This is a genomic window from Hymenobacter lutimineralis (assembly GCF_008271285.1).
Taxonomy (GTDB): domain Bacteria; phylum Bacteroidota; class Bacteroidia; order Cytophagales; family Hymenobacteraceae; genus Hymenobacter; species Hymenobacter lutimineralis.
Genome location: NZ_VTHL01000001.1, coordinates 1 through 56,709 on the forward strand (window position 1 = coordinate 1; position 56,709 = coordinate 56,709).

Here is a 56,709-nt window from a genome sequence, read left to right on the forward strand (position 1 = left end):
GTGCCCCCACCCGTACCCGGACGACCCAAAGTGTGCGGTTCGACCAATTTCCATTCCCGTTCGCTTAATTCATGGCGGCGTAGCATGCCGCTAAGCTACGACCACTGTCCACACTCCCTAGTATTGTCATGCTGAGCGGAGCCGAAGCATCTGTACCGCTTCGTTGCAATGCTATTCAGACAACGCGGTAGAGATGCTTCGACTCCGCTCAGCATGACACTGTTCTTACAGCTTAGGAAAGCACTTCCTTGGGCTCGATTTCGGCAGGCTCGTCTTGCAGCAGGCCTTTGGCTTTGGCTACCACGTTCTCCACCGAAAAGCCAAACAGCTCCATCAGCACCTCGCCCGGCCCCGACTCGCCGAAGCGGTTGATACCAATGACGGTACCCTCGTCGGTGACGTACTTGTGCCAGCCCATAGGCGAGCCGGCTTCGATGGAAACCCGCTTGCGCACCGAGGGCGGCAGCACCTGGCGCTGGTAGGCTTTATCTTGTTGCTCAAACAGCTCCCAGCTGGGCATGCTCACCACGCGGGTGGCGTGGCCTTCCGCTTCCAAGGCTTTCTGCGCTTCCAGGGCCAAGGACACTTCCGAGCCGGTAGCCAGCAAAATCAGCTCGGGCTGACCCGATTCGGCTTCCTTCAGAATGTACGCACCCTTCGCTACGCCTTCGCGGGCCGAGCCATACTGACTCTGGTCGAGCACCGGCAGCTTCTGGCGCGACAAAATCAGCACCACCGGCGACTTGGGCTTGGTCATGGCCACGCGCCAAGCTTCCACGGTCTCGTTGGCGTCGCCGGGGCGCAGCACAATGATGTTGGGAATGGTGCGCAAAGCCGCCACGTGCTCTACCGGCTGGTGCGTGGGACCATCCTCGCCCAGCCCGATGCTGTCGTGAGTAAACACGAACGTCACGGCCGATTCGGCCAGGGCCGTGAGGCGAATGGCGCCGCGCATGTAGTCGGAGAAGGTGAGGAAGGTGCCGCCGTACACGCGCACCCCACCGTGGTGCGACATACCGTTCAGGGCCGCGCCCATGGCGTGTTCGCGCACCCCAAACCACACGTTGTTGTAGTGGTACTGCCCGGGCTGGAAGCTGATGTCGCTGCTGGTGGGCATTTCGTTGGAACTGGCCAAGTCAGCCGAGCCGCCAAACAGATAGGGAACCGTCTTTTTCAGCGCGTTCAGGGCTTTGCCCGATGCCTGGCGCGTAGCCAGGGCTCCATCGGCCGCCGTGAAAACCGGCAGCTCCGCATCCCAGCCCGCGGGCAACTCACCCGCAAAGGAGGTCTGGAACTGCGCCGCTTCAGCCGCAAACTCCTGCTGGTAGCGGGCAAACGACTCGTTCCAGGCTTGCTGCAGCTCAGCACCGCGCTGGCCGGGCTCCAGCATGTGCTGGCGCACGTCCTCGGGCACCACGAACGACTGCGCCGGGTCCCAGCCGAAAAACGCCTTGGCTTTGCGCAGATTGTCGGCGCCCAGCGGGCTGCCGTGTACTTTGCTGGTGCCCTCACCGGGGCTGCCGTAGCCGATGATGGTTTTAATGGAAATCAGCGAAGGCCGGTCGGTTTCCTGCTGGGCCGCCCGGATGGCGGCCTCAATGGCGTCGAGGTCGTTGCCGTCGGCCACGCGGGAGGTGTGCCAGCCGTAGGCCTCGAAGCGGGCCAGGGCATCCTCGGTGTAGGACAGGTTGGTGGGCCCGTCGAGGCAGATGTCGTTGTCGTCGTAGAGGTAGATGAGCTTGCCCAGCTTAAGGTGACCGGCCAGGGAAGCCGCTTCGGCCGCAATGCCCTCCATTAGGTCCCCGTCGCTGACAATAGCGTAGGTGTAGTGGTCCACGACTTCGTGCTCCGGCTTGTTGTAGGTAGCGCCCAGAAACGCCTCAGCCATGGCCATGCCCACGCCGTTGGCGAAACCCTGCCCCAGCGGCCCCGTGGTTACTTCCACGCCCGGCGTCATGTTCGACTCGGGGTGGCCGGGCGTGCGCGAGTGCAGCTGCCGGAAGGCCTTCACGTCGTCGAGGCTCAGATCGTAGCCATACAAGTGCAGCAGGCTGTAGAGCAAGGCTGAGCCATGCCCCGCAGATAGCACGAACCGGTCCCGGTTAGGCCACTTCGGGTCCTGCGGGTTGAAGCGCAGAAAGCGCGAAAACAGCACGTAGGCCATGGGCGCCGCGCCCAGCGGCAGGCCGGGGTGGCCGGAGTTGGCCTGCTGCACCGCATCCACGGACAGCAAACGGAGGGTAGTGACGCTAAGCTCGTCGAGCGAGAGAGTGGGAGCGGCCATAGGGCTAATCAAGAGTTGACGAATACAGGAGGAAGCCGAATGCCTGGGGAGCAACACACGGGTCAGCAAAGTAAGAACTTTACTCCTATACACAATCGATTGTGTATGAAAATCTACAAAAGCTACCTTTTACGGCTTCACCACGGGCCAGCCGGCGGTGTCCCAACCCAGCTTTTCCACGCGCAGCTTGGGGTGGCCCTGGTCGGCGGCATCGTAGGCGTGAAACACCAAGTAATCGGCCTTATCGAAGGTTACGACGGCGTTGTGGCCCAGGCCAAACCAGTTCTGGTCGCCGGCCAGCACCAGGGTGCCACCGCCCTGGGTGAGAGGCACGTTGGCGCGGTCGAGGTAAGGGCCGGTCAGGGTTTTGGAGCGGCCCACCATGATTTTGTAGGTACTCTCTACGCCGCGGCAGCAGTAGTCGAACGAGGTAAACAGGTAGTAAAAGCCGTTTTTCTGGAAGATGAACGGGGCTTCAATGGCACCGTCACCGGGCAGGGAGTCGGCGAGCTGGGCGGAACGGGGGCGGCTGGCCAGCGTCTGCCACTGCTCGGGCTGGGCGGGGGCCGTCAGATCGGGACGGAGCTTTACCAGCTTGATGCCGTTCCAGAAAGAGCCAAACGTGAGCCAGGGAGTACCGGCCGCGTCACGGATCAAGTTGGGGTCGATGGCGTTCCACATATCCCGCCCCGGCACCGACTGCAGCACGCGCCCGTGGTCTACCCACTTGTACTTCGGGTCCTTAGGGTTGAGGGTGGTATTCGTCGCCAGCCCGATGCAGGAGGTGTTCTTACCGAAGGCTGAAATCGAGTAAAACAGGCTGTACTGGCCGTTGTGGAAGGAAATATCAGGGGCCCAGATGTGGTTGCCGCGGAAGCCGGGCACGGCCGCTGTGGCCCAGGCCGGCGCCTCGGCAAACACGGCCGGCTCGGGCTGCCAGCTTTTCATATCACTGGACGACCACACCGCAATGCCCCGGCCGGTGCAGAACAGATAGTAGCGGTTGTCTTGCCGGATCATCACCGGGTCGTGGGCCGGAATGCGGGGCGGGGTTTGGGCCCACGCGGCGGCGCTACTCAGGAGCAGCAAGAAAGAAAGCAGGAGTTTTTGCATGAAAATGTGCGGGAATTACATAAACGATTGTGTAAGTCTTGCTAGTTACCTAAATTCACCACACCAAGCACGAGCAGCCCTCATTTTTTCTGACATGTCCTGGTTGGAGCCATCCGCACACACGTTGCCGGGAAATGTATCTTTGCCGGCTATCTTTCCGTGTCGGCATAACTTCTCTGCCTTTCCTACGGCCGGTTATCAGCCGCGCTAACATTCCCTCTCCGAGGACTCTTTTCACTTCTGCCTTACCGCACGCATCCTTTGTTTTATGGCCCCACGCGCTAAACAGGAGCAACTCCCGCCGCCTACCACCCCCGTTTCCATGGCCGACCTGGCCCGGGAGCTGGGCGTGTCCATGACCACCATTTCGCGCGCACTGTCCGACCACCACAGCATCGGGCCGGCCACCAAGCAAAAGGTGCAGAAGCTGGCCAAAAAGCTCAACTACCAGCCCAATCACCTGGCGGCTGCCCTGCGCAAAGGCAAAAGCAAGTTGCTGGGCGTGATAGTGCCTTATATAGAAGGACGGTTCTTCCCGTCGGTGGTGCACGGCATTGAAAGTGCGGCCAGCAAGGCCGGCTTCAGCGTCATCATCTGCCAATCGAACGAGGACGCGGCCCATGAGCGGAAGAACATCGAAACCCTGCTCAGCGCCCAGGTAGCTGGTATTCTGGTGTCGGTAGCCCGCACCACCAACGACTTCCGCCACTTCGAGAAAGTGCGCAAGCGCGGTATTCCGCTGGTGTTTTTCGACCGGACCATGGACAATGACGCCGTGAACTCCGTGGTGCTCAACGACTGGAAAGGCGGCTACCAATCTACCAAGCACCTGATTGACCAGGGCTGCCGACGCATTGCCCACTTCGCCGGCCTGCAGCACCTCAACATCTACCGCAATCGTCGGCAAGGCTACCTCGATGCCCTGCACGATGCCGGCCTGCCCCAGGACGAGGAGCTAATTGTGTACTCGGACATGACCATGGAGGAAGGCGCTGACGCCATGCGCCGCCTGCTGGCTTTGCCCAACCCGCCCGACGCCGTCTTCTCGGCTGGTGACTCCTCGGTGCTGGGGGCCTTGCAGGAAGTAAAGCGCCAGGGGCTGCGCGTGCCCCAGGATATTGCCCTGGCTGGCTTCAGCAACGAGGCCTTCACGTCCATCACCGAGCCCATGCTTACGTCCGTAGATCAGCGCTGCGAGGAAATGGGCCAGGCCACCGTGCGCTTGTTTCTGGAGCTGATAGACTCGGCGGGCGGGGCCTACACCCAGCGGCAGGTGGTGCTGCAGCCGGAACTGTTCGTGCGCGAATCGTCGTTGCACGGCGCTAATTCCAAGTAACCCCTGCCTCAGGCTTCTGCGCTGTGCGAGACTACCTCTTGTTTGTTGATACCGAAACCACGGGGCTGCCGCGTCGCTGGACGCGGCCCTACGCGGCAGCCGGCCGCAACTGGCCACACGTAGCGCAGGTAGCCTGGGCGGTATATACCAGGGGAGGGGAGTTAGTGAAATCGGCCAACTACTACCTGCAGATTCCGAGGGGCAGCATGCAGGCGTCGTCGGAGGCTATTCACGGGCTAAGTCCGGCGTTTCTGGCGGCTGAGGGACACGCGCCGCGCCCGGTGCTGGAGGAGCTGCTGCGCGACCTGCGCACCTACCAGCCCCTGGTGGTGGGTCACTACATCCGCCTCGACTTTCATATGCTGGGCGTTGAGTTTCACCGGGCGGGTTTGCCTAACCCCCTCCGCGAACTGCCCACGTTCTGCACCATGCAGCTAGCCGCCAACGACAGCCCGGAGGCTACCGCGCTGGCCAACCGCCGCCTCGGCGACCTGTACCAACGCCTGTTCGGGGAGCCCCTGGAAAGTGCCCACGATGCCTGGGCTGATGCCGATGCCACGGCCCGCTGCTTTTTCGCCCTGCGCCAGCGTGGCCTGCTCACCGACGATATGGTAGCGCGGGCCCCCCGCCTGGAAATCCCCGAAGAACCCACGCCCTGGCTGCGCCGCTTCCTGCAGCAGGCCGCGTTTTGGTTTGCGTAGGGTAGTGGCTGGTTTGTAGTGTTTTTGAGTATTGTCATGCTGAGCTTGTCGAAGCATCTCTCCCGCTCCGTTGTGCTGGCTTCAGTAGTTACCATTTCGGGAGAGATACTTCGACTTCGCTCAGCATGACGCCTATGTAGTAGCTGTCCAGATCCTCTGACAACCGACAACTATCAACTGACAATTGTCCCATGGAAAACCGCCTTGCCTTTCTGAAAACTGTGGCGCCGTTCAGCTTGCTGCCCGAAGATGTGCTGAGCGGGGTGGTGGGGCTGCTGCAGGAAGTGACGCACACCAAGGAAGCCCTGATTTATCAGCAGGATGTGTCGAAGCTGCGGGGGCTGGACATCATTGTGGAGGGTGCTTACGACACGTTTTTCTACGACAGTGAGCAAAACCACCGCCTGCCCGAAGAATACGGGCCGGGCACCTGCTACGGGGGCATGTCTATTCTGCTGAATAAAAAACGCTCCATCCGCACGGTGGTGGCGCGCAAAGGCACCCGCGTGTTGGCTTTGCCCCGCCGCGACTTCCGGGGGCTGTGCCTGGCCTACCAGGAGTTCTTTCACTTCTTCACGGCACGCTACGGGGAGCGGATGCTCAACGACGAGTACGCCCACTTCGTGAAGCCTGCGCCCGCACCCGAGGAAAACTTCATTGCCGCCGACCAGCTGTTTTCCCGCCGCATCGAAACGTTGGAAACCCGCGCCATTGTGGCCTGCCCCGCCAACACGCCCATCTTCGAGGCCGCCCAGCGCATGAAGGCCGGCCGCGTGAGCTGCCTGTTTGTGACCGATGAAGCCGACTCCGTGCAGGGCTACGTGACCGACATGACCCTGCGCGACCAGGTAGTAGCCCGTCAGCTGTCGGCTAGCCAGCCCGTAGCCGATATTATGGCCACGCCGCTGGTATCCATCCGCGCCGAGGCCTACGTGTATGAGGCCATCCTGCTGATGTTCCAGACCAAAACCCGCTACCTACTGGTGAAGCGGGGCGAGGAGGTGCTGGGCTTCCTGAGCCGCAACAAGCTCCTTTCGGATCTGGCCCAGTCGCCGTTTATGTTTATTCAGGCCGTGAAGCTGGCCGAAAGCAACCGGGAGCTGAAGCGCCGCTGGGAGATGGTGCCCGACATCGTGAACCAGCTGCTGAGCCGGGGCGTGAAGGCCGAAATTGTGAACCAGGTCATCACCACCGTGGCCGATACCATTGCCGTGAAGGTGATTGAGGGCGTGCTGGCCGAGCATGGTCCGGCCCCGGCCAAGTTCGTGTTTATGGTGCTGGGCAGCGAAGGGCGCAAGGAGCAAACCCTACTCACGGACCAAGACAACGCCATCATCTACGAAGACAAGGCCAACGAGCAGCGGGAACTGGTGCGCGCCTACTTTCTGCGTTTCGCCACCGCCGTTTCCGACCAGCTCAACCACATCGGGCTGCACTTCTGCACGGGCGGCTTCATGGCCAAAAACCCCAAGTGGACGCACTCCCTCTCGCACTGGAAGCGCAACTACCAGCAGTGGATGACCGAGTCGAACCCCGAGACGGTGATGCAGTTCTCCACTTTCTTCGACTGCCGCTACCTCTACGGCGAGGAGGCCATTATGCAGGAGCTGCAAGCGTTTCTGCACGCGGAGCTGCGCGGCCCTCAGGACCGGTTTTTCTACTTCATGGCCAAAAATGCCCTGCAGTACGAGCCCCCGCTTACCTTCTTTCGCAACTTCCGCACCTTCGCCCAGGGCACCCAGCAGGTATTCGACCTCAAGAAGACGATGACGCCCATCGTGGACCTGGTGCGGGTGTATGCCCTGCGTCACCAGGTGGCCGGCACCAACACCGGCGAGCGGCTTACGCTGCTGCGCCAGCAGGGCGTGTTCAGCGAGAAGGAATACCAGGAGCTGCTGCAGGCCTACTACTACCTGATGGCTATGCGCCTGAAAAAGCAGGCCAAGCAACTCATGGACGACCGCACCGCCCCCACCAATTACCTCGACCCCAGTGTGCTGACTCAGGTAGAGCAAGTCACGCTCAAGGAAATCTTCAAGGTCATTAGCGACTTCCAGCTCAAAATCAAAGTAGGCTTCACGAAGACGCTGTAGGGTGAGGATAGCATATACTTAAGGCAGTGTCATCCTGAGCGGAGCGAAGGACCTTATCCCGTGTGAACGACTTGTTCTAGCGGGATAAGGTCCTTCGCTCCGCTCAGGATGACAGAAGAGGACATAGAGCAGACAACGGCTCCCTTACTTCTTTGGCTTGCGACGGCGGCGGCTGGCTATTCGTTCCCGCTCGGCTTTGCGCTCGGCCCGCACGGCCAGCCGCTCGTCCATGCGGCCCATCAGCCGCTCGCGCACATGCTGGGCCAGGTCGGCGAGGGAAACGAGGCGGGTGGTGCGCAGGAAGCTAAGCACTTCGCGGCGGCGCAGGGTGCTCACGCCGGGTAGCCCCCGCGCCAGCAGGTACTGCTGCACCTCGCTGTGACGCAGCAGGGCCGCTACGGCCGGCCGCTCCACGGTGGCATTGTACAAGGCCGGGCGTTCCGTGCGCAAGCCCTCGGCCGTGGCAACCTGAATGCCCACCCACTCCGGCAGCAAGGGCCGCAGCTTGGGTACGTGCTTTTCGGTGACCACGAAGGTGACGAAATCGTAGGCCTTGGCGTAGCAGGGCAGCTGCTTGGCCACGCGTTGCAGGGTGTCGGCGTCGCCTTTTAGCTCGTAGCCGTGCATGAAATGCTCCGTGATGTGCACCACATCGGCGCGGGTGGTGCCGGTGGGCAGCTCATCTACGTACAGGCCGCCCTGCAGCAGCGGGTACAATAGCACACGGATTTCGGGGTCGTTCATGCAACGGAGAAGGCCGCGCAAGTTACGCAGGCCAAGGCAGCTTAGCAGGCAGAAAAGTGGGCCGGTTGCGTAGGCGAGTTGGAGCCGGCTTCTTGCTTTTGTTCAATCAACCCAGCAGCGGCCTGCTTGCCCGGCTATACGAAGCTACTACGAACCTACATCGAACAAACAACGAACCTACAGCGAAGAAATGGTGAGGCGACTTCCCGGAAAAGTAGTACTTGAGGAGAGGGAAGAAGCCAAGGGCGGGGGCGGGGCCACAGAGCAGCTGGCCGGGGAAAGGGCATAGTCAGCGGAAGGGCTGAGTGCATGAGGGAGGCTGCATGGCAACCAGCCAGACGCTACCTTCGTGGCCTGATTTTACACTTCTTTTTGCTTCTGCATTGCCGCTATGCCCTTGCCCATCACGTCGCGCACCTGGCTCTGGTTGTTTTTAGCTGCCCTGGGGCTGGCGTTCCTGCTGGGGCTGGGCGCCTGGGGGCCGCTGGAAAGCTCGGAGGCGCGCTACGCCGAAATCGGGCGGGAAATGCTGACAGGGCAGGACTGGCTGCACCCACGCCTGCTGGGCATTCAGCACTTTCATAAGCCCCCGCTCACGTACTGGCTCACTGCGGCCGGGCTGGGTTTGTTTGGCGAAACAGCTTTGGGCGTGCGGGTGCTGCCGGTGCTGGCCGTGCTGCTGCAGGTGCTGCTGGTGTACGGACTCGGCCTGCTCTTTTTTGCCCAGGACCGGGCCCGCGCCCTGGCCGCGGCCGTGGTATACGGCACCCTGCCCGTGGTGCTCATTTCGGCCCTCAACGTGACGACGGACGCTTACCTGGCCACGCTGGAGCTGGCGGCCGCCTACGGCATCCTGCGCTACTACCACGGGGGCGGGGCGCGGTGGCTGTATTTATTCTGGCTGGGGCTGGGGCTGGCTTTCCTGACGAAAGGTCCCGTGGGCTTCGTGCTGCCGCTGATGGCAGTCGTCGGGTTTTACTTCCGGCAGGGACAGGCGCGGCGGCCGTTTACCTGGCATCATGCCGTGGGCATCGGGCTGTTTTTGCTGGTGGGGCTGAGCTGGTATCTGTACCTGATGGCCGAAAACCCCGCTTTTCTGCGCTATTTCCTGTTTGAGCACACCGTGGAGCGGTTTGCCAACGCGGCTACGTTCAACCGGGCCAAGCCCTGGTGGTTTTACCTGGTACTGGCCCCGGCCACCAGTCTGCCGTGGTCGGTGGCCTTGATGACGCAGGCCGTGCGCACGCGCTGGGCCGAGGTGCCGCAGCCGTGGCGCAACGTGCTGCTGTTCTGGGTGGTGCTGCCGTTGGTGTTCTTCTCCATCTCCAAGTCCAAGCTGCTGCTGTACGTGCTGCCGGTGTTTCCGGGCGTGGCCCTGCTCACGGTCTACTACCTGGGCCGCCTGACGGATGGGGCGCTGCACCGCTGGTACGTGGGGTTTCTGGCGTTTTGGGGGCTGCTGCTGGCGGCGCTGTGCCTAGTGCCGGTGCTGAGCGCCGTGGGCTGGGTACCACTGGAAGCCGGGCCGCTTACGGCCGGGGCCGCCGCAGCGGGCATTGCCCTGCTGGTTTTGCTGCTGATGTTCTGGGACGAAATACGGGTGGCCCCGCGCCTGCTGGTAGGAGCGGGCCTGTTCACGGTGGCGCTGCTGGTTGCGGCCAAACCCCTATTGCACCAGAATGAATTGACCTTCAACGGCAGCCGACCCCTGGCGGAGTTCCTGCAGGAAAACCAACTCACCAACCGCCAGATTCTGGTGTACAACGAGCTGCTGCCATCCCTGGCCTTCGAGCTGGGCCACGTACCCGTGTCGCTCTACGACGGCAACCAGAGCCTAAGCCGGGAAACCCAGTTTGAGGCCAACGACACCTGGCAGCGTCAACTCATCAACCTGCAAAACCCCCAGCAGGAGCCCTACCTCGGCAGCCTGCTGGTGCAGCGCCCCGTGCTGCTGGTGAAAGGCGAGATGCGCCCGGAACGGCGCTGGATGCTGCGCTACTTCCGCCAGCAGCAGAAGCTGGGGAAGTGGACGGTGTGGTGGTGAGTGAGTAAAAAAACGCGTGTCATCCTGAGCAGAGCGAAGGACCTTATGAGGTCTGCACGAGTCGTTGTTACCGATTTCGTTCTAACCTCATAAGGTCCTTCGCTGCGCTCAGGATGACATGCGTTTCGGGTGTTCAAGCATTTACCGATACTCCGCCCCAGCCTTTTCCCGCAGGTTGTAGCCCGACGACATGACCTCCCCGTAGGCCCCGGCCGAGCGGATGGCGAGCAGGTCGCCGCGGCGGGTTTCGGGCAGCAGCACCTGGCGCCCAAAGGTGTCTGATGACTCGCAGATGGGGCCTACTACGTCGTAGTCCTGGGCCGGGAGCTGGCTGGTGAGGTTCTGGATGGCGTGGTAGGAGCCGTAGAGAGCCGGGCGAATCAGCTCCGTCATGCCCGCGTCGAGGATGGCGAAGCGGCGCTGCTGGCTGTGCTTCACGTACAGCACCCGGCTTACCAAGGAACCACATTGGGCCACGATGGAGCGGCCCAGCTCCACGTGTACCTGTTGGTTCGGGCGGCGCTGCAGGTGCTGCTCAAACGTGCGGAAGTACTGCTCGAAGTCTGGCACTGAGTGCTGGTCGGGCTGGTGGTAGTCGATGCCCAGGCCCCCGCCCAGGTTCAGGTGGGGCAGGTGGTGGCCCCGGTCTTCCAACCAGGTCTGCAGCTCGTTGAGCTTTTGGCTGAGCTTCTCAAACACCGTGAGGTTGGTAATCTGGGAGCCCACGTGCGTGTGCAGGCCCACCAGCTCCAGGTTCGGTAGGTTTTCCAGCTGCTCAATCACGCCACCCAGATCCGAGAGGCTGATGCCGAACTTGTTGGCGTCGAGGCCGGTGGTGATGTGGGGGTGCGTGTAGGCGTCCACGTTGGGGTTCACGCGCAACGCCACGCGGGTGCGGCGGTTCTGGGCCCCGGCCAGCTCGTTCAGCACCGTCAGCTCCTCCACCGACTCGGCGTTAAAGCACCAGATATCGGCCGCCAGCGCCAGGTTGATTTCCGCATCGCTCTTGCCTACACCGGCAAACACCACGTGGTCGGGGGCGAAGCCGGCGTCGAGGGCACGCTGCACTTCACCCCCGCTCACGCAGTCGGCGCCCAGGCCGTGCTGGCGAATAAGGTCCAGGATGGGGGCGTTGGCATTGGCTTTCAGGGCATAATGCACTTGGAAGCCGCGGGGCCGGGCTGCTTGCTGCAAAGCCGTGAGCGTGCGGTCCAGCAGCGCCAGATCGTAGAAGTAAAAGGGCGTAGGGCGGTCCAGCAGATCCGCCGGTAAACGAAACGACATGTAGCAGAGAGTGCGAAGCGAAGAAAAGAGAGAAGCCGCAGCAGCTAAGCGCTACACTGCTTCGGCTTTGCGGCGGAACAGGCCTTCGTTGAGGGAGCGGAGGGCCCGGGTTTTGTCGGCGGTGTTGATGAGCACGCTGATGTTGTTGGGTGAGCCGCCGTAGCTGATCATGCGCAGCGGAATGTTCTGCAGGGCGTTGAACACCTGCCGGGCCGAGCCGTGGTTTTCCTGAATCAGGTTGCCCACCAGACAAATAATGGTTTGCTGCTCGTCTACTTCCACCGTGCCGAAGCCGCGCAGCTCCTCCAGAATTTCGGGCAGGTGGGTTGCGTCGTCGATGGTGAGGGACACGGCCACTTCCGAAGTGGTAATCATGTCGATGGGCGTGCGGTACCGCTCAAATACCTCAAACAGGCGGCGCAGGAAGCCGTGGGCCAGCAGCATGCGGCTGCTGCGCACCTTGATGGCCACCAACCCGTCCTTGGCCGCCACGGCCTTGATGGCTTCGTCGCCGGTGCGGGCGGAAATGAGCGTGCCCGGCGCTTCAGGCTGCATGGTGTTGAGCAGGCGCACCGGAATGCCGTACTGGCGGGCCGGCAGCACCGAGCTGGGGTGCAGGATTTTCGCCCCGAAGTAGGCCAGCTCGGCCGCTTCATCAAACGACAGCTCCCGGATGGGGTAGGTGTCTTCCACCACGCGCGGGTCGTTGTTGTGCAGCCCGTCGATGTCGGTCCAGATCTGGATTTCCTCCACCCGGGCCGCGGCCCCAATCAGCGAGGCCGAGTAGTCGGAGCCCCCGCGCTTGAGGTTGTCGATGAGACCCTGGGCGTTGCGGCAGATGTAGCCCTGGGTGATGAACAGGGTCTGGCCTTCGTGCCGGGCCAGCTGCTCCTGCAGGTGCTGCTCGATGTAGGCGCCGTCGGGCTCTTCGTCCTTGTCGAGGCGCATGAAGTCGAGGGCGGGCAGCAGCACGGCCGGGCGGCCCAGCACATCCGTCACGTAGCGGTGGAAAAGCTGGGTGCTCAGCAGCTCGCCCTGGGCCAGAATCAGCCGCTCGCCCACCGGCGTGAGGGGGTTGCGCATCAGGTCGAAGATGGCCCGGAAGCAGGCATCCAGCTGACCAATGGCAGCCGTGGCTACTTCGGCCTGGGGCAGCAGCTCGCGGGCCGTCATCAGGTAGTGCTGGCGCAGAATCTCGGTCTGGGCCGTAGCCGCCGTGATTTCGCCGTCGTAGAGCAGGCGCGCCACCGTCACCAGGGCATTGGTGGTGCCCGACATAGCCGACAGCACCACGATGCGGGGCTCCTCGGGGGCGTGAATCAACTCGGCTACGGTGCGCATGCGCTCGGCCGTGCCTACCGACGTGCCGCCAAACTTGAGAACTTTCATGAGAAAAAAGGCTGAAAACGAGTTGCGAAAGAAAAGACAAGAAAAAAGCGCCGACCTTGGGGAGGACCGGCGCTTGGAGGTTCAGATTCGGGTAGGGCGAACTAGTGCGACGGTCGGGTCGAGGGACATTTCTTCGATTTCTTGACCATCAGGTCGCCGTTCTGCTTGCCGCATACCATCATCTGCTTCGCCGAAACCAGCGAAGTAGCAGAAGAAAGGTAGGTGAAAGCTGAGAACATAAGAGGTGCTGAGTTGGGCCGTTAGCTGCCCTTGTGGCTGCAAGTATACGGCGGGAAGTGAGAATCCAAAAAATCTTTTTTGCGGGCAGTTTACGATTTCTACCAGATAGCGTAAGTCCTTTCTACGCACTCAACTTACGGCAGCACACGCTTCTGCACCCAGGCTTGGAGGGTGCCATTAGCCTGTTCCTGCAGCAGCTCGTCAAGGACTTTGTTCTTTTTGGCGGGGTTAGCCTGGTACATTTTCAGCACGGGCGTCAGGCCGGCCATGTTCAAGGTTAGCGCGTCTTTTTCGGCGGGGTGCTGGAGCTGATAGCGCGCCCAGCCGGCCAGAAACAGCATCATGTAGTTGGGCTCTTGGCGGCTCAGCTCCGTCACGAAGGTTTGCAGCTTCACCTTTACGGCCGGCGAGCCGCTCACCCACTGCAGCACAAACTGGTTGGTGGCCCGGCGGGTGTCTGGCTGCTGGTCGAGTGGGGTGACTTCGAGCCAGTTGGCCGCCTCAATTACCTGCGGGGCGTAGCTGGCGTAGTCTTCGGCATCGCGAAAGGAGTAGCCCGCCGGGGCACGGTACGGCTCCGTTTGAGCCAGCGCGGCCGGGGCAGCAGCCAGCAGGGCCAGCGTGAGGGTAAGACAAGCTTTTTTCATGCGCATTGGGTGCGGCAAAACCGCGTAATCATCAGCAAACCTATTGAAAAACACCGACAACTGCCGGCTTCTACCTTATTTGAGAGCAAAGGAGCCAGCCGATACAGGCTTTAGTACTGGTAATATTCCCGCAGCTCAAACCCCTCTGCCTGCTGGCGCGCCGCCAGCTCCCGCAGTAGGTAGTACTTGTGAAAATGGCCTACCAGTACCACAATGCGACGAGCCTGCCGCTGGCGGATATGGGTAAGAATGTGGGCCGCCATAGCTTGGTTGCGCGTGTCCCAGAAGTCGGCGTTCAGCTGGTAGAAGGCGTGGTAGTCGGCTAGCTCGGGGCGGGCCTGCACCACGGCGTTCAGCTGCTGGTACTGCCAGTACTGCCGCCGGGCCACCAGCGCATACACACCGGGCTGGTTGATGGCGTAGGGTGTGCGCGTGGAGGTGCGGTTGGCCGAGTCGGTGAGCTGGTAGTACCGGTCAAGGATGGTGCCCTGCGCCGGAGTGAGGCGGCGCTGCTTGTAGAGGTCGTCGAGGAGGGCCAGCACTTCCCCGGGTCTGGTGAGCAGGCCGTGCCGGCGGTGAAAGTCGTTGCGGCCTTCGTAGTCGAAGGGACGCATGGGCACGGGGTGCTGCTGGCGGTATAGGGCCACGCCCAGGGCTTCGTTTTCGCGGGAAGGGCGCCGAAGCTCAAAGTCCGCCGTGAAAAACGAGCTGTCCAGCTCCACCAGTAGCAAGTCGGGCTGCACGCGCTGCAGAATGCGGGCCACCGAATCAGGGGTGAAGCGGCGGGTGGCTTTGTGCACCGTGCCCACGATGACGACCTGCACGGGCGGCGCGGCCGGATCGATGCTTTCAGGGGTTTGCGCCGTTGCCTCCCCGCCCAAGAGCAAGCCAAACAGTAGCCACAGCCATAGGTTCTTCATAGGGGATAGGGGAGGAAGCTACAAGAAACGCACATTCGGGCCCCCGGCCAAATGTGCGTTGTAGTCTGGCGCAACGTTTACCCTACGGCTGTGGGCGTGGCTGCTTGCGTGAGGTTACGGGCCAGGTTGGTGAAATCGGAGGGAATGAGCACCACGGTGGTCGTGTTATTGTCAATACCGATTTCGGACAGCATCTGCATGCGGCGCAGCTCCAGAGCCATCGGACTTTCTTCCATCTGTTTGGCACCCTGCGTAAGCTTGAGGGAAGCTTCCAGCTCGGCTTCGGCCTTGATGATGCGGGCGCGCTTTTCGCGGATAGCCTCGGCCTCGCGGGCCATGGCACGCTGCATGGACTCCGGAATTTCCACGTCCTTGATTTCTACCATTTCAATCTTCACGCCCCAGGGCTCAGTAGCGGCATCCACGAGTTGCTGCAGGGTGCGGTTTATTTGCTCCCGCTCCTTCAGTACCTCGTCCAGCTGGTGCTGCCCGATGATGTTGCGCAGGGCCGTAACGGACAGCTGATACACTGCCTGGTTGAAGTTGGCCACTTTGATAATGGCATCCTCGGGGTTAATAACCCGGAACCATAGCACCGCATTTACCTTGATGGTTACGCTGTCCTTGGTAATGGTTTCCTGTTGTTCCAGGTCCACGGTTTTGGTGCGAATGTCAACCGTAGTGCGGCGCTCAATGAACGGAATAATCCAGTACAGTCCCGGTCCGCGCCGCCCCACGTAGCGCCCCAGCCGAAACACAATGGCCCGCTCGTACTCCTGCGCAATGCACAGGCCCATACACAGCAGCACAAGCCCAACTCCCAGCAAAACAAACAGTGTTATCATCAACGTGGTGGCCCCAGGCCAAAAAGTGAAAAGATATGCGCGGGAGCAGCGCACGCCCCGTGCCAGAGCATGCGCCCAAATGCAAAAAGCCTGTTTCGACTAGCGAAACAGGCTTTGCTGTGCTTTGAGGCAGCTTGAGGGTTAGCGAGAGTAACCCATTTTGGTAGGGTTGATTTTCAGATGCGACAAACGCTGTGCTACCGCACCGGCTTCGGCAGCACCGGCAGGCTCTCGTGGCCCTCGGCATCCACAGCCACTACCCCAAAGATGTAGTTGTCCTTGCTGTGGGGCAGGTCGGCTTTGGTATCTGTTACGAAGAACTTCTGCTGCCACTCCGGGGCACTGGTTTCGCGCATGAGCACGTAATAGCCAGCTGGTCTTTCGCCGGTTTTGGGGGCCTGCCACTGCAGCTGGGTGCGGTTGGTAAGCTCAGCCGTGAGTACGCCCACACTTTCGGGCGCGGCGGGGGCCAGGGCCAGGGAGGCCAGGGTAGCCAGGTTTACGCCGGTGTTTTTACGCAGGTAGGCAAAGTCCATAAACTTGGCATAGTCCCCGTACTCAGTGCCGTTTTCCTGGCGCAGGTCCTGGTGCTGGTGGCGGAAGTCCTCGTTCATTTCGGAAAAGCGCACCGCCGTGAAGCCCTGCTGGTTGAAGGGCGTATGGTCGCCGCCGCGCAGAAACCGGTCGGGGCGGTATTCCAGCACTACCTCGTGGCCGGGCACATACTGCTGGCAGGCCGTGCGGGTGTAGCGGGCCAGGTTGCGGGAGGGCGAGTCATTCTCGGAGGACAGGGTGCGGCGCACTTTGGCCTCGTCGGGCGTTTCGGTGGCGGGCACGCCCTCGCTGAACACGCGCAGGCGCTTGTCGTCCTTCAGGTCCGGGTCGTGGCCCTGGGAGTTGCCCATGATGTCGTTGTTGAGCATGGCCACCAGTTGCCAGTTCTCGGCCTTGGCGCGCTTGGCCAAGTGGGTGGAGCCGTAGAGGCCCTGCTCTTCGCCCTGCACGGCCACGAAGATGATGGTGGCCGGAAACTGCTGCTTGCTCATCACCCGGGCCAGCTCCATCACGGCTACCGTACCCGAACCGTCGTCGTTGGCCCCGGGCGCGTCGGCGGTGGCGTTCATCACGTCCGTCACCCGCGAGTCGATGTGCCCGCTCACAATAAATACGCGCTTGTCGGTGGGGTCGGTGCCGGGCAGAGTGGCCATTACGTTGGCCATGAGCACCGGCCGGTCGATGCGGCGGCCGTCGGGCTTGATGGTGAAGGTATCCTGGGTTACTTTCAGGCGGCCCCCGCTGGCTTTGCTGTACTTCCGGAACTCGTCTTCCACCCAGCGCCGGGCGGCCCCAATGCCGCGTTTTTTGCTTTTCGTATCGGAAAGCGTGTGCCGGGTACCAAAGCTCACGAGCTTATCGATGTCCTCGCGCAGATTTTTCTCCGATACCTCTTCCACCATCTGGCGGATCAGCGGGTCGGGGGTAGTGGCGGGCTGGGTTTGGGCGAAAGCGGGTACTGAGAAACTCAGGCCGAGCAGAAGTAAAAACGAACGGTGCATAGAGAGCCGGTTAAAAACAAGGGAAAGACGCAGAGGAGCATGCCAGCGTTGCTGGCATGCTGTGGGGTGCGCAGCGGCGTCCTGCTTTATCTAGCGTCCGCGAAGTCGAAGCATCTAGCAATTTGTCTGAATAGCCATTGCAACGAAGTGGTAGCGATGCTTCGGCAAGCTCAGCATGACCCGAAAGATAAAGATATACGCTTCGTTAAGCCAGGTGCGCAAACCCTGAGCTTCTACGGCTGCCCGGGCAGCAGGGCCACCACCACGCTGGCCGCGTTGCCGCCAAAGCCCGCCGCATTTACCAGGATGCGACGAATAGGTTTTGGGGCAGCAGCGGCCAGATCGGAGGCAAACGGTGCCACCGGCCACTGCTGGGTTTCGAGCACGTGCAGGGCAAAATCCAGACTTAGCGCGGCGGAAGCCCCCAGCGTATGCCCCACCAGCCATTTATTGGACAGCAGCGGCGGCAGGTTCTCACCGAAGATAGCGCGCAGGGCCGCCCGCTCGGCCGCGTCGCCGGCCGGGGTGCCGGGGCTGTGCAGCACCACCGCGTCGATGTCGGCGGGCAGCGCGTGCGCCTGTTGCAGGGCGTGGCGGATGGCCTGCTGGAAGTGCTGCCCGTCGGGCGAAAGACCGGTTTTGCTGCCCAGCGCCTCAAACCCAAACCCCACGCCTTCCAGCACCGGCAGTGATGGGCGGCCCGCTGCTGCCCAGGCCGCACCGCTCAGCTTTTCCAGGGCAAATACGGCCGCGCCCTCGCCCAGCACGAAGGTAGAGGGCCGGCCCGCGCCCGGCCGACAGGGCCAGTCGGCCGCCGCCAGGGGCGAGTAGATGCCGATGGCCTGCATCTGCGCCAGCGTGAACCCGGTGAGGGGAGCCTCGGTGCCGCCGGCCAGAAACCGCTCGGCCATGCCGGCCCGCAGCCAGGCTACCGCATTGCCCAAAGCCTGAAATGCGCTGCTACAGGTACTGGAATGGCTCAGGGCCGCGCCGCCCTTGCTGCCCGCATCAAAAGCCACCCAGCTGGCCACGTTGCCCAGCGTGGTGAGGGGTGAGGCCGCCGCCGGTACATTACCTTCACTTAGGAACTCCGCATGAAACTGCTCCAGCCGTCCCGTCGCGCCCCGGCTGCTGCCAATGCTGACGGCGAGTTGGATGTTCGTTTCTGAATTCTGGCTGCCGGTTGATTCTGGAGCCCAACCCGCCTCTACGGCAGCTTGGCGGGAGGCCAGCAGGGCCAGCAGCACCGTGCGGTCAAGTTGCCGAAAGGCCGGGTGACTGGCGCGCAGCTCTGCCAAGGCTTCTTCGGCGGGGGCAGGCAGGGCCGCTACGGGTAAGTTGGTCGGGTGCGTGGAGAAGGGCGAAGTCAGCGGCCCGGCCCATTCCCTGGCCGTGCCCAGCGCCGACGCCCGGCCCCGGCCCCGAATAACAATCAGGTCAGCGGCAGTAGCGGGGCTAGTCATGCAGGTATTCGGGCAGGGTGGGGGCGGGCAGGAAGTCGAGTACTAGCTCGCGCATCTGGCGCAGCACGGCGTAGAGCAGCTCCAGTTCCTCGTTGGTGGTGCAGTAGGGCGGCAGCAGGTACACGACGTTGCCCAGGGGGCGCAGCACCACGTGGTTGTCGATGGCCAGTTGGTAGAAGGCGTCGCGCAGGCGGCTGAAGTAGCTGGTGCCCTCGCCGGGGTCGTATTCCACGGCCAAGATTGTGCCCTGGTGGCGCACCTGCCGGATGCCGGGCAGCCCTTCAATTTCCTGCCGGAAGGCGGCGTGGGCGGCGGCTAGGCGCTGGCGCTGCTGGGTGCAGGCTTCGGCGCGGGTAAGCTCCAGGCTGGCCAGGGCCGCGGCGCAGGCCACAGGGTTGGCCGTATAGGAGTGACCGTGAAACAGGGCCTTCATCTTGTCGTCGCTCAGGAAAGCCGCGTAGATGGGGGCAGCACAGGTGGTGAGGCCCATCGCCAGGGTGCCGCCCGTCAGGCCCTTGGAAAAGCACATGATATCGGGCTGCTCTCGGGGCAGCAGCTCACTGGCGAAGAGCGGACCCGTGCGTCCGAAGCCCGTCATCACCTCATCGGCTATGCAAAGCACGCCGTGCTGGTGGCAGCGGCGCACCAGTTCATCCAGCACCTCGGGCGTGTACATTACCATGCCCGCTGTGCCCAGCACCAGCGGCTCGAAGATAAAGCCGGCTACATCGGGCCGCGCCAGCAGCGCGTCAAGCTGGCTCAGAACTTCTTGCTCCTGGCCCGGCACCGGTACGTCGAGAAACTCCACGTCGAAGAGCAGAGGCCAGAAAGGCTGGGTGAAAGCGCCCCGGCTACTTACGGCCATAGCCCCGAAGGTGTCGCCGTGGTAGGAATTTTGGAAACAGAGAAAGGTGCGGCGCTCCGGCTGACCCAGGTTGTGGAAGTACTGCAACACCATCTTCAGGGCTACTTCCACGGCGGTAGAACCGTTGTCGGAATAGAATACGCGGGCTTGGTTGGCGGGCAGCAAGGCCAGCAGCTGCTCGGCCAACTCCACGGCGGTGGGGTGGGTGAAGCCGGCAAACAGCACGTGCTCCAGGGTGCGCAGCTGCTCGCTCACGCGCTCGGCAATGTGGGGGTGGGCATGACCGTGCAGATTCACCCACCAGGAGGAAATGCCGTCGAGGTAGCGCGTGCCGTCTTCGGCAATAAGCCAGCTGCCTTCCCCGCGCACGATGGGCACGGGCAGGGGGGCGGTTTGCATCTGAGTGTAGGGGTGCCACAGTACGGCGTAGTCCCGTTCGGCGAGGGTAGGCATGGGGCAAAGGTAGGGCAGGGCCAGCCTAAGGTGGCGCGGAAGACTTTAGCCCGCAGAAGCCGCCGAAGAAACGCCGAAGACGCAGAGGCCTTTCGGCGCAGATTAACAGAACATTGAAAACCTCTGCGCCTTCAGCGTGAACTTCAGCGTCCTCTGCGGGCTAAACCAGTTCGGTCAGCTTAGAAAGAAGAAAACCACGCCCGAAACTCCGCCGCATACCGGCTCACCACCTCCGCCGAAACATGAGGCTCGGGCAGCACCCGGGGCATCACGGGTACGCCGGTGTGCTGTTGAATAAAGTCCTCCGTGGCCAGCGTCGGCTCCCCGTTGAAGACAAGGCCGCGCACCCGCAGGCCCCGCGTTTGCAGGGCCTCCAGCGTGAGCAGGGTATGGTTGATGCTGCCCAGGTAATTGCGCGACACCACCACTACGTCCAAGCCAAACTGGCCAATGAGGTCGGCTATCAGAAAGCCGGGTGCCAGGGGGACGAGCAGGCCGCCGGCGCCTTCCACCAGCAAGTGGTTATCGGTAACGGGCAGCTGAAAGTCTTCAGAGCGAAGCGTCAGCTGCTCGGCGGCGGCAGCGGCGTGGGGCGAGGCCGGCAGCTGCAGCCGGTGCCGCTCGGGCCAGAACCGGCTGACCGGATTTTGCACGAGCCCGCGCACGGTAGCGGCATCAGTGGTGGGCTCCAGCCCGGCCTGCACGGGCTTCCAGTAGTCGGCCTGTAAGGCCTCGGTGAGGATGGCCGAGACGAAGGTTTTGCCCACGTCCGTGCCGCTGCCGGTGATGAAGAGTCGTTCCAAAGGAGGAAGGGGTGTCAAGTAGGAATGGATGATATAATAGCCATGTTCTGTCATCCTGAGCTTGCGAAGGACCTTCTGGTAGTTGAACGACTTGTTCAAGCATGATAAGGTCCTTCGCAAGCTCAGGATGACAAATCAACCAACAGTTACCTGCCCCGCCAGCACCCGCGCCAGCCCCTCAACTTCTGCCTCGGTATTGTAGGAATGTACAATCAGCCGCAGCCGCTCCGTGCCCACCGGCACCGTGGGCGACACAATGGCGCGCACGTCGAAGCCGGAGGACTGTGCAGCAGCGGCTATTTGGCGCACATAGGCGGAACCGGGGCTAGTGGTGAAGAACACGGGATGAATGATATGGCTGGCCGCAGGCACGTGCAGGCCGGGCACGGCGTTGAGTTGAGTCTTCAGGTAATCAGAAAGGGCGAAAAGCCGTTTCCGCTCCGCTGTGAGCGTGGGCAGCACCGTGTAAGCTGCTGCCAGCCCGGCAATGGTAAGCGGGGGCAGGGCGGTGGTGTAGATGAACGGCCGGCTGAAGTTGAGCAGGTAGTCGCGCAGCACAGCGGCGCCAGCTACAGCGGCGCCCTGGCTGCCCAGGGCCTTCCCGAAAGTGAGGATGCGGGCAAATACCGCGTCTTCCAGGCCCAGCTCCGCTACCAAACCTTCGCCCCGCGCCCCGTACACGCCGTTGGTGTGGGCCTCATCTACTACCAGATACAGCTCCTTTTCCTGGCACAGGGAGGCCAGCTCAGTCAGCGGGGCCATGTCGCCATCCATGGAGTACAGCGCTTCCACGGCCACGAAGACGGCCCCGGTGGCGCGGGCTAGCTTGCGTTCCAGGTCATGCAGGTCGTTGTGGCGGAAGCTCCAGGCAGTGGCAAAGGAGGCACGGATGCCGTCCTTCACGGAGGCATGGGAGGCTTCGTCGTAGAGAATGGTGTCGCCGCGGCGGGGCACGGCGGCGAAGAAGCCCAGGTTAGCCGCGTAGCCGGAATTAAACAGCAGCGCGGCCTCGGCGCGGTGGAAGCGGGCAAGCTGCTGCTCCAATGCCTCGGCGGCGGCAGAGTTGCCCGTGAGCAGGCGGGAGCCAGTGCTGCCCGCCGCCTCGGCCACTGCCTGGTGCAGGGCCGCCTGCACGGTGGGGTGGCGGCTCAGCCCCAGGTAGTCGTTGGAGCTGAAATCAACGAGCCCGGCGGCCGGCAGCGTCAGGCGGCGGCGGGTGCCGGTGGCCTCGCGCTGGGTTAGCTGCGCCGCCAGGCGCCGGTGCAGAGAAGAAAGGTCAGACATCAAATAAGGACTGAGCTGGTAGATTTTCTGCGCTGCCGAAAAGGCTGTAGAGACGCGACACTTCGCGTCTGCTCGTTGAGTGACTCGGAGCCGCGTAGCCTACACAATGTTAGCAACGACGAGACGCGAAGTGTCGCGTCTCTACAAGGGGCCGGAATAGGCCTTTCTACGGCACCAGCACGGCGTTGGCGCGCAGGATTTTGGCGAAAAACAGGGCGTGGAAGGGCAGGGAGTTTTCCCAGTACTCCCAGGTGTGGGCGCCGGGCCGCTCGGTGTACTCGTGGGGCGTGGCGTTGTACACCAGACGGCGGTGCAGCTCGCGGTTGGGCTCAATGAGGAAATCATCTACTCCACAGTCGATGATGAGGGGCAGGCCGTTGGCCTTAAGCTTATCAGCCAGGGGCAGCACCATGTAAGGGCTAAGGTAGGTTTCCAGGTTGGCACCCACCGGCCCTACAATGGGCTCAAACCGCTCGGTGAGGCGCTTGGCTTCCTCGGGGTTCTGCTTCCACCGGGCCGTGCTGATGTCCACGGCCCCACTCATGCTGCCAGCCGCACAAAACAAATCGGGGTGGCGGGCCGAGAGGTACAGGGCCCCGTGTCCGCCCATCGACAAACCCGTAATGACGCGGCCTTTCCGGTCGCGCACGGTGCGGTAGGTCTGATCGATTTTCTGGATTACTTCCTGGGTAATGTAGGTTTCGAACTGGCTGGTGGGGTTCACTGGGCTGTCGATGTACCAGGCAAATGCCTCACCCTCCGGCATGACAATGATGAGGTTGTACTGGTCGGCCAGGCGGTGTACCAGCTGTTTGTCGGGCGTTTTGGCCAGCCAGTCGGAGTAGTGGCCGGTGGCGCCGTGCAGCAGGTACAGCACCGGAAAGCTGGCCTTTTTCTGTTTGGCGTAGGCATTGGGCAGCACCACGTTGGCGCGGTAGGTCTTGTGCATGACCGCGCTGGGAATGGCCAGTGTATCGACCCGGGCCCCGAAGGACACGCCCGCGTAGCCCAACAGCAGCGCGAGCAGCAAGCAACGGAAACTGCGCATAAAGCAGAGAAAAAGAAGGTAAAACACTACTTCGGCCGCCGCTCATGCAAATGAACGGCGGCCGGAGCACCAAAAGGCAACGCAACCAAGCTGCTACGAAGCTTCAAACCGCTTAGCGGCCAGCCACACGCTGCCGTCCCGGCCGAAGCTGCGGACGCTGATGACTACCCACTGGTCTTCTACTTCCAGCCGGTCGCCTACGGCGGGCAGCACTCCATGCAGCGAAACGATGCCACTGATGGCGGCACCAATCTTGTCTTCCAGGTCCGAAATCAACTCGTGCGCCTCGCGGGCCTCATGCTGCTGCCGTATTTCTTCGGCGAAGCTATGGTCGAGGTTCAAATCAAATACGATATTCATACGGCAGGAAAAGTTATGTCATGCTGAGCAAGGCTAAAGCATCTCTAGCTCTGGCTGATTATTGCCATTACAACGAAGCAGTAGAGGTACTTTAGCCTAGCTCAGCATGACACGCTAGAAAAGCAAAGCATGGGGAACTACTACGCAACCACGCCTGCCTCTTTGCCCAGCACCATAGCGCCCTCGGGCACGTCCTTGAACGACTTGCGGGGCTTGAGGCCCAGCAAGGCAAACATCTGCTTGTCGGCGTCGAAGTCGGGGTTGGGTGTGGTCAGGAGCTTTTCGCCGCTAAAGATGGAGTTGGCGCCGGCCAGGAAGCACAGGGCCTGCTCCGTGACGGGCATCTCCTGGCGGCCAGCCGAGAGGCGTACCATGGTGTGGGGCATCAGGATGCGGGCCGTGCCAATCATGCGCAGCATTTCCCACACGCTCACCCGGGGCTGGTCGGCCAGGGGCGTGCCCTGCACCGGCACCAGGGCATTCACCGGCACACTCTCGGGGTGCTGGGGCAGCGTGGCCAGGGTGTGCAGCATGGCAATGCGGTCCTCGTCGGTTTCGCCGAGGCCGATAATGCCGCCCGAGCATACCGAAATACCGGCTTTGCGCACGTGCTCCAGGGTGTTCAGCCGGTCGTCGTAGGTGCGCGTGGTGATGATGTCGTCGTACTTCTCGCGGCTGGTGTCGAGGTTGTGGTTGTAGGCGTAGAGGCCGGCTTGCTTGAGGCGCTCGGCCTGGTACTCATTCAGCATGCCCAGGGTGCAGCACACTTCCAGGCCCATGCCGTTCACCTGCTCCACCATGCCCAGCACCCGGTCGAAGTCGCGGTTGTCGCGAATTTCGCGCCAGGCGGCTCCCATGCAGAAGCGGGTGCTGCCGCCGTCTTTGGCGCGCTGGGCCGCGGCCAGTACTTCGGCATCGGGCAGCAGCTTGTGGGCCTGCACGCCGGTGTGGTAGCGGGCCGCCTGGGGGCAGTAGGCGCAGTCTTCGGGGCAGCCCCCGGTCTTTACCGAAAGCAGGGTGCACACCTGCACCTCGCCGGTGGCCTGGGTTTGGGCATGAATGGCAGCCGCCTGGCTTACCAGCTCCAGGACGGGCAGATTATAAATGGCTTTTACTTCGTCGAGAGTCCAGTCGGTACGGAGCAGCATGAGCAGAGAAATTGAGCGGGAAGATGAAACAGGAGCAAAACCCCAAGGGGCGGGGCTGCAAGTTACGCGAGATGCCCGTTATCCCTAATGAATATGTGAGAAGTACTATTTCGAAGAATATATGACTATTTATATGCTACTGACTTTAGCCGGGATTGACCCTCGCTCGGCGGCTTTCAGGGGCTTTTTATCGAATAGGAAGCTGGGCATTGAACCAGCGTGCGTAGTTTTGGGACTTGTGCTCTCCTAAAATTTAGCCTAATGCAACACAAATACGCTCCTCTGCTTGTCGCCGCTCTGCTACAGGCGGGTCCGCTGGCCGCCGCGCCGGCCGGGGGTGAAAAGCCCCAGCACGCAACCCGCCGCAAAGCCGCCGCCGCAAAGGCCGTAAAAGCCGACCCCTCCGAAGCCAACGTGGCCGGGGTAATTCAACTGGCCAATGGCGAACCGCTGCCGGGTGCCACGGTCTTTATCAAAGGCACCTTCATCGGGACCAGCACCGACCAGTTCGGCAAGTTTTCCCTGCTGGCCACGTTTGACGGGGCGCCGGTAGAGCTGGTGGTAGCCTACGTGGGCTACGAAACCCAGACCCTGCAGGTAAGCCAGGCCAACACGGCCCTGAGTGTGCAGATGGTGCGCAGCGCCACCCTGCTCAACGAAACCGTAGTTGCGGCCTCCCGCGTGGAGGAAAGCATTCTGCGGGCTCCCGTCACCATCGACAAGGTATCGGAGCGGCAGATTGAGCGCATCAGCACCCCCGAGGTGCTGGGCGGCCTGGGCAACCTGCCCGGCGTCGACGTAAACTCCTCGTCCATGCTCTTTACCAGCGTGAGTACCCGGGGCTTCAACACGGCCAAATCGGAGCGGGTAGTGCAGCTGGTGGACTACATGGATACGGCCCTGCCTTCCCTGAACCTGAGCCCGGGCAACCTGGTGGGTATTCCGGAGCTGGACATGGAAAGCATCGAAATTATCCACGGGCCGGCTTCGGCCCTCTACGGCTCCAATGCCCTGAGCGGGGTAATTCTGTTTAACAGCAAAGACCCCTTCGTGTACGACGGGCTGAGCGTGCGCCTGCGCGCCGGGCAGCGCAACCTGCTGGACGGGCAGCTGCGCTACGCCCAGAAGCTGGGCAAGCGGTTTGCCTTTAAAATCAACGCCAGTGCCTTCCGGGCCGATGAGTGGATTCCGGAAAACTACAACGCCAACGCCGGCTCTCAGAACCCAACCGGCTCGGTGCTGGGTATTGATGCCATCAACCGCTACGGGGAGCTCAACAACACCTTCTCGCCGGTGCAGGACGTGCCCGCGCTGGGCTTTAAGGTGCACCCCGAGCTTTACGGCAAAACCGTGTACATGCCCGGCTACACCGAGCGGGAGCTGCTAGCCGGCGACACCAAAACCGACTCCCGCCGCCTGCAGGCCGCCGTTACCTACCTTTTGCGCGACGACCTGAAGCTGACCGTGGAAGCCAAGCGCGCCATCGGCTCGGCTACCTATCAGAACATCAGTCGTTTCCGGGTGAAAGATTTGGGCACCAACCAGTTTCGGGCTGAGCTGAAAAGCGCCCGCGGCTTCCTGCGCGCCTATTCCACCCAGGACTTCACCGGCGACACCTACGAGCTGACCCAGCTCTCGGGCCTGATCCTGAAAAGCCCCAGCGCAGCTATTCCCCAGCTCAGCAACCGCGACTTTTACTTCGTCACCTACAATAACACCTACGATGCAGAGCGTGGCAAGGGCCGCAGCATAGACGAAGCGCTGGTGCTGGCCAAGCAGGCCGCCGATGCCACCCAGCCCGCCGTTTCCTCGGAGCGTTTCGCCACGCTACGCCAGCAAATCATCAACGAAGACCAGCCCGGCGTAGGCTCCAAGCAGAACTTCAGCTCCTACCTCAACGACGTGAGCGGGCAGCGCACCTTTAAGCTGGGCGAGGAAGGTCCGGAGCTGACGCTGGGCGCGGCCTACCGCCAGTACCTGTTAGGCTCCAACGGTAAGCTGTTCAACGACTTCGATGGTAAGCGCATCCGCAACCATGAGTACGGCACCTACGGCCAGCTTACCCATACCCTGCTCGACGACCACCTGAAGCTGAGCGTGGCCGCCCGCGTGGATGCATTCAAGAACTTTAAAACGGCCGTTTCACCCCGTGCCGCAGCGGTGTACACCCTGGGCGAAAACAAGCAGCATAACTTCCGCGCCAGCTACGGCCGCGCTTTCCGCAGCCCTTCCCAGACCGACCAGTTCCTGTACTCCGACGTGTCGGACTACGTGTTCCGCGGCAACTCGGAAAACGGCTTCAAGGGCTACCTGTTTACGGATGCTAACGGCCGTAACTACGTACCCTTCTCCGGCATGGACCTCACGCCCTTCAAGGTGAGCTTCGACAAGCTGCGTCTGGAGCAGGTGGGCACCGCCGAAGTAGGCTACAAGGGCGTCGTGCTACCCAACCTTTACCTGGATGCCAGCTACTTCCGCAGCACATACAAAGACTTTATCGGGGTTTCGTACCTGGTGAGCCGCCCGGATGGCAGTGAGCCTACGCCGGCTGAGTTTGACGCCGGCTACCTCTCAGCCTTCCGCGCTACCAGCGCCTCGGCCCCGCGCATCATCTCCCTGGCCCGCAACAACGCCCAGCCCGTGCGCACCCAGGGTGCCACGGTCGGCCTCACCTACTACCTGAGCAAGGCCGTGAACCTGACCGGTAACTACTCCCTGAACGTGCTGGACCGCAGCAATCTGCCCGCGGGCTTCCGCACGTTCTTCAACACGCCCAAGCACAAGTACAACCTAGGCGTGAATGGCGTGGTGCTGAAGAGCCTGTCGTACTCGGTAAACTACCGTTGGGTGCAGGGCCACCAGCAGGAGCTGCCCTTCGCCACGGGCATGATCAAGGACTACAGCACCACCGATGCCTACGCCGGCTACATGGTGCCCAAGCTGGGCACCACGTTCCAGCTGGGTGCCTCCAACCTGTTCAATACCAACAACCTGCAGGTGATTGGGGCGCCCAACCTGGGCCGCCTGGTGTACGTGGGTATCATGGTAGACGTGAAATAAGCGGCTGCGCGTATGCGCTCATGAAAAAGCCTGTTCTCCGGCCGGAGAACAGGCTTTTTTGCGTGGTATCGGCTATAGCTGCTAGGCAGAGAGGTCGTGGTTGCCTTTACCGTCGCGGGTGTTTTTCTGCACGGCAATAGCCCCGAACAAAGCCAGCATAAACGACATGGCGTAAAAGCCTTTTTCGCTGAGCGCCAGGGAGGCATTCCACAGGCCCACGGCCAGCAGCATAATGGCGGCCAGGGTAGAAAACCAGCACAGGCCGTAGTAGATGTTGGTGACGGGAATGCCTTCCAGCTGGTCGCGCACACTCTTCTGCAGCGACACCGCCGCAAACAGCCCGAACAGCAGGATGGTGAAGTAGTAACCCTTTTCGTTGAGCAGCATCTGCGCGTTCCAGAGGCCTATCACAAAGGCGGCCATGCCGGCCAGCAATGCCACCCAGGAGGCGGCCACAAAGGCATTGGAGGGTTTGGTGCTCATAGCAGGTAAGGCAGTCAGGTAAGAAGTGAGAGAGGTAGCGGTATATCCGCTCCCGATGCTCAAACATAGTGTACTGCCGCAGCTAACCGATGCGTAAGAGTTGCTTGAATCAGACTTTTGCTACCTCTGCATACTCAGGAAGACAGCACCTGAAAAACGTTTCGCGTGCTGAAAACGGGTATATTCAGGAGATTCTATCTGATTTTTCAAGAAAGAATATTTCTCTTAAAGGCAGGAGAAGAAGTGCCTATGCACAGCGTAAAGAAGGAGCGGGGCTTGTTCCCGCCCCTACGGCATACTTCTTCCCACTTCCCCAAAAACAGCGGGCTGCTCCGTGATGGAACAGCCCGCTGGTCATAACAAAAAGCAAAACTAGGACCGTTTTCCGCCCCGAGTGGAGGCATTGCGGCTGCTGCCGCGGTTGCCGGAGTTGCCTTTGGGCGTGCGGTTGAGGCTTTTGGAAGCAGACTGCCGCTTACCCCCGGCGGCGCTGGCCGGGCGGCTAGCCTTACCAGCCGCCGCCCCAGGGCGCGGACCCACCGCGTTGGTTGGCCGGCCCGAGCCCGCCGACCGGCCTGCCGAAGCTAGGCCTTTCGGGCCCGCTGCCTTGCGGCCGGGCGCGGGTTTCTCTACCCAGGCGCCAGCGGGGCGGGCTTTGGTTTTGCGCGGAGCATCAGCTTCGTCGTCGGTGGAGGCGGGGCGGGCCACGGCGGGGCGCATGGTGATGGGGCGGGCGGTTTTGCGGCCGGGGCGGTCGGCCCACTGGGTGGCCGTAGACACGCTCTTGCGGCGGCGCGGCACGGAGCCGTCGTCGGCGCTGCTGGAGTTTTCCAGCATCTCAAACAGCACTTTCAATTCCTTTTCCGTCAGCTCGCGCCACTCGTTCAGGCCCAGGCCTTTGATGCTGATGTTCATCACCCGGATGCGCTCCAGCTGTACTACTTCGTAGCCGAAATGCTCGCACATGCGCCGGATCTGGCGGTTCATGCCCTGGATGAGGGTGATGCGGAAGATGTAGGGTGTGTCCTTCACCACCTTGCACTTCTGCGTCATCACCCCCAGAATAGGCACCCCGTTGGCCATGGCCTCGATGAAGTCGTCCTTGAGGGGCTTGTCCACCATCACCACATACTCTTTCTCGTGCTGGTTGCCGGCGCGCAGGATTTTGTTGACGATGTCGCCGTTGCTGGTGAGCAGAATCAGGCCCTGTGACTCCTTGTCCAGGCGGCCTACGGGGAAAATGCGCACCGAGTGCTTGATGGCCCGGATGATGTTGTCCTTGATGCTGGTATCGGTGGTGGTAACGATGCCCGGGGGCTTGTTGTAGGCAATGTAGATGGCATCTTCCTCGGCCCGGGGCTCAATGGCAATGCCGTTGACTACTACGCGGTCCTTGCTCGTCACCTGGTCGCCGATGGCGGCGCGCTTGCCGTTTACCAGCACGTTGCCCTGCTCGATGTGGCGGTCGGCTTCGCGGCGGGAGCAGATGCCGCTTTCGCTGATGTATTTGTTGAGACGAGTGGCCATAGAGCAGAGTCGGGAAGAGGCCGCGCCGCTGGTGCGCGCCCACGGGTAAAAAAACAGGCTGCCGGCCCCAGAAGGGTCGGCAGCCTGCAAAGATACGGCATTGGGGCCGGGTAGCCTTACGCCGGGCTTTCGGCTTTGTCAAAAAACGCGAACAGGGCCTGTTCCAGCGCGGCCGGCAGCTTGGGCGGTGTATGCGGGCACAGGGCCAGCGCCGGACCGCCGGCGGCCGGCGTAAAGGTGCCGCCAGCGGCCGAAAACCGCAGCTGGCCTTGGGAAAATTGCCGCCGCTGCTCGCCATCAGCCGCGCTCATGGCCTCAAACGTCAGCAACTCCAGGGCCTGGGTGGCTTTGTCGAAGCGCAGCCAGAAGTACACGTCGGCGGGGTCGGCGCTCTGCACGTCGAGGCGCTTGATTTCGAAAATGAAAACAGGGTCGGCTTCCAGCAGGAAGAGGGTGTGGTAGGGAACGGACATTTGGCAAAGCTCACAGAAAATGCCGCAAGCACTACGCTTCAACGGAAGATTCTTCTAAATAGGCGGTGTCACGGAAGACTCACAGGTGGTAAATAAGTGGTCATCCTGAGCGAAGCGAAGGACCTTGTCACATCGGAACAAACCGTTGTTACGATTATTGTTCTACCGTGACGAGGTCCTTCGCTTCGCTCAGGATGACAGCTATTGAAAAACGCCTTGTCAATATGCAGGAGTTGATTTACAGCTTTACCTGCTGCTCGCCTTTATCCACGGCCAGCATCCACTTCGTGAGGCCGCGCATGTAGGTAGCCTGGTCGTCGTACATACTCATGTGGGAGCCTTCGGGGCAGATGAGGGCGGTGCCGTGCTGCACTTTCTGGGCTACCATGCGCATGTGCTCGGGGGCCATGGTATCGTGCCGGCCGCCGATGCTGAGTACGGGCACCGCGAGCTTGGGCAGGTCGGCCACCCGGTCCCAGTTCAGGAGCTTACCGGAGGCGCCAAACTCGCTGGGGCCCTGCATGGTCACATAGAGCGACTGGTTGGTTTTGCCCAGGGAGCGGGTCATGGGCTCGGGCAGCTGGGGCAGGCGGCACAGGTGCTGGGCGTAGAAGTTGGGCTCCAGCAGCTCCATGTAGCGCGGGTTCTGGAAGTCCTTAGCGGCCTCAATCTTGCGGATTTCGGCCAGCACTTCGGGCTTAAGCTGGGGCGCCAGCACCTCGTCGGCGTACCGGTTATAGGCTGGAATGCTCATCATCATGTTGGAAATCACGAGGCCCTTGAGGTGCTGCTGGTACTTGAGGGCGTACTCGGCGGCCAGGATGCCGCCCCAGCTGTGGCCCAGCAGGTAGAAGTTGTCTTTGTCGAGCTTGAGGGCCTGGCGTACTTGTTCTACTTCCTCCACGTAGCGCGGCAGGCTCCACATGGCCGTATCCTTGGGGTTGTCGGAGTTGCCGCAGCCCAGCTGGTCGTAGTAAATGAACTCGATGCCTTCCTGGGGCAGGAAGCTTTCCATGCACTCGAAGTACTCGTGCGTGGCGCCCGGCCCGCCGTTGAGCAGTAGCAGCTTAATGCGCGGATTATTACCAAACCGCTTCGTCCACACATTGAACTTGCCCTTGGGCGTGGTGATGGAGACGATTTGCACACCGCCGGTTTGCACACCTGAATCGGCGGCGGGAAAGTAGCTGGCCAGGGAGGAGGCCGCCGCCGTGGTTTTGGTGGGCTGGGAAGTGGGGGAGGAGCAGCTACCCAACAGGGTCAGCAGCAGGCCGAGGCCGAGGAGAGTTGTGCGCATGGTTGTGGGGCAGGTAGGGTGCAAAAAGCTAAACCTACCGATAATTCCCGCTGGCACCAACTGTTGCCCCGGCCTGCGTTACTTGCCCGTCACCGACTGCTCCAATTCCCGAAACGGAATAACAGTCTTCACCCCGTAATCCTGTACCGGCCACGACTGCACAATGGTTTCCACCGGCAGCTTCAGGTCGCGGATGGCCTGGTACAAGCCCACCTGCCGGGCACTGGCTTTGCGGCTCGGGCCCTGCCGCGCTATCCACACCAAGTCGTCCTCAAACAGCAGCTTCTCACTGGGGAAGTAGTACACCAAATAGTCATTGGTATGCTGGGACTTGCTGCCGATGACGTGAATCTGCATCGCAAATCCGTCCTCTGCAATGGTCTTGCTGGTGGTTATTTCCTAGGTGCGCAGCGGGCGGGGGTGCAGCTGCAAGCTGTCGGGGTGCAGGGAGTGCGGGGCCTTGGCCAGGTACTGCACGTAGGGCACATCGGCGGGCGTGGTGAGGATGGTGGCGCCCCGGTGCACAAAGGGCCGCACGCCGCCCAGGTAGTGCGGGTGGTAGTGCCCCGCCACGAAGTAGCGCACGGGCTTACCCGGGGCCAGCTTGCGGGCTTCGGCCAGAATCAGCTCCCCGTTCTCACTGTTCAGCGGCGCCTCGGCCACCAGCAGAAACGAGCTGAACTCCACCACCAGCACTTTGTCGTCGGTGTGCTTGAGCTCCAGAAAGTGCAGGTGCGCGCCGTGGTGCGTTACGGTAACTTCGGGCTTGACAACGGGGGGCGAAGCCAGGGCATACCCGGCGGGTGCCGTGAGCAGCGTAGGCGCGGCCGGCTCCAGCGCCGCCGCTGTTACCTGCACAGTATCCGTGAGCTTGCCGTTGATTTTACTAACGACGATGGTGCGGGCGTAGGTAAGCTGGCCCACGGTGGCGTAGTCCTGGTAAGTATAGGTCGTCAGCACGTCCCCGAACAGCTCGTCGTGGCTCAGGGCGGTTACCTTGCTCAGGCGGTTGTCGGCGCGGCGGATGTAGAGCCGCACGATGCTGCCGCCGAGTGTGTCTTGGTACACCGTTTCGGTGCGGGTGCTTTCCGGCGTGGGCTTGGGTTTGCGCTGGTAGAAGTAGTGCAGGAGCGGAGCCGTGGTGTAACGTGCCGCCTGCAGAGGCTGCCCACGAAAAGCATTGGGCGTCACGCGGGTCGGCTTATCGTCGCCATAGTCCTGAAATAGTAGGGTGGCAGGCGTGAGCTGGGTGCGGGAAAAGTAGGTTTTGGCTTCTTGCCGCAGCGTATCACTCTTCAGAAAGCTGGTAGCGGTGCTCCACACGCGGCCGGTGCCGGTGTAGTTGGTGGCCTGCCAGGGCTGAAAGCTGTGCTCCAGCTGCGCCAGCGTTTCGTGGTAGCGCAGGGTGAGGTAAGTGGTTTGTACCGGCTGGACTTGCTGCTTCCAGCAGGCTGGCAGGTTGTCGGGCCCCTTCGCCCAGGCTGGAAGCTCTGGGAGCAGAAGAAGCAGGAGCAGGGCGAGTGAGCGTATCAAGGACATAAGAGCTAAGTAGATAAGACTTGGAAAAGCAGGCTTCAGGAATATGTTCTAAGTCATGCTGAGCTTGCCGAAGCATCTCTACCGGGGTAATCAAATGGTCTTGCGAAGCGGTAAAGATGCTTCGGCTCCGCTTAGCATGATGTTCTTTTGAGTCTTTAATACCAAATACTCGTCTACTCCTCCGCCAGCCACTGCAGCGCCCGGTACTCGCCCGGCCTAAAGAACAACTGCCGCACGTCGTTGGTGAGGCGCTGGCCATTGGCACCGTTGGTGAACAGCACCAGGGTTTCCTGCTGCTCCGGGAAAGCCAGGAAGAAGTTCTTGAAGTCGCCGTTGTCGCCCCAGTGCCAGAGGGCGGGGCCGCGTCTGGTTGTCACGAGTCCTACGCCGCAGGCCCAGGCAATGTGGGAATCGGTAGGGGTGCGGGCGTGGCCGCAGCGGTTGGCCTCGCTGGCGGGCCGGAGCAGCAGCTGGTGGGTAGCCGGCTGCAGACCGGTGCCCGCTAGCAGAGCCTGCACAAACCGGCTGTAGTCTTCGGCAGTGGAAAGCAAGCTGAAGCCCGCGTTGGGCTCCGCAAACCGGCGGACTTCAGTAGCCTTACCGGTATTATCGTGGCCGAAGCTGGCGTTTTTGTCGAAGCCCGGCTGCCACACGTAGCTGCTATGACGCATCTTCAGGGGCCCAAAAACCTCCTGTTGGGCCAAGGCTTCCCACGACTTGCCGGTGAGGTGCTCCAGGGTTTTCTGCAGCCACACGTAGCCTTCGCCGGAGTAGTTCCAGCAGCTGTCGGGAGCATATTTCAGGCGCAGGACGGAAGTTTTCCAGCTGTCGGCCAGCGGGTTTTCAGCCCAGTTGGGCAGGCCGGCGGAGTGCGTCAGCACCATTCGGGCCGTAATCTTATCGGCGCCGGGCTGAATGGCCAGGCGCGGGTAGGGCGCGTAGGAGAGCAAGGGCTTATCCAGGGCCAGCATGCCCCGGTCGTGCAGGCGTAGGGCTACATAAGCCAGTACCACTTTCCCCAGAGAAGCGGCCTGAAACGTGGTCTTGCCCGTCAGTGCCTGCGGGGTGCCGCTTTTGCGCTGCCCCAGCGCGTACGCGGTAGATTTGCCGTTTTTGGAGTACACCACCTGCAAGCCGGGCACATTATGCTTTTTCAGCAGGGCCGTCAGCTCCGGTTGCTGGGCGGTGGTCGTGAGGGAGAGGAAAAGCAGAACGGCGGCAAGTAGGATTCGCATAGGTCGTGCGTCAGTGCGCAGAAAAGCTATAGATGGTATAAAAGTCAGATGAGAGCTGCCGTCGGTTCGTTGCTTATCAACCAAAAAGTAAAGGCCGCCCACATGGGGCGGCCTTGTAATAAGCGGAAAAATCGTCCACAATATCCGGGAAAACCGAAAAATCCGCGCGAATATGGGGTTTAGCCCAAGGTATGGTACACGGCCTGCACGTCGTCGTCCTCCTCAAACTTTTCGATGAGGTTCATGACTTCTTCCAGCTGCTCGCCTTCGAGGTGCACGGTGGTGTTGGGCACCCGCTGCAGCTGCGCCGATACTACGTTGAGGTGTTTTTCTTCCAGGGCCTTCTGCATCTGCCCGAAGTCGGTGAAGGCGGTTTCCACCACGATGTAGTCTTTCACCGCGCCTTGCTCGTCCTCTTCCTGGTCGGCGTACACGTCTTCGGCGCCGGCGTCAATCAGCTCCAGCTCCAGCTCGTCGAGGTCGAGGCCTTCGGCGGCCAGCTTAAACACGCCTTTGCGGGTAAAGGTGTAGTCGGAGGAGCCAGCGGTGCCCAGGGCGCCGTTGCCGCGGTTGAAGTACATGCGCACGTTGGCCACGGTGCGGGTGGGGTTGTCGGTGGCGGTTTCAATCACAATGGCCACGCCGTGGGGCGCGTAGCCCTCATACACCACTTCCTGGTAGTCTTTTTCCTCCTTGCTGCTGGCGCGCTTGATGGCAGCTTCCACCCGGTCCTTGGGCATGTTCACGCCCTTGGCGTTCTGCATAGCCGTGCGCAGGCGCGAGTTCGTGTCGGGGTTGGGGCCCGACTCTTTCACGGCCATGACAATCTCCCGACCAATGCGGGTGAAATCTTTGGACATCCGGTCCCAGCGCTTCATTTTGCGGCCTTTGCGGAATTCAAACGCGCGTCCCATCTATGGTGAATAAGTAATTGAGTGAATGAGTAAGCCACCCGGCCGGCGGGCCGAAGGGGCCGCAAGTTAGCAGAAAGGGCGGCGGGGCGCAACGCATCCATCCGCAAACGCCGGCGCCCCGGCTTCCAGCGCGTAACGCTGAAAACCGGGGCGCTGGGTTGCTTCATAGCCTGTGGCGTTAGGGCAAGTCCTGCAGGCGCAGGGTAATGTTCTGGGGGGCCGTTTCGTTGCCGCCGAAGTAGGGGTAGAGCTGGTAGCCTTTGGCCGCACCGGTGCAGCTGCGCTTGTGCTCCACTTTTTTGCCGTTCACCACAAAGGTGTACTTGCCATCGGTAATCTGCAGCTCGCAGGTGTACCACTTATTGCGGTCGATGGCCGTGAGCAGGGTGGTGGTGTTTACGCCGGCGCGGTAGGAGTAGGCCAGCAGCTCCAAGCGGTTCTGGTACCAGCGCCAGCCAAACCGGGCGCTGTTGGTTTGGTGCAGGGAGTTGCAGTCGGAGAGGCCGTAGAGCTTGTTTACGTCGGCTTGGTTGTTGGTCAGCTTGGTTTTGTAAGCGGCGGTATTGTCGAACTTCACCGAGAACTTGAGCTTGGTTTTGCTTACCAGTCGCACGGGGTTGCTGGTGGCGTAGTGCTGGTCCTTCAGAATGGTGTAAAGCACGCCGGGCTCGGTAGCAGCCGTGGCATCGACCGAGGTAGCCACGGCGGTAGCAGAGCTGGCTGGTGCTACCTCTTCCTTGCGCAGGCAGCCGGCGGCAATCAAAATGAGAAAAAGACTAGTAGGGGCAAGCGTAGATAAGCGAAACATACGAGGTGGTTAGTTTTCCCTCGAAGCACTTTATCGGGCTTTATGGTTCATTAAAAAGCATTTTTAACTTTTGAAGTTTCTTTGTATAGTAACTGTATTTCTTAAGGAAAGGTCAGGTTAATAATTGCAAAGTGCAATTTTATTTTCCCCGCAGCGTATAAATGCCCCGGTTGCCGGCGGGGTAGCCTTGCACGGTTAAAATGAGCAGCCCATTCCGCAGCACAAACGTCCCTTGGTCGGTGCGGGGCTGGCCTTTGCTGTCGGTGTAAGTGAAGGTGATACGGTCGCCAGCAAACGCGAAGCGCCCATCCTGGTCGAAGCGCATCTGTGTACCGTTGGCGGCCAGCGTCAGCCGTTTCTGGTAGACGCCGTCGGGGCGAAGCGTAAGCGTGCCGCCCACACCCCGGGCCAGCATCGGCTCACTGCCATTGCTCAGGTCTTTGATGGCGTAGGTGAGGTAGTCGTAGGTGGTGAAAAAGCTGGCCTTGGCAGCAGCAGGAGCTTGCTGGGCCCGCGCACTGGACGCGAAGAGCAGCAAGGCCAGGAAAGAGAAAAGAATACGCAGCTTCATCCGGCCAAATTACGCTATCCGCCGCTTTTCCGGCTGCGGCCCGTTCGGCTACCTTTGGCTTATGCCTACTTTTCTGCGTGAACTTATTCAACCCGCCGCCGCCCTGCCCCAGGCCGACGTCTGCCTCGTGGGCCTGCCGCTCGACTTCGGGACCGTGCTCGAAGGCGGCCGGGCCGGGGCCGCCGGCGCCCCCGACGCCATCCGGCGGGAGCTGCGCCGCTACCACAAAACCTACAACCTGGAGCACAACGTCAGCCTCGACCACCTGCGCATCGCCGACGCGGGCAACCTGGCCCTGCGCGTCTCCGCCGACCACGCCGCCAAGCACCAGCTGATCCGGGAAGAGCTGGCCCGGCTACTGGGCCGCTACCCGCGCGTGGTGGTGCTGGGCGGCTCCCACGATGGTACCTACAGCACCGTGCGCGGTTTGTTCGATGCCAACGGGGCGCAAGCCGTGGGCGGCCTCAACCTCGATGCCCACGCCGATGTAAAGGACAAGCCCGGTCTGATCAGCAGCGGTACGCCCTTTGGGAAACTGCTGCGGGAAGGGTTCCTGGCCGGAAAGCAGTTCACTGAAATCGGCTTGCACTCCAACCTGAACACCAAGGAGGATATCGACTTTCTGCACGCCCAGCAAGCCCACATTGTGCCGCTGGCGCACGTGCAGCAGGACGGCATGGCGGAGTACATGACGCGTGCCCTGCGCCGGGCTACCAGCAGCGGGCCAGCCTTTGTGAGCTTTGATATAGACGGGTGCGCCGAAGCGTATGCGCCCGCCGTATCGGCCCCCAGCGCCGACGGCTTTACGCCGCGCCAGGCCACGGAAGCCGCTTTTCTGGCGGGTAAGGCCGAAGCCGTGCGGTTGTTTGAGGTGGTGGAGCTCAACCCGCTCTACGACCGGGACCACCAGACGGCGCGGCTGGCTGCTACCATCATTACGGCTTACCTCACGGGCGTGGCCGCACTACTGAGCCAGTCATCTACGTAAGCTTTCGTATAAAATTTTACGGTTTCGGGAAGTAGCAGGCAACGGTTTGCCAGGGCCGCTCATCTATGGGGCAAGTAAGGCGCTTGAAGGCCATACGTATCCTGTTCTACTTTCTCTTTTCGCTATGAAAACCACTTTCCTCGCCCTCGCGCTGGGTCTTGTTGCCACGGCCGCCACGGCCCAAACCACCGCCAACTTCTCCCTGACCTGCAAGGAGGGGGATGGCCGCAGCTCCCAGAAGCAGTTCTGCGAAACCCGCGACCTGACCATGGCCAGCCCCGGTACCGCTACGCTCACCATTGATGGCCGCGCCAACGGCGGCATCACCGTACACGGCTACGATGGTACCGAGGTGAAGGTGCGGGCGAAAGTATCGGCCTGGGCCCGCTCGGCCGAAGTCGCCCAGAAAACGGCTCAGGGCATCAGCATCAGCACTAAAGGCAATAAGCTGCGCGCCGAAGGCAGCGAAAATGGCTGGGCCGTGAGCTACGAGGTGTTTGTGCCCCGCCACACGGCCCTGAACCTAAAAACCATCAACGGCGGCATCCACATCGACCACGTATCGGCGGATATTGCCTTTGACGCAGTGAACGGAGGAATTTCGTTGGATGAGGTAGGCGGCAACGTGAAAGGCAACACCACCAACGGTGGCCTCAGCATCACGCTGGCTGGGGAGAAATGGACCGGCGCGGGTCTCGACGTATCGACTACCAACGGGGGCATCACCTGGAATCTGCCCAAAAATTACTCGGCCAAGTTCTACACCAGCACCAACATGGGCGGCATCAACGGTGCCCTGCCCGTCACCAAAACCGGGATGATGAGCAAGGAAATAGCCGCCAACCTGGGCAGCGGCGGAGCTACCGTCCGGGCCGTTACGACCAACGGCGGCATCACCGTGCGTCAGTAGCTGGTTGCCCAAGCAAGCCGACGCCCGTACTGCTACCGCTGACTTCGGTGAAGCTGAAAACCAAAAGCCCCCGCACATTGGTGCGGGGGCTTTTTCGTGCGCCTGTCGGTAGCTTTCTATTCTTGGAGCACCTTACTGGGCGTAGGGGCGCTTTACTTCTTCAGTATGGTGGCGCTTCGGCTCGGGAGAATGTGGTTGCGGATACTTATTCTGCTGGTGCTTTTTGTAGCGCTGCACCACCAGTGCCGCCCCCACCAAAGCGCCAAGACCTACCGCCGTGAGTTGGAGCTTGTTCCGGAGCGCATCGTGGGGAGCGGGCGGCAGGTGCTGCACTCCGCCTTCATCGAGGCGGGCGGGCTGCTGCACGTAGCGGCCGTGCGCGGGCATCGGGAAATCGGCTGCCAACTTGGACAAGCCCTCGGCGGCCGCTGAGCCCGTGATAACCGGGCCGTGGCCGCAGCCAATAGCCAAGGGCTGCAAGGCGGCCAGCTTCTCTACCGACTCGCGTACCTGCTCCCAGTTGTAGTTGAACGGCGCCCCCGCCACGCTGATCTGTGGAATCTGGAGCAGCAGCGCGGGCACCGACTCGTGGTTGGCGGTGGCAAAAGCGTCGGCCCCCAGCAGGGTGCGGTCTTCATCCCGGAACAAGGCTATTTGCCCAGGCGCATGGCCCGGTACGTGCACCCAGCGCCAGCCGGGCAGGTAGGGCACTTCCTCCTCCGAGTCGGTGGGCAGCGGCTGCACCACATCACTTAGTTGAAAGCTCTGGGGCGGGAAAAACCGCGCTACGAAGGCTAGGCTGCCGCCCCCATCCACGGTAGGGTCGGCGGGTGGGTACACGGCTTCGGCCCGGAGGAAGGGCAGCTCCAGTGGGTGGGCCAGCACCGGCACCTTCCAGTGCTCGGCCAGGGCCCGCGCCGAGCCAGAGTGGTCCATGTGGCCGTGGGTGAGGATAATGGCCTCGGGATGCGTGCCCGGGTAAAACAGCTTATCGGCCGCCGCAATAATGTCTTTCTCAGAGCCCGGCAGGCCAGTATCCACCAGCACCCATTCGCCAGGGGTAGCAGTTTCTACAAAATACAGATTGACGAAGCGTTGGATAGTGAGCTGGTGCACGCCAGCGGCTACTTGTTTCATAGGAGTCAGGTGAATTGGTCTGTGAAGACCATACGCAAAAGGAGGAGCTAGGGGCTATTTCCAGCATTGGCCCAAATAAAAAGCTCCAGCCATGCCGGCTGGAGCTTTTTTAACGAGGAGTTACCAACGGTAACTTAGTGGCTTACCACCAGCCGTTGCGTGAGGATTTGCTGGCCCGAAGTGAGACGCAGCATATACACTCCAGCCGGGTAAGGACGGGTGTTCAACTCTACCTTCTGAGCACCGCTGCCCTGGCCCGTAGCCAGCGTGCGGAGCTGCCGCCCGTTCAGGTCGTAGAGCGTAAGAGTATAGGCACCGGCTTGTGGCAACCGGAAATGCACCGTGGCATCGCCCAGGCTGGGCGTGGGCGCTACGTGCAACTCAGCCGTCGAAGCCGATGAGGCGCTGGTTGCTAGGGCAGTGCTGGTGCGGGCCTGCATGGAGCAGGCCGTGCCCACGGTGTAGGAGAAGGGCGTGGCGGCGTTGTTGCGCTCGGGCCCGCCGGCACCCACCTGGTAGGTGAAGTAGAGGTTGACGAGCGTGCCATTGGCCACGGGCAGCGTGTAGGTGAAGTCTCCGGCCGCGTTCTTAGTCATGGTGTAGCCGGGGTAGGCCCCACTCGTGCCCTGGCGCAGGTAGAGGATGGCCAGGTTGCCGCCAGCCGTGGCGCCCAGCGGGTGGAAGGTGATGGTCACGTTGCCCCCGCTGCTCACGGCCCCGTAGCTGAAGTCCGAGGTCACGGCGCAGTAGCCGCCCGTCGACGCATTGCTTACCGTGACGCTCACGCCCGAAGACGTCGTCACGGCACCGCCATTATCAGTGGCTTTGGCCGTTATCGAGTAAGAGCCCGCGGCCACCCCGGTCCAGGTGTAGGAGTAGGGCGAGGACGTGTCGGTGCCGAGCAGGGTCGTGCCGTTGTAGAAGGCTACCGAGCTGACCGTGCCGTTGGCATCAGCCGCGTTGGCGTTAATCGTAATTGAGGCCGGAGCTGTGAACGTCGCGCCGGTGCTGGGCGAGGTCAGGCTTACGGTCGGTGGCGTGTTCGTGGTCACAGCCGTGAAGCTGAGCCAGTTCACGTTCAAGCCCCCGGCCGTGGCGTACACGCGCAGGGTCTGGGCGCCAGCGGGCAAGGTCACGTTGGTGCTGATAGTCTGCCAGCTCTGCCAGCCGCCGGTAGCCCCAACCGTTACGCTGCCCAGCACAGTACCGGCGCTGTTACGCAGCTGCAGGGCGCCGCCACCCGGTTCGCTGGCCAGACGGAAGCCCACGCTGTACTGGCCGGCCGTAGTCACGTTCACGGCGTAGTCCATCCAGTCGCCAGCTTCGATGTAGCCCACGTTCAGGCCGCCGCCCGTGTCCGTAGTCGTTTCCGTCTGGATACCGAGCATAGCCGCGTAGCTTTCGGCCTGAATGGTGCCGGGAATGGTCTGCCCGCTCTGAGCGTTGCTGACCGTGACACTCACAGCCGAAGACGTGGTGACTGCGCCTCCGTTATCGGTGGCTTTGGCCGTAAGCGAATAGGTGCCGGCGGCCACGCCGGTCCAGGTGTAGGAGTAGGGCGAAGATGTATCCGTGCCGAGCAGGGTCGTGCCGTTGTAGAAGGCTACCGAGCTGACGGTGCCGTTGGCATCGGCAGCATTAGCGTTGATGGTGATGCTAGCTGGGGCCGTGAAGGTCGCGCCAGCAGCAGGCGAGGTCAAACTCACGGTAGGCGGCGTGTTGGTGGTCACGGCCATGAAGCTGAGCCAGTTTACGTTCGTGCCGGTGGAGGCGGAGGCGTAGAGGCGCAGGGTCTGCACTCCGGCTGGTAAGGTTACGTTGGTGCTGATGGTCTGCCAGCTCTGCCAGCCGCCCGTATTGCCCACGTTGATGGAGCCCAGCACCGTACCACCGCTATTGCGCAACTGCAGGGTGGCCCCGCCGTTGGCCGAAGCCACGCGGAAGCCCACTGTGTACTGGCCGGCGGCGGCCACGTTGACCGAGTAATCGAGCCAGTCACCGGTTTCGTACCAGTCTACGTTCTGGCCGCCGCCCGTGTCGGTCGTGGCTTCCTTGTCCGTGCCCTGCTGCGCCGTGTAGCTTTCCGCTTCAATCGTGCCGGGAATGGCCTGGGCCGTGGGTGCTGCCGTCACGCTCACGCTGACGGCTGAGGAAGTGGTGGCCGCGCCGGCATTATCCGTGGCTTTAGCCGTGATGGAGTACGTGCCAGCACCAACGCCCGTCCACGTGTAAGAGTAAGGGCTGGTCAGGTCTTCACCGAGCTTGGTCGCACCCTGGAAGAACTCGACTTTGCTCACGGTGCCATTGGCATCGGCCGCGTTGGCGTTGATGGTAATGCTAGCTGGAGCCGTAAAGCCGGCTCCATTAGCCGGGGAAGTCAGGCTCACCGTAGGAGGCGTATTGGTTGATACGCCAGTGTACGTAAATGTCATGCGGCCAATATTCAGGCCGCCCTGCGTGAAGCTGAGGCGCAGCACATGCTCCCCGGCCGGCAAGTTCAGCCCGGTAATGGTTTTGGTAGCCCAGGCGCCCCAGTCGCCGGTGGTCGTCACGGTCTGGTCGCCGCTGATGTTGTTGCCATCCACTGACACCGAAAAAGGACCACCGCCGGTGGAGTTGCCGGCCGCGTAGCGCAGCGCCAGCGTGTGCGTACCAGCCGTAGCCACATTGATGGTGTACTCCAGCCATTCGCCAGCATCTACCCAGCCTACGGTCGTGCCTTCGGCGGCGTCGCTTACGGCATCCACGTACTCGCTAGGCCGGAAAGCCACGGTTGGTGAAGGTTCGAAAGTTGCTTGGTTAGAGGCGCTGGCATCGTTGTAGGCAATTCCCTGGCCCAGCCCGCCGGGGTACGTGTCGTACTTGCCGGCTTCAATGGTGCCGGGTACGGGTTGCGGCGTGCCGGTGTAGGATGCTTGCTTGCCCACCTGCACCGCGGCAATGTTGGTGACCTTGAAAAGCGAACCAGCGTACACCTTCGCGTAGAAGTTGTGGATAGCCACTGGCAGATTCGCGGCGGTTTTGGTGTATGGTGCGCTGGCTACTGTCCCTAAAGATGTGCTGCCATCGAAGAATTCTACTCCTGTTACGCCTGTGCCAGTAGTAGCTACACTTAGCGTCACGCTGCCATTGGCGGCTACTTCCGTGGCACTGGCCGTGAGCGTACCGGCCACAGCTACATCCTTGCTGGTAGCCAGCTTGCGAGCCGGCACATTCAGCACATAGCCATCCGAGAAGTTCACGGTAATAGCGGCGTTGGTGTAATTGTGCGCTACGTAGGTCTTCACGCCGGCCTTGTTGAAGACCACAGCCTCCGGGTTGTTGGCCGTCACGGAGGCGTCGACCCGGCCCAGGGCATTCATAGCGTGGAGCCAGTAGTAGGTCTGCGCATCCGATACCCCGAACTTGATAGGCCGGTTCTGGAAACCGTCGTAGAGCTGAATGGCCTTTACGGGGTCAATAAACGCCAGGTACTCCCAGAGCAGGTCGTGCCAGGTGTTGGCATTTACTTCATTCTGCAGAATGCCCGTGTTCTGGGTGATTTCCGTCCAGAGCTTCTGCACGTAGGCGTGGTTCTGGCCTAGGTACAGCGAGCCGCCGTGCATGGGGTAAAGCTGAATGCCGTACACGGCCCGGATGTCCTGGGTCCAGAAGGTGCCAGCGTCGTAGCCCGCGCCCCACACGCGGCCGGTTGCGCTGTAGGCGTAGTTGGGCTGGAAGGTGCGGTCGTTCACGTCAAACCAGTACTCCTCAATAGCCGCCTGCTCGGTGGCGTAGAGGTAGATGCCCAGGTCGCGGGTGGCTTTGTTGCCCGTGATGGCGCCCCAGTGAATCAGGGACGAGTTGAACTGCATGCTTTCCGAGGTCGACTCCTGGTTGTTGCCCATGGGTGAGCTGGCGAAGCCATCAGCCCAGGAGTGACCGGCGTAAGGGTCGAAGTTGCGCAGGAAGGGAAACTGGGTGTCGGTGCGGCTGGGGTTGGCGGCATCGCGCACCAGCATGTTCACCATGGCACCCCATTGGCCGGCCCAGCCGGGCTGGTACTGCTCCAGGAAGGCCGCGGCGTGAATGAAGTAGCCCCAGTGGAAGTGGTGGTCGTTGATGTTGTCGTCCTGGTGGTGACCGGCGGGATATCCAAACAGCGTCGACCAGGTGGAGTTGTAGTAGAAGACAAAGGCATTTTCCCCGCTTTCCGCCGACAGCCAGTCCTGGAGCCGGTTTTTGATGGTGGTCAGGATCTGGTCGCGGGCGGCGGTGTTGCCGGTTTCATCGGCAATGCGGGCCGTCTGAATCAGCTTGTTCATTTCCTGCCCCTCGTTATAAGAGTCGGTCCACTCAGCCAAGCCGTTGTTTTGCAAGGCCTGCACTTTGTCGTTCAGCTTCACCGGGCTGAAGCCGGTGCTGTAGTTGTCGAGGTAGGGCAGGGTGGGCAGGATGCCGTGGAAGGTGTAGGCCGTGGAAAACACGTTGCCAGCCAGCATCTTCAGCTGCCCCCGCACCGATGGGTAGATCTGCCCGGCCGGTTGGGCCGAGCCCGCGGCCATGTAGCCCCACTGGTGAGGCAGCAGCCCCTGCAGCACCACGCCGTTGGTGCCTTCCTTCACGGAGGGCGTCACGGTGAACGTGGTTTTAACCACCGAGGTGCTTTCCGTAAACACCCAGTCAACTTTGGTGCTGGCTGGGAATACGTAGGCATACTGCTTGTAGGCGTTGGCGGCAGTCAGCGCGTCCGGGGCCGTGGGGTTCAGCAGAGCAATGGACCAGTAGGTCTTACCATTCAGCGTAGAAGTATACGTGCCCGCGTTGTTGGTCCAGGTGGAGCCTACGGGGGCGTACACGGCGTAATCGGCCCCGTTATAGGAGTCCTTGATCAGCAGCATTTCCCCGTTGATGGTCACCGTGCCTACGGCCACTTTCACCGTGGCTACGTCAGCGGCACCCTTGGTCAGGTACACGAAGGGCATGCCCATGCCCACAGTGGCGTTGAAGTCGTTGGAGCCGCTGTGCCAGTTCATGGTCACGGTCCAGTCGGAGTAGTCCGATACGGTAGCGGCGGTGGCATTCAGGTTCTGCACGCCCACCGTCACGGCCATTACGTCGCTGTTGGGCTGACGGTATTCCGTGGTGCTGGCTGGCGGTATAATGTAGTTCACCACCAAGCCCGTTTCGTGCGTGCGCAGCGTGAGGGGGTAGTTGAAGATGTTGTTTGTGTGGCTGTTACGCAGCTTGCCCGACCACCACTCGTTGGTGGGTACCGGCTTGGTGGCGGCCACTCCGCTCAGCAGGGGGGAGCCGGTGGGCACGGCGTTGCGGCCGGCGGCATCGGTACCCGGAAACTGGGTGGTGTAGCTGCCGGAGCCCACAGCTACAATCTGGCTGCGGGCCGGGGCCGTAGCCAGGGTGATGCTCAAGACCGAAAGCGCGGCGGCTTTCAGGGCCTGAGTCCGGGGCGTATGCGGCCCCGCAAGCCACGCCGGTAGCAGCCGGCGCAGCGGGTTCTGTAGGGTTTTACCCATGGTAGAGAGGTTTGGTGGGTTATGGTGGTAGGGGAGCAGCGGGGGAGGAGGGCCTCAGCAGGTGCCGGGGCACAGTCGCAGGCCGATTGAGCCGGCCTCAGAAAAAGCCGACCACAGCGTGCCTAACGCCAGGGTAAAAAAGCGCTTTAGCGCATCAGAAAGCCGATAGTAAGGCTGAAATGAGAGGGCTACTAGGCGCAAAATCAACTAAAGGAAAGTCGGGTTTTGCCAGCGGCCTGGGGTAGGCAATTAACTTTGGGATAGACAGGAGAATAAACCCCGTTTAGACTATATTTTATAAGTATTATGCTATTATTTGTCAAGGTATATAAATAAACAGTGCGCCAATGGGATATATCGATAAAAAATCAAAAGAATTCCAAGCCTAGCCTGACCCTTTGTCTGGCGTAAGCAGGCATCTTGTGACAGAAGCGTGTTTACCTCACCAGGTTACGGAGAGTAAGAGGTAGGTTAATTCCTGTAAATCAAATAAATAACACTGTAATCAGCGTGCGATATAAGTGCGCCGGGTTGTATGCGTAGCGTATGAAAACTCGCCGCGGCCAGTTGGTCCTTATCCGAACGAGTGTTTGCTCACCAGACGGCGTACTTGCCAAGTAAACCTGCGCAGGAGCGCGGGCCGTGGTTGTCTGATTTTTAAGCCGGTAGCAGGTCGGTCAGGACAAGTCGCGGAATTCTGGCAACGTCCCTCTTCTTTGCTCATCAGGCACAAAAAAGCCCCTTGCTGGCAAGAGGCTTTTGCTCGGTAATACGCTGAAAGCTAAGGTGTCGTGGTAGCCGTGGTGTCGGAGCTCATAGGGGCCGCGCTGGAGTCGGTGGCGTTGGCGGCCTCGGTTTGCTCGCTGGGCGAGCTGGTGGCCATGGTGGTGGTTTGGTCACCCGCGCCGCGCTCCGAGCCAGTGCCGTTGCCTTCGCAGGAGGCCAGGGTAAACGAGGCGGCAGCCAGCGCCAGGAAAAGAAGCTTTTTCATGAAGTGAGTTGGTTGAGATGGAAAATCATGAAACGGGGCTGGGCGGTGGTAAGGCCGCGCAGCCAGCGGTTATACTGCCGATGCGGGCAAGGCAGCCAGAATTTGTGCGGAAAAATTTGGCAAGCTGGCCCTTAGCCCGCGCCCTGGCTCCCGGCCGAAGCTCCCACCGCCCGGCCGCGCCACCTTCGCCGACTCGTCAAAAAAGGCTTCATTAACCCCGGCGGGCCTCCGCATCTTCGCCCCCGAAACTCCTATATTCGCCGCTCCACCCACGTCCCCAAACTCCGCCCCACCCATGGCCCCGCATTCAACACCCGCTGCCCTCGAAACCCCCGAGCTCAACCTCGAAGCCACCTCCCAGTCCACCACCGACCAGCCCGCCACCCGGCCCATGTACTACGAGTACAAGCCCACGGAAACCGTGCGGGCCCAGCACGGCCCCGAGCTGCGCTGCAAAACCTGGGAAGCCGAAGCCGCCCTGCGCATGCTCGAAAACAACCTCGACCCGGCCGTGTCGCTGGTGTACGACGAGCTGATTGTGTACGGCGGCGCCGGCCGCGCGGCCCGCAACTGGAAGGAGTTCCAGACCATCGTGAAGAGCCTGAAGGAGCTGGAAGCCGACGAAACCCTGCTGGTGCAGAGCGGCAAGGCCGTGGGCGTGCTGCGCACCTGGGCCCACGCCCCGCGCGTGCTCATTGCCAATAGCAACCTCGTGCCCGCCTGGAGCACCCAGGAGTATTTCGATGAGCTGGACCGCCTCGGCCTGATGATGTACGGGCAGATGACGGCCGGCTCCTGGATTTACATTGCTACTCAGGGTATTCTGCAGGGCACCTACGAAACCCTGGCCGCCGTGGCCGACAAGCACTTCGGCGGCACCCTGGCCGGCACCGTTACCGTGACGGCCGGCCTGGGCGGCATGTCGGGGGCGCAGCCGCTGGCCGTGAGCATGAACGACGGCGTGTGCCTGGTCATCGAGCCCATCGACGCCCGCGTGCAGCAGAAGGTGCGCGAAGGCTACGTGGACGAGCAGGCCCGCGACCTAAACCACGCCCTGGAGCTGTGCGAGCAGTACAAGCAGGAGCGCAAAGGCTGGAGCATCGGTCTCACCGGCAACGCCGCCACCGTGCTGCCCGAGCTGCTGGCCCGCGGCTTCAAGGCCGACGTGGTAACCGACCAGACCTCGGCCCACGACCTGATGGACTACATCCCCGAGGGTGACATTGATGAAGTGCTGGCGCTGCGCAAGAGCAACCCCGAGGAGTTCAAGCGCCAGGCCCTGGCCTCCATCGTGAAGCACTGCCAGGCCATCATCGACATGCAGGCCGGCGGGGCCGTGGCCCTCGACTATGGCAACAACCTGCGCGGCCAGGCCGAAAAAGGTGGCCTCAAGGTGCGCGACGAAAACGGCCAGTTTCTCTACCCCGGCTTCGTGCCCGGCTACATCCGCCCGCTGTTCTGCGAGGGCAAGGGCCCCTTCCGCTGGGCGGCCCTCAGCGGCGACCCGCAGGACATCCTGCGCATCGACCGCGCCCTGCTCGAAACCTTCCCCGACAACAAGATGCTGGCCCGCTGGATCGAGAAGGCTCAGGCCAAGGTGCCCTTCATCGGCCTGCCCGCCCGCGTGTGCTGGCTGGGCTACGGCGAGCGGGAAAAGTTCGGCCTGGTTATCAACGACCTAGTGGCCCGCGGCGAAGTCTCGGCCCCCATCGTCATCGGCCGGGACCACCTCGACTGCGGCTCCGTGGCCTCGCCCAACCGCGAAACCGAGGGCATGAAGGACGGCTCCGACGCCGTAGCCGACTGGCCCCTGCTCAACGCCCTGGCCAACTGCGCCTCCGGTGCCGACTGGGTGTCGCTGCACAACGGCGGCGGCGTGGGCATCGGCAACAGCACCCACTCCGGCATGGTGATAGTAGCCACCGGCACCCCCGAAAAAGCCGAGCGTCTGCGCCGCGTGCTCACCACCGACCCCGGCATGGGCGTCTTCCGCCACGCCGACGCCGGCTACGAGCTGGCCCAGCAGATAGCCCAGGAGCGCGGGGCGAAGATTCCGGGGCGGCAGTAATGGAATAATTTCCTTCTCTATATCACAAACGTTTTATTTTTCGGCGGTGGTAAAATAGGGGGTGATTTGTAGTTTTGGTGTATGCTTCAAACAACGTTAACGTGTGGCAAGTGTGGCAGCACAGCCTTGCGCAAAAATGGCAGCCGCAACGGCCAGCCGAAGTACCAGTGTACAGCATGCCGACATCAGGCCCTCTTCGTGCCCGCTGCCATCGACAAAGCTGCCCGGTATGCCCAAGTGGCTGCTCTCTTGTTGGAGCGGGTTTCGCAACGCGCTATCGTGCGCCTAACGGGCATTTCACGCCCCACCATTGTTAAACTGGCAAAAAAAAGCGCAAGCCACCCCGCACCTGCGGCCCAAACCGAGCCGGCCGCGGGTACTCGAACTAGATGAGATGTGGACGTTTGTCGGCCGCAAAAAGCGCAAGGTCTGGCTCTGGCTGGCCATTGAGCGACACACGCGCCGCATCGTGGCCTGGGTGCTGGGCTGTCGGGGTGCAGCCACGGCGCGGCGCTTGTGGCAGGCCCTGCCTGAAGAGTATCGCACCGGCACCTGGTACTTCACGGACGAGTGGGAAGCGTATAGCATGGTGCTGCCGCAGTCGGCCCATCGGCCCAGCCCCAAAGGCAGTGGCCAGACCAGTATTGTCGAGGCCATTAACTGTTCCTTGCGCCAAAAGTGCGCCGTGCTCGTGCGCAAAACCTGCTCCTTTAGTCGATGCCTAAAAGTGCACTACGTCCGCATTCAACTCGTTATTGACGAGCATAACCGGCGACTGACCCCAAGCTAATATCACCCCTCATTTTACCACCGCCCGTTTTATTTTTCTAATGACTCTTATTTCGTGCACTAGTAATTTTAGTTACCCTATTGTGATTGGGGATATACTGACAAGCTCTAACGAAGTTGAAAAGGAACTTGAAATTCCAGTATTTTTGGATGGCGTCAATAGTCGTCTTTCTGAAGATCAAGAATTATTTCCTTATAGATTGAGGCAAAAAATATATATTATTAAAGATTATTTAGTGGTTGCTTTGGCTGGACTAGAATATGAAATGAAGGTTTTTCTAGAGGAATTGAAAAATAACTTCAAATATTTGGATCTTACGATTGAAAATTTACATTCTTTTCTTAAGTATTTCGATTTTGAAGAATTTAAAGACAGTTCGGCTTTAATTTTATTTGCTGAAAAAAAGATTGAAGGGGTTTTAATTCATACTTTGAATATTGGTAAGTGGAGAAAGAATAATTCTAGTTTGTATGAAGAAGTGCTTGCGTGTGGAAGTGGAGCTGAATATTTTGTTAAAGAATCAATGTTTGAAATGAACATTAGCGCGGAAGGTGATCATAATATGCTAAATCGTGCTATTTCATTAAATTATATACTATTAGCCAGGATACTGGTGCAAGAACGAGTTAGTCTTGAGACAATCAAAAAAAATTGGGGTGCAGGATTTGAAATGATTTATTTTAATGGTGATAAGTTTACTAAAATGGACGATGTTACTTATATTATATGGAATGGTAAAATGGATTTGAGTAATGGTAATTACGAATTTAGTCCATTGCTTATTATGAATTTCAAATATCATAATGAGCTTCTTGTTATTACTTCACATAACGGTGTTAAATTAGGTATGTATGGGGTCCTTCCTATATATATGAAAAAAGAAGATTTTAATACTAATGATATTCCAAGTAAACCTCATATCGATGGTAAAAGAGTTTGTAGTATATATATAACAGAATTGTCTAATGGCTATACAGTAACTCCTGCTTTTTTTTCTGAAAAGCGAGATGATATAAGTATGGTAAAGTTAAATGATGTAGGTAGTGACGATTTGCTTTTAGGTTTATTAGAAAATGGCATGATGCCCGATCCTGGTCCTGTGACTGTTAAGTTCGATAGAGAAGGGCGCTTATGTATAATGGTCAATAGAGAAATGGAAAATTTTTTAATGAATAAAATGAGAGAAGGGCTAATTGCTACATATGGCACAAAGCCCCAAAGTGGTGCGAATATTTAGTTTGCGCCTTTGTTGAGGTGTGATATGTAATCTCAATAGCACACCAATGATCAGTGCCCAGCGTCGCCGGAGCGGAGCTCGGGCGGCGTTGTTCTTGCTAGTGATTGTGTTACTCTAATCTCTATAGCCACCACAACACCCCAAATACCCTGTGGCCGTATGGAGGGCATGTGGTCTAGCCTCCGAAACCGTGCCCGCGCCCTCAAAAGCGAATTGGTAGCCCTCTACTACGCTGCCCGCGACCCGCGTACCCCATGGTACGCCCGCCTGGTCATGCTGGTCACGCTGGCCTACGCCGCCAGCCCCATCGACCTGATTCCCGATTTCATTCCCGTGCTGGGCTACCTGGATGATCTGGTGCTGGTACCCGCCGGCATTGCGCTCAGCATTCGGTTGGTGCCGGCGGAGGTGCTGCGGGAGGCGCGGCAACGCGCCGCTACCACGCCCGTGTCGAAGCGCGCCAACTGGGTAGTGGGTACGCTCATTCTGCTGCTGTGGCTGCTGGCGCTGCTGGGTTTGGGCCGCTACGCGTGGGCCTGGTGGCACCGCCCGACTGCGCAGTAGCCACGGCTGCCCGGGCGCAGTTCTCCGGCCCGGCTGCCCGGGCGACTGACCTCCACCGCTGCCGGAAAAAGCAAAACCCTCACCTCCGCTGTTTAGTAAGATAACCCAGCGCCGGCACCCCGCCGGCACTCGAAACAACTGAACCTATGAACATCGGAATCATTGGCGCGGGCCACATCGGCAGCGCCCTGGCCGTGCGGCTGACGGACCTCGGCCACACGGTATACATTGCCAACTCCCGCGGGCCCGAAACCCTAAAAGAGGTGGAGCAGAAGACGGGCGCCAAGGCCGTAACGGCCGAGGAAGCCGCCCAGCACGGCACCGACCTCATTGTGGTAACCATCCCGCTCAAGAACATTCCCGACCTGCCCCAGGACTTGCTGGCCAGCGTGCCCCGGGAAACGCCCATCATCGATACCAGCAACTACTACCCCGTGCTGCGCGACGGCCGCATTGACGAGCTGGAACACGGCCCGCTCACCGAGAGCGAGTGGGTGCAGCAGCGCCTGGGCCGCCCGGTGGTGAAGGTGTTCAACAACATCTACGCCCACCACATTGTGGAGAAGGGCCAGCCCGCCGGCACCCCCGGCCGCATCTCCCTGCCCGTAGCCTCCGACGATGCCGCCGCCAAGCAGAAGGTAATGGCCGTGGTCGACGAGCTGGGCTTCGACGCCGTGGACGGCGGTACCTTGCACGAGTCGTGGCGGCAGCAGCCGGGTACCCCTTCCTACGGGCAGGACTGGCCGGCCGATAAGCTGCGGGAGCACCTGGCCAGCCTGGGCTCCGAGCGCACCGAGGCCCAGCACGCCGAGTACCGGGCCAACCATACCCGCGCCGAGCAGGAAATCCTGAAGCAGTTCCAGCAGTCGTCCGCGACGGAGTAGCCGGCGGCGCTGTCTGCTAGCGCATCCCTCATAGCCTGGCCAATAAGCCCCGGGCGCCCTGCTAGACTTGACAAGGCCGGGTGTTCGGGGCTTTTTTTCAGATGTCGGGTGCCACTCTACCGCCCCCATACCGCGCCGCCCTGGTTTCTGGGGTGGCGCAGTTTGTTTAAGGAAAGTAAAGCGCCGGAAAACCCGAGGAGTTGATGCCAGGATGGGCTACTATTGCCGCTGCATTCCTTCCTGTTGCACGATGCCCTCGACACTGAAAATCTACCACTACTGGACGGGCCTGCTACTGGCCGGGTTCATTTTCGTGCATCTGGCCAACCACCTGGTAGCGCTGTGGAGCATTCCGGCGCACCTGGCGACGATGAACACCCTGCGCACGGTGTACCGGCACCCGGTGGGGGAGGCGGCCCTGCTGCTGGCCGTGGCCGGGCAGATCGGGACGGGCCTGCGCCTGGCTTGGCGGAGCCGGCAGCTGCCGCCCCAGCCCCTGGCCGCCCGGGTGCAGCTATTTTCGGGCCTGTACCTGGCGTTTTTCCTGCTGGTGCATACAGGCGCGGTGCTGAGTGGCCGGGCCTTGTTCAACCTGGATACCAACCTGTACTTTGCGGCGGCGGGCCTCAACACCTTTCCGTTTACGCTGTTTTTCGTGCCGTATTACTTTCTGGCCGTGGTGGCGGTGTTCCTGCATGTGGCCAGCCTGCACTACCAGAAAGGTACCCCCATCTTCGGGGCTCGGCGGGCGCGCCGGCACGCGCTGGGCATTGGGGGTGCCGGGGTGGTAGTGGCCCTGCTCATTCTGCTGGCCATGACGAACCACTTGCAAGGATTGTCCATTCCCGCCCACTACTTGCAAACCCTGGGGAAATAAAGCCCCCAAGACCCGCCACAGCAGATACGACGCGCACGGGCCTTACCATTCGCCGCATTGTTGACTATGAAGCACCTCCTTTCGGCCCGGGTGGCCGCCAACGGCATCCTCGTTATCCTTACCCTGATGGTGGTGTTTCACCTGCTGGTGCTCACGGGCGTGGTTCCCTACGGCATTGTGTGGGGTGGTCGGCTGAAAAGCCCCAGCCAGATGCTGTTGTTTGAAACCCTATCGATAAGCCTGAACCTGCTGATGCTGGCGGTAGTAAGCGTGGCATCGGGGCGGGTGCGGTTGCGCGTGCCGCGGCTTCTGCTGAAAGGGGCGCTGTGGTTGATGACGGGGCTTTTTCTGCTGAATACGCTGGGCAATCTGGTGGCCACTACCACCCTGGAAAAGCTGCTTTTTACCCCTGTAACGCTGCTGCCTGTTTTCTGCCTGCGCCTGGCTGTGGCCGGAGCCGATGTGGCTACCCCGCGGGTAAGGCCTTAGCAGCGCCCGGCCCGAACTCGTGAACTACGCCCTGCGCGTGCTGCCACCGCCCCGGCATTTTTCCGCTGAATCGCAGGCGGGCAGCTAAATGGCACCAAGGTGGCTACCTTGTAGGCGTATGCACAACGTCCTGTTTCTGCCGCTGCTGTTTGGGGCCGCTACGGCCACGGCCCAGGCACCCTGCGCGTTGCCCACCCTGAAGCTGTTTCAGGATGGCGTAGAAATGCCGGCCGATGCCAGGGCGCTGGCCCGGCCCGTTACGCTGCGCGTGTTGCCGGCGCCCGGCTGTCCGGCCGCCGTCTACCGGTTTCGGCACGCCGAGGTCACGCTCGTACGGCGGGGGCGGCCCGTGCTGCCCACCCTGCGGGTAGAAAAGCCCCAGGCCGATTTACAATCCTTTCTGCGTTATTATCAGACCGGCGACCAGGTGGTGATTTTCATTGCCTACCAGAACCTGGCGCTGGTAGCCGCCGATGGTTCCCTGCAGCCCCTGGCAGCGGCCCCGCCCCGCCTGTCCAAACCCCGCCAGCTGGACCTGCAAACCGAAGACTCCCGGGGCCTGTTCCTGCGGTGGCCGCGGCTCCAGCCCTGAGCATCCCGGTTCCATTGGTTGCAGCGCCTTCGTCAGGAAAAGACAATCCGTACCTGCCACGCCCGGCGGATGTGCGGTCCGCCCGTTGCGCGTTGGTGGGAACAAATCAGCTTCGGCCCTGGCTGGCGGTGAGCAGCTCCCGCACCGACGTCCAGCGGATGCCGGGGTAGCGGGCGTTGTCGAGGGGGTGAAGCTTAGCCTGGCCGCTAAACATGTTGTGCATGTACTGCATGCCCTGCCAGGGTGGAAACACCTCGTTAGGGGCAGGTGCCAGCGCCTTGGTGAGCTTGATGACGACACCAAAAGCGCCGAGGCCCCCGGGGCGCAGCAGCTTGAAAGGCTTGCCCGTAGCGGCCTGAGCGGCGGCCTGCAACTCGCGCGGGCTGGCCACGTCGCCCGCAACGCGCAGGTAGCGGGGCGTGGTAGGGTCGAGGGCGGCGGCGGCGGTAAACTCGGCGGTGTTTACCATGGTCGTGAAATCCAGCGGCTGGTCGGCGCTGCCCCAGTACAGAATCCGGCGCGGACCCTGGAGCACCACGGGAGCCTGGCCTTTCAGCAGCTCCATAAACATGCCGTTGAGGATGGACGTCGCCTGAATAGGGGCCGCATCCAGCCGCCGCTGAAACTCCCGGCGCAAATCGAAGTTGCGGTTGCTGCCCTCAGGCAGGCGGGTGAAGTCGGCGGAAAAGTCCGACGGAATAAAGCGGGGGACGCCCGCCGCTACGGCCGCCTCCAGCAGGCGCGACTGCGCTTCCACAATCACTTCGCGCAGTCCCGATAAGGCCGATACCACGCAGGCGGCGCCAGCGCATGCCTCAGTTAGGTCCGCTACGCTGTCGTAATTCACTTCACGCACGTCTATCCCTTGGAGCTGCAGGGAAGCAGCCTCGGCCCTGGTGCCGGCTCCGGGCCGTACCAGGGCCCGCACATGGACCCCGCGCTGGCGCAGGTGATGCGCAATCAGCAAGCCCAGGGCGCCGGTCGCCCCGGCCAGCACAATAAGGGGGGAAGCAGTGGGGCTGCCAGCTGGCAAAGGCGTTTGATCGGGGGCTACGGAGGTCATGGGCTGAAAGGAACAGGCGCTGAATGGATGGGGCAAAGTACGCGGGCAACCAGGGCCCGGTGCTCAACCCGGAAGAGGGTAGTACTGTTCTGCTTCGGGAAGGTTATCCCAGTCCGGCCATGGGGATGCCTCCCGGAGCGGCCAGGCTGGCAGGATAGAAGCACTTGGCCTGCCTCCCGTTTACTGCTGCGCAGCGGCCTGCCGCTGGCGCCACTCCGGCTCCAGAATCCCCATTTCTACCAGCGACCAGTAGCCATCCTCGTACCGGACCACGTCGCGCAGAATGCCTTCCTGCTGAAAGCCCGCGCGCTTGTAGCACCCAATAGCCGACTGGTTGAAATCGTATACGCCCAGGCTGATGCGGTGCAGCTTTAGCTCCTCAAAGCCAATGGCCAGCGCGGCCTTAATCATGGCCTGGCAGTAGCCGCGCCCGCGCGCCGCGTCGCCGACCAGCACGCGGGTCAGGCGCGCTGCCTTGTTGGTTTCGCTGAGGCTGCCCAGGGAAATGTGCCCGATGGTCTGGCCCGTACTGGTATCTACGGCCTTATACACAAAGGCATCGGAGTGCTGCGGGTCGTTGGTGCCTTCGATGTACCAGTGCAGCTTTTCGGCAGTGAGGGGAAAGGAAAACAGCCCGCCCGACCATTCCTTCAGCAGCCGTTCGTTATCTATCCAGGCAATGAGCTGCGGAAAGTCGGCTTCCGTGAAGGGCTGCAATTCAATCATGAGGAAAAAAAGCAAAAGATAAAACAAGCAAAACAGGCCGGCCGGCGCTGGCTCCGAGGCCGCGGGTCGGTAAAATTACCATTTCCGGCAAACTCCACAGTGAAGACCAAAAACCGCCCTGGTGCGGGATGCACGTCGCTTTTTCCGGAATAAACCTAACCTCACCCCGCCTAAGTGGGGACGGGGCTGCCGTAAAATGCAAGCCGCTTGAACCTAAACCGGAGGCGAGTCGTTGGGCTTATCGTGAACGGCCGCTGGACTTATATAGCAGCTAATGCTTTGCTGGTCAAAAAAAAGGCGTACGTTTACACTGTTTAAGGCAAATTGCCTCGTGTCACTACCATTGGTTCGCGTGTTGAGTAATCGTAGAGTTTCGTTGCCAGTTGCTATTTTTTCATTTCTTTCCTAAAGCATCATGTCAACAGGAACAGTAAAATTCTTCAATGAGACCAAAGGTTTTGGTTTCATCAACGATTCTGCCACCGGCCAGGACGTATTCGTTCACGTAACAGGTCTGATCGACGAAATTCGCGACAACGATAAAGTTGAGTTCGAGGTAGAAGAAGGCCGTAAAGGCCTGAGCGCTGTAAAAGTGCGTCGCGCTTAATTACCGCCTACTTCCTTCTGGAAGCAAAGAAGCATGCCACCTGGCATGCTTCTTTTTTTTGTGGCCGTAGTACAGGCTTCGGTCGGTCCAGGTACTTTTTGCGTAGGGCAGAGCATGTCCTATCATCTTATCTGGCTAGTTCCGACGTTCTTACTGGGCTTTGCGGCCTTCTGGTGCCTGGTAGTCGCGCTGCTGGCTCAGTTGGCCTGGCAGCCCTTGGCCCGCCACTTTGCGGTGACGGGTTTGCCGCCCGGCGAACAGCTAGCCGTAACCCAGGTCAGCCTGGGCTTCGTGCATTATAGCCACGCGCTGCTGGCAGTGGTGACGCCGGAAGGCCTGGGGTTGCAGCCCATCGTCCTGTTTCGGGTGGGGCACCCGCCTTTGCTTATTCCCTGGGCCGCTATCGGGCCGGTGCATTCCAGCACATTTCTCTGGTCTACCCAGTATACCTCCCACGTGCAGGCTGGCAGCACCCGCATTCCTATGCGCTTTATCAGCCCCGCCCTGATGGCCGCGGCGCGTGCTTGGCTTAGCGTAGCAGAGCCCGGGTAAGCTAACCAAATTCCGGCCCCGCCCGTTTGATGAGCTTCATTTCCCCTGCCTATGAAGCGTATTGCCTCTCTTGTTCTGAGTGTTTCCCTTGGGGTTTCCGCTGCCCCCGTTGCCAAGGCCCAGCAGGCCGAGTCTCCGTATCGCACGCGCTTTGTGGTAGATGCGCCCATTACGGTGGGGCTGGGGGCCGT

The 56,709-nt window shown here is 61.2% G+C and carries 51 protein-coding genes (1 of these 51 only partly in view); 19 read left to right on the top strand and 32 right to left on the bottom strand.

Annotated elements, in window-relative coordinates; translation table 11 throughout:
- Nucleotides 1–232: 232 nt before the first annotated feature.
- Nucleotides 233–2,284, bottom strand: a complete 2,052-nt coding sequence (tkt, locus tag FY528_RS00005; RefSeq protein WP_149068938.1) for a transketolase — start codon at nt 2,282–2,284, stop codon at nt 233–235.
- A gap of 129 nt (nt 2,285–2,413) precedes the next feature.
- Entirely contained in the window at nt 2,414–3,397 is a 984-nt protein-coding gene (locus tag FY528_RS00010; RefSeq protein ID WP_149068939.1) for an arabinan endo-1,5-alpha-L-arabinosidase, read from the bottom strand.
- Nucleotides 3,398–3,665: 268 nt separating this feature from the next.
- Here FY528_RS00010 and FY528_RS00015 point away from each other — a divergent pair, with 268 nt between their 5' ends.
- The 3 genes from FY528_RS00015 to FY528_RS00025 all read left to right on the top strand — a co-directional run bounded on the left by FY528_RS00015 (nt 3,666) and on the right by FY528_RS00025 (nt 7,527).
- Nucleotides 3,666–4,733, top strand: a complete 1,068-nt coding sequence (locus FY528_RS00015; protein WP_149068940.1) for a LacI family DNA-binding transcriptional regulator — start codon at nt 3,666–3,668, stop codon at nt 4,731–4,733.
- A 38-nt stretch (nt 4,734–4,771) separates the two neighbouring features.
- Nucleotides 4,772–5,434, top strand: coding sequence for a 3'-5' exonuclease (locus tag FY528_RS00020; RefSeq protein ID WP_187631924.1), 663 nt, complete (start codon nt 4,772–4,774; stop codon nt 5,432–5,434).
- A 191-nt stretch (nt 5,435–5,625) separates the two neighbouring features.
- Nucleotides 5,626–7,527: a DUF294 nucleotidyltransferase-like domain-containing protein gene (locus tag FY528_RS00025; protein ID WP_149068942.1), complete on the top strand. Its 1,902-nt coding sequence runs from the start codon at nt 5,626–5,628 to the stop codon at nt 7,525–7,527.
- Nucleotides 7,528–7,671: 144 nt separating this feature from the next.
- On the opposite strand, the gene FY528_RS00030 is transcribed toward FY528_RS00025, so the two are convergent.
- Nucleotides 7,672–8,271 carry a sce7726 family protein gene (locus FY528_RS00030; protein WP_149068943.1) on the bottom strand — a complete coding sequence of 200 codons (600 nt, stop codon included), beginning with the start codon at nt 8,269–8,271 and terminating at the stop codon, nt 7,672–7,674.
- A gap of 391 nt (nt 8,272–8,662) precedes the next feature.
- Between FY528_RS00030 and FY528_RS00035 the strand changes: the two genes are divergently transcribed.
- Nucleotides 8,663–10,315: an ArnT family glycosyltransferase gene (locus FY528_RS00035; protein ID WP_149068944.1), complete on the top strand. Its 1,653-nt coding sequence runs from the start codon at nt 8,663–8,665 to the stop codon at nt 10,313–10,315.
- Between the two features lie 141 nt (nt 10,316–10,456).
- Here FY528_RS00035 and lysA read toward each other — a convergent pair whose 3' ends face one another.
- From lysA to bioB, 14 genes are all read right to left on the bottom strand, one after another.
- Nucleotides 10,457–11,599, bottom strand: coding sequence for a diaminopimelate decarboxylase (lysA, locus tag FY528_RS00040; protein WP_149068945.1), 1,143 nt, complete (start codon nt 11,597–11,599; stop codon nt 10,457–10,459).
- A 51-nt stretch (nt 11,600–11,650) separates the two neighbouring features.
- A complete protein-coding gene (locus tag FY528_RS00045) occupies nt 11,651–12,988 on the bottom strand; it encodes an aspartate kinase (RefSeq protein WP_149068946.1) in 1,338 nt (445 codons plus the stop codon).
- Nucleotides 12,989–13,089: 101 nt separating this feature from the next.
- On the bottom strand, nt 13,090–13,227 hold the full coding sequence (locus tag FY528_RS21135) for a hypothetical protein (RefSeq protein WP_187631925.1): 138 nt from the start codon (nt 13,225–13,227) through the stop codon (nt 13,090–13,092).
- A 135-nt stretch (nt 13,228–13,362) separates the two neighbouring features.
- The gene (locus FY528_RS00050) at nt 13,363–13,875 is read right to left on the bottom strand and encodes a hypothetical protein (RefSeq protein ID WP_149068947.1); all 513 of its coding nucleotides are present in this window, start codon (nt 13,873–13,875) and stop codon (nt 13,363–13,365) included.
- A 110-nt stretch (nt 13,876–13,985) separates the two neighbouring features.
- Complete coding sequence (locus FY528_RS00055; protein ID WP_149068948.1) at nt 13,986–14,795, bottom strand: hypothetical protein; 810 nt, start codon at nt 14,793–14,795, stop codon at nt 13,986–13,988.
- Between the two features lie 77 nt (nt 14,796–14,872).
- Entirely contained in the window at nt 14,873–15,640 is a 768-nt protein-coding gene (locus FY528_RS00060; protein WP_149068949.1) for a slipin family protein, read from the bottom strand.
- Between the two features lie 197 nt (nt 15,641–15,837).
- Entirely contained in the window at nt 15,838–17,196 is a 1,359-nt protein-coding gene (locus FY528_RS00065; protein WP_149068950.1) for a M28 family metallopeptidase, read from the bottom strand.
- A gap of 233 nt (nt 17,197–17,429) precedes the next feature.
- Nucleotides 17,430–18,659 (bottom strand): beta-ketoacyl synthase N-terminal-like domain-containing protein, encoded by a 1,230-nt coding sequence (locus FY528_RS00070; RefSeq protein WP_149068951.1) that lies wholly within the window; start codon nt 18,657–18,659, stop codon nt 17,430–17,432.
- Complete coding sequence (bioA, locus tag FY528_RS00075; protein WP_149068952.1) at nt 18,652–19,977, bottom strand: adenosylmethionine--8-amino-7-oxononanoate transaminase; 1,326 nt, start codon at nt 19,975–19,977, stop codon at nt 18,652–18,654. Before bioA ends, FY528_RS00070 begins: the two co-directional genes overlap by 8 nt.
- 179 nt (nt 19,978–20,156) lie before the next feature.
- Complete coding sequence (bioD, locus tag FY528_RS00080) at nt 20,157–20,780, bottom strand: dethiobiotin synthase (protein WP_149068953.1); 624 nt, start codon at nt 20,778–20,780, stop codon at nt 20,157–20,159.
- 135 nt (nt 20,781–20,915) lie between these two features.
- A complete protein-coding gene (locus tag FY528_RS00085; protein WP_187631926.1) occupies nt 20,916–22,064 on the bottom strand; it encodes an aminotransferase class I/II-fold pyridoxal phosphate-dependent enzyme in 1,149 nt (382 codons plus the stop codon).
- A gap of 166 nt (nt 22,065–22,230) precedes the next feature.
- On the bottom strand, nt 22,231–23,112 hold the full coding sequence (locus tag FY528_RS00090; protein ID WP_149068955.1) for an alpha/beta hydrolase: 882 nt from the start codon (nt 23,110–23,112) through the stop codon (nt 22,231–22,233).
- Between the two features lie 93 nt (nt 23,113–23,205).
- Nucleotides 23,206–23,472, bottom strand: coding sequence for a hypothetical protein (locus tag FY528_RS00095; protein ID WP_149068956.1), 267 nt, complete (start codon nt 23,470–23,472; stop codon nt 23,206–23,208).
- 140 nt (nt 23,473–23,612) lie between these two features.
- Entirely contained in the window at nt 23,613–24,620 is a 1,008-nt protein-coding gene (bioB, locus tag FY528_RS00100) for a biotin synthase BioB (RefSeq protein WP_149068957.1), read from the bottom strand.
- 261 nt (nt 24,621–24,881) lie between these two features.
- On the opposite strand from bioB, the gene FY528_RS00105 reads away from it, so the two are divergent.
- On the top strand, nt 24,882–27,680 hold the full coding sequence (locus FY528_RS00105; RefSeq protein ID WP_149068958.1) for a TonB-dependent receptor: 2,799 nt from the start codon (nt 24,882–24,884) through the stop codon (nt 27,678–27,680).
- Nucleotides 27,681–27,761: 81 nt separating this feature from the next.
- On the opposite strand, the gene yiaA is transcribed toward FY528_RS00105, so the two are convergent.
- The 10 genes from yiaA to FY528_RS00155 form a co-directional block, all read right to left on the bottom strand.
- Nucleotides 27,762–28,163: an inner membrane protein YiaA gene (yiaA, locus tag FY528_RS00110; protein WP_149068959.1), complete on the bottom strand. Its 402-nt coding sequence runs from the start codon at nt 28,161–28,163 to the stop codon at nt 27,762–27,764.
- Nucleotides 28,164–28,535: 372 nt separating this feature from the next.
- Nucleotides 28,536–29,690 (bottom strand): 23S rRNA pseudouridine(2604) synthase RluF, encoded by a 1,155-nt coding sequence (gene rluF / locus FY528_RS00115; RefSeq protein WP_149068960.1) that lies wholly within the window; start codon nt 29,688–29,690, stop codon nt 28,536–28,538.
- 116 nt (nt 29,691–29,806) lie between these two features.
- Nucleotides 29,807–30,163 (bottom strand): hypothetical protein, encoded by a 357-nt coding sequence (locus FY528_RS00120; protein ID WP_149068961.1) that lies wholly within the window; start codon nt 30,161–30,163, stop codon nt 29,807–29,809.
- 238 nt (nt 30,164–30,401) lie between these two features.
- The gene (locus FY528_RS00125; protein WP_149068962.1) at nt 30,402–31,460 is read right to left on the bottom strand and encodes a proline iminopeptidase-family hydrolase; all 1,059 of its coding nucleotides are present in this window, start codon (nt 31,458–31,460) and stop codon (nt 30,402–30,404) included.
- A gap of 78 nt (nt 31,461–31,538) precedes the next feature.
- Complete coding sequence (locus FY528_RS00130) at nt 31,539–31,817, bottom strand: hypothetical protein (RefSeq protein ID WP_149068963.1); 279 nt, start codon at nt 31,815–31,817, stop codon at nt 31,539–31,541.
- Between the two features lie 42 nt (nt 31,818–31,859).
- Nucleotides 31,860–32,999, bottom strand: coding sequence for an MBL fold metallo-hydrolase (locus FY528_RS00135; RefSeq protein WP_149068964.1), 1,140 nt, complete (start codon nt 32,997–32,999; stop codon nt 31,860–31,862).
- A gap of 173 nt (nt 33,000–33,172) precedes the next feature.
- On the bottom strand, nt 33,173–34,234 hold the full coding sequence (locus FY528_RS00140) for a serine hydrolase domain-containing protein (protein WP_149068965.1): 1,062 nt from the start codon (nt 34,232–34,234) through the stop codon (nt 33,173–33,175).
- Between the two features lie 179 nt (nt 34,235–34,413).
- The gene (locus FY528_RS00145) at nt 34,414–35,148 is read right to left on the bottom strand and encodes a YebC/PmpR family DNA-binding transcriptional regulator (protein ID WP_149068966.1); all 735 of its coding nucleotides are present in this window, start codon (nt 35,146–35,148) and stop codon (nt 34,414–34,416) included.
- Between the two features lie 178 nt (nt 35,149–35,326).
- The gene (locus FY528_RS00150; protein ID WP_149068967.1) at nt 35,327–35,956 is read right to left on the bottom strand and encodes a hypothetical protein; all 630 of its coding nucleotides are present in this window, start codon (nt 35,954–35,956) and stop codon (nt 35,327–35,329) included.
- A 139-nt stretch (nt 35,957–36,095) separates the two neighbouring features.
- Nucleotides 36,096–36,527 carry a hypothetical protein gene (locus tag FY528_RS00155; protein WP_149068968.1) on the bottom strand — a complete coding sequence of 144 codons (432 nt, stop codon included), beginning with the start codon at nt 36,525–36,527 and terminating at the stop codon, nt 36,096–36,098.
- A 61-nt stretch (nt 36,528–36,588) separates the two neighbouring features.
- Here FY528_RS00155 and FY528_RS00160 point away from each other — a divergent pair, with 61 nt between their 5' ends.
- Nucleotides 36,589–37,515, top strand: coding sequence for an arginase family protein (locus FY528_RS00160; RefSeq protein WP_149068969.1), 927 nt, complete (start codon nt 36,589–36,591; stop codon nt 37,513–37,515).
- Nucleotides 37,516–37,639: 124 nt separating this feature from the next.
- Nucleotides 37,640–38,425 carry a DUF4097 family beta strand repeat-containing protein gene (locus FY528_RS00165; RefSeq protein WP_149068970.1) on the top strand — a complete coding sequence of 262 codons (786 nt, stop codon included), beginning with the start codon at nt 37,640–37,642 and terminating at the stop codon, nt 38,423–38,425.
- A gap of 132 nt (nt 38,426–38,557) precedes the next feature.
- Here the strand turns inward: FY528_RS00165 and FY528_RS00170 are convergent, their stop codons facing one another.
- The 3 genes from FY528_RS00170 to FY528_RS00180 form a co-directional block, all read right to left on the bottom strand.
- Nucleotides 38,558–39,562 (bottom strand): MBL fold metallo-hydrolase, encoded by a 1,005-nt coding sequence (locus FY528_RS00170; RefSeq protein ID WP_149068971.1) that lies wholly within the window; start codon nt 39,560–39,562, stop codon nt 38,558–38,560.
- Nucleotides 39,563–39,696: 134 nt separating this feature from the next.
- Nucleotides 39,697–45,078, bottom strand: a complete 5,382-nt coding sequence (locus tag FY528_RS00175) for a carbohydrate-binding protein (protein ID WP_149068972.1) — start codon at nt 45,076–45,078, stop codon at nt 39,697–39,699.
- Between the two features lie 781 nt (nt 45,079–45,859).
- A complete protein-coding gene (locus FY528_RS00180) occupies nt 45,860–46,069 on the bottom strand; it encodes a hypothetical protein (protein WP_149068973.1) in 210 nt (69 codons plus the stop codon).
- 295 nt (nt 46,070–46,364) lie between these two features.
- Between FY528_RS00180 and hutU the strand changes: the two genes are divergently transcribed.
- From hutU to FY528_RS00220, 9 genes are all read left to right on the top strand, one after another.
- Nucleotides 46,365–48,137, top strand: coding sequence for a urocanate hydratase (gene hutU, locus FY528_RS00185; protein ID WP_262383870.1), 1,773 nt, complete (start codon nt 46,365–46,367; stop codon nt 48,135–48,137).
- Nucleotides 48,138–48,218: 81 nt separating this feature from the next.
- A complete protein-coding gene (locus FY528_RS21870; protein WP_444542819.1) occupies nt 48,219–48,530 on the top strand; it encodes a transposase-like zinc-binding domain-containing protein in 312 nt (103 codons plus the stop codon).
- Nucleotides 48,448–48,927, top strand: coding sequence for an IS1 family transposase (locus FY528_RS00190; RefSeq protein WP_149068974.1), 480 nt, complete (start codon nt 48,448–48,450; stop codon nt 48,925–48,927). The genes FY528_RS21870 and FY528_RS00190 overlap by 83 nt, the downstream gene beginning before the upstream one ends.
- Nucleotides 48,928–48,967: 40 nt before the next feature.
- On the top strand, nt 48,968–50,164 hold the full coding sequence (locus tag FY528_RS00195; protein ID WP_149068975.1) for a hypothetical protein: 1,197 nt from the start codon (nt 48,968–48,970) through the stop codon (nt 50,162–50,164).
- 159 nt (nt 50,165–50,323) lie between these two features.
- A complete protein-coding gene (locus FY528_RS00200) occupies nt 50,324–50,728 on the top strand; it encodes a YkvA family protein (protein WP_222931769.1) in 405 nt (134 codons plus the stop codon).
- A gap of 146 nt (nt 50,729–50,874) precedes the next feature.
- Nucleotides 50,875–51,612, top strand: coding sequence for an NADPH-dependent F420 reductase (locus FY528_RS00205; protein ID WP_149068976.1), 738 nt, complete (start codon nt 50,875–50,877; stop codon nt 51,610–51,612).
- Between the two features lie 250 nt (nt 51,613–51,862).
- Nucleotides 51,863–52,489 (top strand): succinate dehydrogenase/fumarate reductase transmembrane subunit, encoded by a 627-nt coding sequence (locus FY528_RS00210; RefSeq protein WP_149068977.1) that lies wholly within the window; start codon nt 51,863–51,865, stop codon nt 52,487–52,489.
- Nucleotides 52,490–52,555: 66 nt separating this feature from the next.
- A complete protein-coding gene (locus tag FY528_RS00215; protein ID WP_149068978.1) occupies nt 52,556–52,978 on the top strand; it encodes a hypothetical protein in 423 nt (140 codons plus the stop codon).
- A 118-nt stretch (nt 52,979–53,096) separates the two neighbouring features.
- Entirely contained in the window at nt 53,097–53,570 is a 474-nt protein-coding gene (locus FY528_RS00220; protein ID WP_149068979.1) for a hypothetical protein, read from the top strand.
- Nucleotides 53,571–53,676: 106 nt separating this feature from the next.
- Here FY528_RS00220 and FY528_RS00225 read toward each other — a convergent pair whose 3' ends face one another.
- Entirely contained in the window at nt 53,677–54,633 is a 957-nt protein-coding gene (locus FY528_RS00225) for an NmrA family NAD(P)-binding protein (protein ID WP_149068980.1), read from the bottom strand.
- A 180-nt stretch (nt 54,634–54,813) separates the two neighbouring features.
- The gene (locus tag FY528_RS00230; protein ID WP_149068981.1) at nt 54,814–55,359 is read right to left on the bottom strand and encodes a GNAT family N-acetyltransferase; all 546 of its coding nucleotides are present in this window, start codon (nt 55,357–55,359) and stop codon (nt 54,814–54,816) included.
- 415 nt (nt 55,360–55,774) lie between these two features.
- On the opposite strand from FY528_RS00230, the gene FY528_RS00235 reads away from it, so the two are divergent.
- From FY528_RS00235 to FY528_RS00245, 3 genes are all read left to right on the top strand, one after another.
- Complete coding sequence (locus FY528_RS00235) at nt 55,775–55,966, top strand: cold-shock protein (RefSeq protein WP_149068982.1); 192 nt, start codon at nt 55,775–55,777, stop codon at nt 55,964–55,966.
- 114 nt (nt 55,967–56,080) lie between these two features.
- A complete protein-coding gene (locus tag FY528_RS00240) occupies nt 56,081–56,518 on the top strand; it encodes a hypothetical protein (RefSeq protein WP_149068983.1) in 438 nt (145 codons plus the stop codon).
- 51 nt (nt 56,519–56,569) lie between these two features.
- A protein-coding gene (locus tag FY528_RS00245) for a phosphatase PAP2 family protein (protein ID WP_149068984.1) crosses the window boundary here: on the top strand, nt 56,570–56,709 show its 5' end (the start). It continues 694 nt past the right edge of the window; only the first 140 of its 834 coding nucleotides appear in the window; the start codon lies at nt 56,570–56,572; the stop codon falls past the right edge of the window.

Bases quoted from the DNA above. Each gene is read 5' to 3' on its own strand.
- FY528_RS00010 (WP_149068939.1), bottom strand. From the start codon at position 3,397: ATGCAAAAACTCCTGCTTTCTTTCTTGCTGCTCCTGAGTAGCGCCGCC.
- FY528_RS00095 (WP_149068956.1), bottom strand. From the start codon at position 23,472: ATGAATATCGTATTTGATTTGAACCTCGACCATAGCTTCGCCGAAGAA.
- FY528_RS00160 (WP_149068969.1), top strand. From the start codon at position 36,589: ATGCCTACTTTTCTGCGTGAACTTATTCAACCCGCCGCCGCCCTGCCC.
- FY528_RS00235 (WP_149068982.1), top strand. From the start codon at position 55,775: ATGTCAACAGGAACAGTAAAATTCTTCAATGAGACCAAAGGTTTTGGT.
- FY528_RS00140 (WP_149068965.1), bottom strand. From the start codon at position 34,234: ATGCGAATCCTACTTGCCGCCGTTCTGCTTTTCCTCTCCCTCACGACC.
- FY528_RS00150 (WP_149068967.1), bottom strand. From the start codon at position 35,956: ATGTTTCGCTTATCTACGCTTGCCCCTACTAGTCTTTTTCTCATTTTG.
- FY528_RS00155 (WP_149068968.1), bottom strand. From the start codon at position 36,527: ATGAAGCTGCGTATTCTTTTCTCTTTCCTGGCCTTGCTGCTCTTCGCG.
- FY528_RS00145 (WP_149068966.1), bottom strand. From the start codon at position 35,148: ATGGGACGCGCGTTTGAATTCCGCAAAGGCCGCAAAATGAAGCGCTGG.
- FY528_RS00240 (WP_149068983.1), top strand. From the start codon at position 56,081: ATGTCCTATCATCTTATCTGGCTAGTTCCGACGTTCTTACTGGGCTTT.
- hutU (WP_262383870.1), top strand. From the start codon at position 46,365: ATGGCCCCGCATTCAACACCCGCTGCCCTCGAAACCCCCGAGCTCAAC.
- FY528_RS00060 (WP_149068949.1), bottom strand. From the start codon at position 15,640: ATGATAACACTGTTTGTTTTGCTGGGAGTTGGGCTTGTGCTGCTGTGT.
- FY528_RS00175 (WP_149068972.1), bottom strand. From the start codon at position 45,078: ATGGGTAAAACCCTACAGAACCCGCTGCGCCGGCTGCTACCGGCGTGG.
- lysA (WP_149068945.1), bottom strand. From the start codon at position 11,599: ATGTCGTTTCGTTTACCGGCGGATCTGCTGGACCGCCCTACGCCCTTT.
- FY528_RS00225 (WP_149068980.1), bottom strand. From the start codon at position 54,633: ATGACCTCCGTAGCCCCCGATCAAACGCCTTTGCCAGCTGGCAGCCCC.
- FY528_RS00085 (WP_187631926.1), bottom strand. From the start codon at position 22,064: ATGTCTGACCTTTCTTCTCTGCACCGGCGCCTGGCGGCGCAGCTAACC.
- FY528_RS00215 (WP_149068978.1), top strand. From the start codon at position 52,556: ATGAAGCACCTCCTTTCGGCCCGGGTGGCCGCCAACGGCATCCTCGTT.
- FY528_RS00165 (WP_149068970.1), top strand. From the start codon at position 37,640: ATGAAAACCACTTTCCTCGCCCTCGCGCTGGGTCTTGTTGCCACGGCC.
- FY528_RS00055 (WP_149068948.1), bottom strand. From the start codon at position 14,795: ATGAAGAACCTATGGCTGTGGCTACTGTTTGGCTTGCTCTTGGGCGGG.
- FY528_RS00065 (WP_149068950.1), bottom strand. From the start codon at position 17,196: ATGCACCGTTCGTTTTTACTTCTGCTCGGCCTGAGTTTCTCAGTACCC.
- FY528_RS00015 (WP_149068940.1), top strand. From the start codon at position 3,666: ATGGCCCCACGCGCTAAACAGGAGCAACTCCCGCCGCCTACCACCCCC.
- rluF (WP_149068960.1), bottom strand. From the start codon at position 29,690: ATGGCCACTCGTCTCAACAAATACATCAGCGAAAGCGGCATCTGCTCC.
- FY528_RS00170 (WP_149068971.1), bottom strand. From the start codon at position 39,562: ATGAAACAAGTAGCCGCTGGCGTGCACCAGCTCACTATCCAACGCTTC.
- yiaA (WP_149068959.1), bottom strand. From the start codon at position 28,163: ATGAGCACCAAACCCTCCAATGCCTTTGTGGCCGCCTCCTGGGTGGCA.
- FY528_RS00180 (WP_149068973.1), bottom strand. From the start codon at position 46,069: ATGAAAAAGCTTCTTTTCCTGGCGCTGGCTGCCGCCTCGTTTACCCTG.
- FY528_RS00210 (WP_149068977.1), top strand. From the start codon at position 51,863: ATGCCCTCGACACTGAAAATCTACCACTACTGGACGGGCCTGCTACTG.
- FY528_RS00120 (WP_149068961.1), bottom strand. From the start codon at position 30,163: ATGTCCGTTCCCTACCACACCCTCTTCCTGCTGGAAGCCGACCCTGTT.
- FY528_RS21870 (WP_444542819.1), top strand. From the start codon at position 48,219: ATGCTTCAAACAACGTTAACGTGTGGCAAGTGTGGCAGCACAGCCTTG.
- FY528_RS00220 (WP_149068979.1), top strand. From the start codon at position 53,097: ATGCACAACGTCCTGTTTCTGCCGCTGCTGTTTGGGGCCGCTACGGCC.
- bioB (WP_149068957.1), bottom strand. From the start codon at position 24,620: ATGCTGCTCCGTACCGACTGGACTCTCGACGAAGTAAAAGCCATTTAT.
- FY528_RS00030 (WP_149068943.1), bottom strand. From the start codon at position 8,271: ATGAACGACCCCGAAATCCGTGTGCTATTGTACCCGCTGCTGCAGGGC.
- FY528_RS00070 (WP_149068951.1), bottom strand. From the start codon at position 18,659: ATGACTAGCCCCGCTACTGCCGCTGACCTGATTGTTATTCGGGGCCGG.
- bioA (WP_149068952.1), bottom strand. From the start codon at position 19,977: ATGCCTACCCTCGCCGAACGGGACTACGCCGTACTGTGGCACCCCTAC.
- FY528_RS00205 (WP_149068976.1), top strand. From the start codon at position 50,875: ATGAACATCGGAATCATTGGCGCGGGCCACATCGGCAGCGCCCTGGCC.
- FY528_RS00025 (WP_149068942.1), top strand. From the start codon at position 5,626: ATGGAAAACCGCCTTGCCTTTCTGAAAACTGTGGCGCCGTTCAGCTTG.
- FY528_RS00035 (WP_149068944.1), top strand. From the start codon at position 8,663: ATGCCCTTGCCCATCACGTCGCGCACCTGGCTCTGGTTGTTTTTAGCT.
- FY528_RS00105 (WP_149068958.1), top strand. From the start codon at position 24,882: ATGCAACACAAATACGCTCCTCTGCTTGTCGCCGCTCTGCTACAGGCG.
- FY528_RS00230 (WP_149068981.1), bottom strand. From the start codon at position 55,359: ATGATTGAATTGCAGCCCTTCACGGAAGCCGACTTTCCGCAGCTCATT.
- FY528_RS21135 (WP_187631925.1), bottom strand. From the start codon at position 13,227: ATGTTCTCAGCTTTCACCTACCTTTCTTCTGCTACTTCGCTGGTTTCG.
- FY528_RS00200 (WP_222931769.1), top strand. From the start codon at position 50,324: ATGGAGGGCATGTGGTCTAGCCTCCGAAACCGTGCCCGCGCCCTCAAA.
- FY528_RS00195 (WP_149068975.1), top strand. From the start codon at position 48,968: ATGACTCTTATTTCGTGCACTAGTAATTTTAGTTACCCTATTGTGATT.
- FY528_RS00135 (WP_149068964.1), bottom strand. From the start codon at position 32,999: ATGTCCTTGATACGCTCACTCGCCCTGCTCCTGCTTCTTCTGCTCCCA.
- FY528_RS00125 (WP_149068962.1), bottom strand. From the start codon at position 31,460: ATGCGCACAACTCTCCTCGGCCTCGGCCTGCTGCTGACCCTGTTGGGT.
- tkt (WP_149068938.1), bottom strand. From the start codon at position 2,284: ATGGCCGCTCCCACTCTCTCGCTCGACGAGCTTAGCGTCACTACCCTC.
- FY528_RS00045 (WP_149068946.1), bottom strand. From the start codon at position 12,988: ATGAAAGTTCTCAAGTTTGGCGGCACGTCGGTAGGCACGGCCGAGCGC.
- FY528_RS00050 (WP_149068947.1), bottom strand. From the start codon at position 13,875: ATGAAAAAAGCTTGTCTTACCCTCACGCTGGCCCTGCTGGCTGCTGCC.
- FY528_RS00090 (WP_149068955.1), bottom strand. From the start codon at position 23,112: ATGCGCAGTTTCCGTTGCTTGCTGCTCGCGCTGCTGTTGGGCTACGCG.
- FY528_RS00130 (WP_149068963.1), bottom strand. From the start codon at position 31,817: ATGCAGATTCACGTCATCGGCAGCAAGTCCCAGCATACCAATGACTAT.